Genomic DNA, 56,825 nt, shown 5'->3' with positions numbered 1-56,825 from the left:
GTTCCGCTTGCTGGTGGAGAACCACGGCGTGGCGCTGCAGGTGGGCAGCAGCACGCAGCCGATCCCGGTGCATTTCGCCCTGCCCGAGCACGACTACCTGGAAGGCCACCTCGGCCCCGCGCGCCGCCGCCTGCTGCGCGACCACTTCGACCTGCCCGATCTCGGCGCGATGGACGACGGCATCGCCAACGGCACCTTCGAGCCCGGCCCGGGCGAGCCTCATCCGCTGGCGCTGTTCACCGCGCCGCGGGTGGATTACTCGCTGCACCGGCTGCGCCACTACACCGGCACGCGGCCGGCGCACTTCCAGAACTTCGTGCTGTTCACCAACTACCAGTTCTACATCGACGAGTTCATCCGCCTCGGCCGCGAGCTCATGGCCGATACCGCCTCCGGCCACGGCTACGAGGCCTTCGTCGAGCCGGGCAACGTGGTCACACGCCGCGCCGACCTTCCGCCACAGGCCGAGGACGCCGAGGGCAACCCGCCGCCGCGCCTGCCGCAGATGCCGGCCTACCACCTGGTGCGCGGCGACCGCGGCGGCATCACCATGGTCAATATCGGCGTCGGCCCGGCCAACGCCAAGACCATCACCGACCACATCGCGGTGCTCCGCCCCCATGCGTGGATCATGCTCGGCCACTGCGCCGGGCTGCGCAACAGCCAGCACCTGGGCGACTACGTGCTCGCCCACGGCTACGTGCGCGAGGACCACGTGCTCGACGAAGAGCTGCCGCCCTGGGTGCCGATCCCGCCGCTCGCCGAGGTGCAGGTGGCGCTCGAGGCCGCGGTGGCCGAGGTCACGCAGTTGTCCGGCTACGAGCTCAAGCGCCTGATGCGTACCGGCACCGTCGCCAGCACCGACAACCGCAACTGGGAGCTGCTGCCCTCGCACGGCATGTCGACTAGCCCCGAGCGCCGCTTCAGCCAGAGCCGCGCGGTGGCGCTGGACATGGAGTCCGCCACCATCGCCGCCAACGGTTTCCGCTTCCGCGTGCCCTACGGCACCCTGCTGTGCGTCAGCGACAAGCCGCTGCACGGCGAGATCAAGCTGCCCGGCATGGCCGACAAGTTCTACCGCGAGCGCGTCGACCAGCACCTGCGCATCGGCATCCGCGCGCTCGAGCAGCTGCGCGAGCAGGGCGTCGACCGCCTGCACAGCCGCAAGCTGCGCAGCTTCGCCGAGGTGGCGTTCCAGTAGCGGCTGCGGCATCCTCGCGCGCCCACCCGAATCGATCCGCCATGTCCGCCACCGCGCCGCCCACCCCATCAGAAACCACCGCGCCGCCCGCCGCCACCGGGCAGGCCGCCGGCGCGCTGCGCGTGCTCTCCGTCATCCCGCCGATGACGCAGCTCAACACGCCGTACCCGTCCACCGCCTACCTCACCGGCTTCCTGCGCTCGCGCGGCGTGGACGCGGTGCAGGAGGACCTGGCGCTGAAGCTGGTGCTGCGCCTGCTCTCGCCCGCCGGCCTGGACGACATCCGCGCCTGCGCCGAGGCCCTGCCGAAGAAGCGGCGCACGCCGCTGGTGCAGGGCTTCATCGAGCACTTCGCGCGCTACCGCTACACCGTCGGCCCCACCATCGCCTTCCTGCAGGGCCGCGACCCGACCATCGCCCACCGCATCGCCAGCCGGACCTTCCTGCCCGAGGGTCCGCGCTACGATGCGGTCGACGCCTATGTCGACCCCGACGACCCCGAGGGCGGCGACCCGCTCGCCTGGGCCTTCGGCGCGCTCGGCCTGGCAGACCGCGCGCGCCACCTGGCGACGCTGTACCTCAACGAGCTCGCCGACATCCTGCGCGACGCGGTCGACCCCCGCTTCGAGTTCGTGCGCTATGCCGAGTCGCTGGCGATGAGCCAGCCGACCTTCGAGCCCCTCGCCGCCGCGCTGGCCGCCAAGCCGACGCTGGTGGACGACTACCTGCGCGAACTCACCCTGGAGGCCATCGCCCGCCACCGGCCGCAACTGGTTCTCGTCTCCACGCCCTTCCCCGGCTCGGTCTACGGCGCCTTCCGCATCGCGCAGGCGATCAAGGCCGCGCATCCGGAGATCGTCACCGTGCTCGGCGGCGGCTTCGTCAATACCGAGCTGCGCGAGCTGGCCGAGCCGCGGGTGTTCGATCATTTCGACTACGTCACGCTGGACGACGGCGAGCGCCCGCTGCTGGCGCTGCTCGAGCACCTGCGGGGCAGGCGCGGCAGGTCGCGCCTGGTGCGCACCTTCGTGCGCGACCCGGACACCGCGCAAGTCCGCTACATCAACCTCGCCGAACCCGACGTCCCCTTCGCCGAGGTCGGCACCCCGACGTGGGACGGCCTGCCGCTGGACGGCTACCTGTCGGTGCTCGACATGCTCAACCCGATGCACCGGCTGTGGTCGGACGGGCGCTGGAACAAGCTCACCGTGGCCCACGGCTGCTACTGGAAGAAGTGCACCTTCTGCGACATCAGCCTGGATTACATCGGGCGCTACGACGGCGCCGCCGCCACCCTGCTGGTCGACCGCATCGAGGCCATCATCGCCGAGACCGGGCAGACCGGCTTCCACTTCGTGGACGAGGCCGCGCCGCCCAAGGCCTTGCGCGCGCTCGCCGAGGAGCTGCTGCGCCGCGGCGTCGCGATCTCGTGGTGGGGCAACATCCGCTTCGAGAAGTCCTTCACCCCCGAGCTCTGCCAGCTGCTCGCCGACAGCGGCTGCATCGCGGTCTCCGGCGGGCTGGAGGTCGCCTCGGACCGCCTGCTGCAGCTGATGAAGAAGGGCGTGTCGGTGGAGCAGGTGGCGCGCGTCACCCACGCCTTCACCGCGGCCGGGGTGCTGGTGCACGCCTACCTGATGTACGGCTTCCCGACCCAGACCGTGCACGACACCGTGGATGCGCTCGAATACGTGCGCCAGCTGTTCGCCGCCGGCTGCATCCAGTCCGGCTTCTTCCACCGCTTCGCATGCACCGTGCATTCGCCGGTGGGCAAGCACCCGGAGGAGTTCGGCGTCACCCTGAAGCCGCTGCCCGAGGTGACCTTCGCGAAGAACGACGTCGGCTTCATCGACCCCACCGGTGTCGACCACGACCGCCTCGGCCGCGCGCTCAACAAGGCGCTGTACAACTACATGCACGGCATCGGGCTCGATACCGACGTGCGCAGCTGGTTCGAGGACAAGGTGCCGCGCCCGCGCGTGGCCAGGCACTTCATCGCGCGCGCGCTGGAGGGTTGAGCCTCGCCGTGGGCCAGTTATCGGCGCCCGCCACGGCGGGCCGGTGCCGATAACTGGCGCGGAACGGCGAATTTGTCACACCCGTTGCCCATCATGGCTTTTGACCCGGTCCACCTTATGCAAGCATCGGGCCGGTGCTCCCGGTGTCCGGCCGGGCAGGGCATGACATTCGGCAGCTCACGGGGCGACATCGATGGTTCGCGTTTTTCTGGTCAGCAATTTCCGCCTGATGCTCCACGGCATCGAGGCCTTGCTCGCCCAGCATCCGCAGCGCTTCATGCTGGTCGGGACCGCGCAGGGTTTCGACGCCCTGCCGCAAGTCGTCAGCCAGGCTCACGCCGATCTCGTCCTGCTCGACATCGACTTCGCGCCCGAGCAGGTGCTGGCCGCGGTCGAAGCCCTGCACGCCCACGCCCGCCAGGTACCGGTGCTGCTGCTCAGCCGCCTCGCCGACCGCATGCTGCAGGACCGCGCGGTGCTTGCCGGCGCGCGCGGCGTCATCGGCAGCGACGTCGCCCCCGAACTCTTCCTCACCGCGCTGGAAAAGGTGCGCGCCGGGCAGATCTGGCTCGACCGCGAAGCCACCGGGCGCATCTTCGTCGCCTTCTCGCGCCAGAGCGCCGGCGCGCACAGCGACCCGATCGCCGAACGCCTCGCCGAACTCACCGAGCGCGAGCAGGACATCCTCGTCTGCCTGCTGCGCCACAGCGCCGAGCCCGGCAAGGCGATCGCACGCCGGCTGCACATCAGCGAAAGCACGCTGCGCAACCACCTCACCTCGATCTACGACAAGTTCGGCGTCGCCGGCCGTAACGGGCTGCTCGCCTACGCCTTCGAGCACCGCCTGGGCGACCGCCTGGAGCACGCCTCCGGCGTGCAGCGCCAGCGCGACCGCCTCGGCGGCGGCATGCCGCTCCCGGGCTGATCCCCCGCGCGAGGCAGCCTCACGGCCTGCCCGCGCCGCGCCTCCATCGCAACCCCGCAGCGGCCGACCCACGTCGGCCGCTCGCCCGTCCACGCCCGCCTCGGGCGCCATTTCACGCATGCAGGACAAACCTCCTGCCTGCCGCAGGAGGAGTCCGCCGTTTCTCCCGCTGCCGGGCGGGACATCCGTGGGGGCGAGATCGGGAGCCTCCGCCGATGCCGGGGCAGGCGCGCATCAGCACACTTCCACCCCATGAACACGCGATCCGAGCCCTTCTGCAAACGCGCACACGAACGGGTCCGCGTGACCTGGCCGGTGAAGCTGGGCGCGCTGCGGGGGTGGACGCGCGATGTCAGCGACGAGGGCGTGTTCCTGGAACTGGAGGAGGACGTCGGCGCGGAGGCGGATGTGCGCTTCGACATCGACATGAGTACCCCGCTCGGACCGATGCACATGCATTGCAGCGGCCGGGTGGTGAGAAAAGAGCCACGGTGTGGGTGCACAGGCATTGCCGTACGCATGACCGACTCGCGCATTGAAGTCACTTCATGGCGAAACTGACAGGAGAAGAGGAAATGGCATTCACGTTCGTTGAGAAAGAAGACGGTGTCGAGCTTTTCGTCGGTACCGAGGATGCAGACAGCACGACCAGTCTGGCGTCCGTAGGCGGAAAGGATGGTCACAACGCGACTGCAGGCATGGATGTATTCGATGGTCTAGGTGGCAATGACACCATCGATGCTGGCAACGGCGATGACACGCTCATCGGCGGCGCAGGCGACGACACGCTGACCGGCGGCAACGGCGCCGACACGTTCAAGTACAGCTACACCCTCGAAGTCGGCGCTGCGGCCAGTGCCCCGCAGAGCTACGCCGCCTACCTCACCGACCTGGGCGTGAGCCTCGACAGCCAAAGCACGCTGTCCACCACCTACACTGCCTGGCTGAACTACCTGGTGTTCGGCGGTGACGACGGCTGGAAGGGCCTGGCGGAGCACTTCGGCTGGGAAGGCGAGATCACCATCGGACTCAACCAGAACGACCTCGACGGCAGCCAGCCGCACATCCTGGTCGACGGCGTGCAGCAGGACCTCGACGCGATCTTCGGCGACGTAGAGAGCTTCAGCTGGACCAAGGGCAAGGCCACCCAGACCCGCAGCTACTGGGATCTGGACGATAGCTACGACTGGGGCGGCGAGACGACCGTAAGCAGCACGGACGGCAAGGACACCATCACCGACTTCCAGGTCAACCAGACCGAGCCTGAGAAGAGCGACAAGCTCTTCTTCACGGTCGATGTGGAAGGCGACGTCACGACCCTCAGCGACGCGGAGAAGCAAGCGCTGACGGACGCCTTCAAGGCCCAGTTCGACGTCGATGTCGCGGAATTCGGCGGTGCTGCGGGCGACGACACCCGCCTGACCCTCGACGACGGCATGTCCATCACCCTGCTCGGCTATGCCGGCGGCGAGGATGTTTGGAACCACGTCGAGTTCAACTTCGTCTGATCCGCAGCGACCAGCTGCACCCCCCGAAAGCCGACGCCCGCGCGTCGGCTTTTTTCGTGCGCCTCGTGCGCTATTGCCGCATGCGCTGCGGGCCCCTCCGCTACAGTCTGCCGCCATGAACGCCGCATCCCCCGCCCCCGCCTCGAATCCCTTGCGCAGCGCGCTGCAGGCCCTGCGCGGCGTGTTCCTCGCCGTCGGCAGCTTCAGCTTCGTCATCAACCTGCTGATGCTGATGCCGACGCTGTACATGCTGCAGGTCTACGACCGCGTGCTGTCCAGCCGTAACGAGTTCACGCTGCTGATGCTGACCCTGATCATGGTCGGCGTGTATGCGCTGGAGGCGGCGCTGGAGTGGGTGCGCTCGCGGGTGCTGGTGCGCGCCAGCTCGGCGCTGGACCTGCGCCTGGGCGGGCAGGTGTTCGACGCCGCCTTCCGCCGCTACCTCGGCAGCCGCAGCGGCAACCCCGGGCAGGCGCTGGGAGATCTGAGCAACCTGCGCCAGTTCCTCACCGGCAAGGGCCTGCTCGCCTTCTTCGACGCGCCGTGGGCGCCGATCTACCTGGCCGTGATCTTCCTGCTCAGCCCCTGGCTGGGCCTGTTCGGGCTGGTGGCGGCGGCGCTGCTGGTGGCGCTGGCGTGGGCCAACGAGAAGCTCACCGCGGCGCCGCTGGGCGAGGCCAACCGGCTCGCCACCGCCGCCGGCAACTACGCCGGCAGCAATCTGCGCAACGCCGAGGTGATCGAGGCCATGGGCATGCTCGGCAACCTGCGCCGGCGCTGGCAGGTCCGCCAGGCCGGGGTGCTGCGCCTGCAGGCCGAGGCCAGCGAGCGTGCCGCCTGGGTCGGCGCGGCGAGCCGCTTCACCCGCCTGCTCGCGCAGTCCGGCATCCTCGGCCTGGGCGCGCTGCTGGTGCTGGACAACCAGCTCACCGCCGGCGGCATGATCGCCGGCTCCATCCTGCTCGGACGCGCGCTGGCGCCGGTGGACCTGGCGATCGGCACCTGGCGCAGCACGGTGTCGGCGCGCGGCGCCCATGCCCGCCTGGCCGAACTTCTGTCCGGCGCGCCGGCCGCGCGCGAGCGCACCGCGCTGCCGCGCCCGCAGGGCCTCGTGCTCGCCGACAATCTGGTGCTGGCCGCGCCCGGCAGCCGCAACCCGGTGGTCAAGGGCGTTTCCTTCGGCGCCAAGCCGGGCATGCTGGTGGCGGTGATCGGGCCGAGCGCCTCGGGCAAGTCCAGCCTGGCGCGCGGCCTGGTCGGCGTGTGGCCGCCGCTCGCCGGCAGCCTGCGCCTGGACAACGCCAAACTCGCGAAGTGGGACAAGGAGGAACTCGGCCCCTGGCTCGGCTACCTGCCGCAGGACGTCGAGCTGTTCGAGGGCACGGTGGCGGAGAACATCGCCCGCTTCGGCGAGCGCGACGACGCCCGCATCGTCGAGGCGGCGCGCCGCGCCGGCGTGCACGACATGATCCTGCACCTGCCCGAGGGCTACGACACGCCGATCGGCGAGCGCGGGCTGGCGCTGTCGGGCGGCCAGCGCCAGCGCATCGGCCTGGCGCGCGCGCTGTACGGCTCCCCGGCGCTGGTGGTGCTCGACGAGCCCAACGCCAACCTCGACGAGGCCGGCGACGCCGCGCTGCTGGCCGCGCTGCAGGACCTCCGCCGCGCGCGCAGCACGGTGTTCGTGATGACCCACCGCCTCAACCTGCTCGCCATCGCCGACGCGGTGATGATCCTCGCCGACGGCGCGATCAAGGCCTACGGCCCGCGCGACGCGATCTTCAAGTCCATGCCGGCGCTGGCACGCGCCGCCGGCGCCGGACCCCAGGCGCGGATCGAGGAGGAGGCCGCGGCATGAGCACCAACTTCCCGCAATCCATGCATGCCGCCGATCGCCAGCCGGCGACGAAGGCACACCCGCTGGCCGGCGTGCTCGAGCTGCATGCCGGCGAGACCGTGCAGTTTCCCGACACCGACTACCGCAGCGTGATCCGCCGCGGACTGTGGATCCTCGCCCTGGGCTTCGGCGGCTTCCTGCTGTGGGCGACGCTGGCGCCGCTGGACGAGGGCATCCCGGCCGCCGGGGTGGTGATGGTGGAATCCAACCGCAAGCGCATCGACCACCCGAGCGGCGGCGTGGTCGAGCGCATCCTGGTGCGCGAAGGCCAGGTGGTGCAGGCCGGCGAGGACCTGCTGATCCTCAACGAGACCCAGGCGCGCTCGGCGCTCAATGCCACGCTCAGCCAGTGGCACACCGCGCTCGCCATGCGCGCCCGCCTGGATGCCGAACGCGACGGCGCCGCGGCGATCCGCGTCCCGCCCGAACTCGCCGCGGCGGGGACGGACGACCCCGCGGTGGAGCAGCTGCTGCGCATGCAGGAAGACCTGTTCGCCTCGCGCCGCAGCGCGCTGGAAGGCGAGCAGCGCATCGTGCGCGAATCGGTGCGCGGCCTGGAGAGCCAGCTCGCCAGCCTCGGCAGCCTGCGCCGCGGACGCGAGAAGCAGGTGGCGCTGTTCGAGGAGCAGCTCGCCTCCTACCGCAAGCTCAACGACCAGGGCTTCGTGTCGCGCAACCATCTGGTCGACATCGAGCGCCAGCTCGCCGAGGTGCAGAGCCGGCAGAGCGAGGACCTGTCCAACATTGCCGCCACCAATGCGCGCCTGTCGGAGTTCCGCATGCGCGACGCCCAGCTCGAGATCGAGTTCCGCCGCAACGTCGAGACCCAGCTCGCCGAGGTGCAGCGCGAGGTGGCGGTGCTCGGCGAGCGCCTGGCGGCGCAGCGCGACACCGTCGACCGCCTGGCGCTGAAGGCGCCGGTCAGCGGGGTGGTGGTCGATCTGGCCATCCACACCATCGGCGGCGTGATCAAGCCCGGCGAGCGCATCCTGGACGTGGTGCCGCAGGCCGACGAGCTCGTCGTCGAGGCGCGCGTGCAGCCCCAGCACATCGACCGCCTGCATGCCGGCCTGGCGGCGGACGTGCATTTCGACGCCTACGCCAGCCGCGTCGAGCGCCCGGTGGTGCAGGGGCAGGTGGAGGTGGTGTCGGCGGACGTGATCGTGGATCAGCGCAGCGGCGAGGGCCACTACACGATGCGGGTGCGGGTGCCGCCGGAGCAGAAGGCACGCCTGGGCGACCTGCGCCTGCAGCCGGGCATGCAGACCACGGTGATGGTGAAGACCGGGGAGCGCTCGCTGATGGTGTATCTGCTGCGGCCGCTGCTGCGCCGCTTCACCACCGCGCTGAGCGAATGAGCGGGCCGCAAAAAAAGGCCCGCACGGTGGCGGGCCTGCGGCAGCGCTGACCGGCCCGCTTACTTCAGCGCGGCGAGCGCGGCGGCGTAGTCGGGCTCTTCCTTGATCTCGGGGACGAGCTGCGAGTAGGCGACCTTGTCGTCGGCATCGATCACCACCACCGCGCGCGCGGTGACGCCGGCGAGCGGGCCGGAAGTGATGCCGACGCCGTAGGCTTCGCCGAACTGCGGATTACGGAAGGTCGACAGCGTCTTCACGTTCTGCAGGCCTTCGGTCTCGCAGAAGCGCTTGGCGGCGAAGGGCAGGTCGGCGGACACGACCAGCACCACGGTGTCGGCGAGCTTGCCGGCTTCCTCGTTGAACTTGCGGGTCGAGGTGGCGCACACCGGGGTGTCCAGGCTGGGGACGATGTTCAGCACCTTGCGCTTGCCGGCGAAGGCGTCGAGACCGACGTCTGCCAGGTCTGCGCCGGTCAGCCTGAACGCGGGCGCGGCATCGCCGGCCTGCGGGAAACGGCCCGCCACGTCGATCGGGTTGCCGCCGAGGGTGACTTTGCTCATGGTGTTCTCCTGTGGGTGAGGGTGATGCCGGCTTGTTCGTCGGGCGCCGGCTGGTCCGGTCGCTAGCCTACACCAAGCCGATGAAGGCTGGCGCCACTGCGGGTGCCGATCAGGCCGATCGCGCACCGAGGACAAGGGTTCATCATCATGGAGACGACCGGGCCGGCCTGATCTATCTTGAAAACGAGGCTGCAACCCGGGAGAGCGTCGCCATGGAGCCGGTAGATCTGTTCTACAGCTATGCGCACGAGGACGAGCCGCTGCGCGACGAGCTGGACGGCCACCTGGCGCTGCTGCGACGCAAGGGGGTGATCCGTCCCTGGCACGATCGCGGCATCGTCCCCGGACAGAAGTGGGGCGAGGAGATCGACACCCGGCTCGGCACCGCGGACCTGATCCTGCTGCTGGTGAGCAAGGACTTCCTCGACTCCGACTACATCTGGAGCAAGGAGCTCACGACTGCGATGAGGCGCGCCGAACGCGGCGAAGCGAGCGTGGTGCCGGTCCTGCTGCGCGCGGTGGACATCGAGGACGCGCCCTTCGCACACCTGCAGGGCCTGCCCACCGACCTGCGTCCAGTCACCTCCTGGCCCAACCGCGACGAGGCCTGGACCGACGTCGCCAAGGGCATCCGGCGCACGGTCGAGTCCATCCAGAAGGGCTGGGCGAGCGCGCCGCCGCCGCCCGCTCCGTCGGCCCCGTCGGCGCCGCAGCCGAGCGACTTCGGGACGGCCACCGCGACGGCCGCGGCACCGCCCGACGAGGCCACCGCGGTGACCGGCGCCGCGCGCGGCATCCGCGACGTGCAACTTGATTCAATGCAGGAAGCGCGCACCGACGCCCTCGTCCAGCGCATGTGCGCCGGCTTCGCCAATGCGCTTTCGGTCGCGGCGCGCATGCGCGGGGTCGCCGACATCGACAGCGCCGAAGCCCAGGACATGGCCGCCGCGCTGATCGACATGCCGGAACAGAAGCGGGTGCTGTGGGTGGACAACAAGCCCGAGGGCAACCGCCACGAGATCGCCGCCCTGGCGAAACTGCAGATCGAGGTCGTCACCGCGCACAGCACGGAGGACGCGCTCGCGCGCCTGGATTCGGACACGGAGGGCTTCGATCTGGTGTTGTCGGACTGGGACCGTCCGGAAGCACTGGACGGCACGGCGAGCGCCGGACTGAAACTGCTGCGCGCGCTGGCAATGCGCCCGCGCCGACCGCCGGTGATCTTCTATCACGGCGAATTCGACGCCGTGCAACGCGAGCGCCGGCGGGACACGCTGCTGCGCGCCGGCGCCTTCGGCGAGGCGGTCACCCCGGGCGAACTGCTCGCCCTGGTCAGGACCGCGCTGCAATCCGCCTGAGCGGGGGCGTCCGCCGCCTACCGCGCGCGGCGGCAGAGGGAGAGGTTCAGCGCAGCGCGCGCAGGCGGGCGATGCGCTCCTGGGTCGACGGGTGGGTGGAGAACAGCCCGCGCAGGCCGCCGCCGGAGAGCGGATTCATGATCATCATCTGCGCGGTCTCGGGATGCTGCTCGGCGGTGTGCATCGGGATGCCGCGGGCGTAGGCATCGATCTTGGCGAGCGCGCTGGCAAGCGCCTCGGGGTCGCCGGAGATCTCCGCGCCGCCACGGTCGGCGCCGAATTCGCGGGTGCGGCTGATCGCCATCTGGATGACCATGCCGGCGAGCGGGGCGAGGATCATCAGCGCGATCGACACCACCGGGTTGGGACGGTCCTCGCCGTCGCGGCCGCCGAAGAACATGCCGAAGTTGGCCAGCATCGAGATCGCGCCGGCGATGGTGGCCGAGATGGTCGAGATCAGGATGTCGCGGTTCTTGACGTGCGCCAGCTCGTGCGCCATCACCCCGCGCAGCTCGCGCTCGGACAGCATGCGCATGATGCCGGTGGTGGCGGCGACCGCGGCGTTCTCGGGGTTGCGGCCGGTGGCGAAGGCGTTGGGCTGGGCCTCGTCGATGATGTAGACCCTGGGCATCGGCAACCCGGCGCGCTGGGCGAGCTCACGCACCATGTTGTACAGATAGGGCGAGGACGCGGCATCGACCTCGCGTGCCTTGTACATCTTCAGCACCATCTTGTCCGAGAACCAGTAGGCCCAGAAATTCATCGCGCCGCCCATGACGAGCGCGATCAGCATGCCCTGCTGGCCGCCGATGGCGGCGCCCATCGCGCCGAACAGGGCGACGATGCCGGCCATCAGGATGGTGGTCTTGATCCAGTTTCCGAACATTGCGGGATCCTTCCTGCAAGAGATTGATTCGTCGGCTCGGTTTGGGCCGCGTGCGGTGATGTTCAAGCCGCAGCCGGCACCGTGAAGCGTTCGCCGACAGAGACCGGGAATCCGCGCAGGAATTCCCCGGCGGGCAGGCGCTTGCTGCCGGGGCGTTGTAACACCGTGCATCGCAGCGCATCGCGGCCGCAGGCGATGGTGATGCCTTCGTCGTCGACCGCGAGCACGGTGCCGGGCTCGCCCGCGCCGGGCACGACCTTGCCCGACCAGCATTTCACTACCGTGTCGCGCAGGCTGGAGGCGGCGCCGGGGAAGGGATCGAAGGCGCGCATGGCACGCTCGATGTCGACCGCGGGACGGGTCCAGTCGATGCTGGCCTCGGCGCGACCGATCTTGGCGGCATAGGTCACGCCCGCGGCCGGCTGCGGGGTGGCGACGAGCTCGCCGCGCTGCAGCGCGGCCAGGGCCTCGACGATGCATTCCCCGCCGAGCGCCGCCAGGCGGTCGTGCAGGCTGGCGGTGGTGTCGGCGGGCAGGATCGGGGTAGCGCGCTTCAGCAGCATGGCGCCGGTGTCCAGGCCTTCGTCCATCTGCATGATGGTGATGCCGGTCTCGGCATCGCCGGCCTCGATCGCGCGGTGGATCGGCGCCGCGCCGCGCCAGCGCGGCAGCAGCGAGGCGTGGATGTTGAGACAGCCCAGGCGCGGCAGCTCCAGCACCGCCGTGGGCAGGATCAGGCCGTAGGCGGCCACCACCAGCAGGTCGGGCGCGCACGCGGCGAGGCGCGCGCGCTGCTCCTCGGTGCGCAGCTTCTCGGGCTGGTCGACCTCGATGCCGCGGTCGAGCGCGAGCTTCTTCACCGCGCTCGGGGTGAGCTTCATGCCGCGGCCGGCGGGGCGGTCGGGCTGGGTCAGCACCAGCGGCACCTCGTAGCCGGCGGCGAGGATGGCCTCGAGCGCGCAGGCGGCGAATTCCGGGGTGCCGGCGAAGGCGACGCGCAGGCCGCCGGTCTCGGGGGCGGTGGCGGCCATCACGCGGTGATGCGCGCTTTCTTGGCCAGCTTGCTCTTGATGCGGCCGAGCTTGAGCTGGGACAGGTACTCGACGAAGACCTTGCCGTCGAGGTGATCGATCTCGTGCTGGACGCATACCGCGAGCAAACCGTCGGCATCGAATTGGAAGGATTCGCCTTTTTCGTTCAGGGCGCGAACTTTCACACGCTCGGCACGGGTCACCTTCTCGTAAATTCCGGGTACGGAAAGGCAGCCTTCCTCGCACACCTGCTCGCCGTCGCGTTCGAGGATCTCGGGGTTGATCAACGCCCTCAGGCCGGACTTGTCCTCGCTGATGTCGATGACGACCACGCGCTTGTGCACATCGACCTGGGTGGCGGCCAGCCCGATGCCGGGCGCCTCGTACATGGTCTCGGCCATGTCCTTCACGAGCTGGCGGATTTCGTCATTCACCTCGGCGACCGGCGTGGCGACCGTGTGCAGGCGGGGATCGGGGTAGCGGAGAATGGGTAGGAGAGCCATGAATGCCTTGCTGCGTTAAGCCTTTAAGGGCAGAATTTCAAGCGGTTTCACATGCCTGCGCATGTATTACGACGGGATATCGGAGCGTGCTTCGGCAGCAGTTCTCGCCGGCTTCGACCCCGACCAGCCAGCGGCGTTCCGGGATGATCCCGGCCTGCTCCGCCACGACCGGAAGCAACCAATGATTCGAATTATATTCCCTCTGCTGGTCGGCTTCGCCACGCTGCTCGGCGCCAGCGCCCATGCGCAATCCGGCGTCCGCCTCGCCGACAACGCGCCCGACAGCTACACCGTGGTGCGCGGCGACACCCTGTGGGACATCTCCGGCCGCTTCCTGCAGGAACCCTGGCGCTGGCCGGAAGTCTGGCGCCTGAACCGCGACCAGATCCGCAATCCGCACCTGATCTATCCCGGCCAGGTCATCTTCCTCGACCGCAGCGGCCCCTGGCTGAGCATCGGTCGCCGCATCGGCGGCAGCGCCCAGGACGGGCGCCTGCAGCCGAAGATCTACACCGAGGAGCTCGCGGCCGCCGTGCCCAGCATCCCGCTGCAGATCATCGAACCCTTCCTGAACCGCCCGCTGGTGGTCGATCAGCCACGCCTGGACGGCTCGGCCACCATCGTCGCCACCGAGACCAGCCGCGTGCTCACCGGCTCGGGCGACACCGTGTTCGCCAAGAACGTCGATCCCGACACCGAGGTGTGGCACATCTACCGCCCCGCGCGGCCGCTGGAAGATCCGGTCACCGGCGAGACCATCGCCTGGGAGGCGGCCTACCTCGGCACCGCCCGCGTCACCGAGCGCGGCGAACCGACCACGCTCGAGATCGTGTCCGCGGTCGAGGAGATCGGCGTCGGCGACCTGATGATGCCGAGCGAGAATCCGAGCGTGTTCTCCTATGCGCCGCACGCGCCGGAGCAGGCGGTCGACGGCCGCATCGTCAGCATCTACCGCGGGGTCAGCGAGACCGGCCGCCTCAACGTGGTGGCGCTCAACGTCGGCGAGCGCGACGGCCTGGAGCGCGGCCACGTGCTGTCGCTGTTCCGCAACCGCGGCACCGCCGAATACCGCGGCGAAGCCGGCAAGGAGACCTTTCAGCTGCCCGAGAAGCGCTACGGCGTGGTGTTCGTGTTCCGCGTCTTCGAGCGCGTGTCCTACGCGCTGGTGATGGAATCCGACGGCCCGGTGACGATCGCGGACGCGGTCCGCAAGCCCTGATCTCCCAGGCTGCGGGGCGCAGGTCTTGTCTTCGACGACGCTGACGGGCGCGGCTGAGGACCTCGCCGACTGGTTGCGCCTGGCCGCGGTACCCGGCCTGGGCGCCGAGCGCCAGCGCAGTCTGCTCGCGGCCTTCGGCCTGCCGCGCCACATCTTCGCAGCGGGTCGCAGCGCGCTGAGCGCCGTGGTCGGCCGCGAACTGGCGGATGCGGTGCTGGCCCCGCCGCCGCAGGCGCAGATCGAAGGCGCGCTGGCGTGGGCGACCGAACCCGGCAGCCACGTCCTCACCCTCGCCGACGAGGCCTATCCGCGCAGCCTGCTCGACATCGCCGACCCTCCGGTACTGCTCTACGTGAAGGGCGATCCCGCGCTGCTGCAGCGTCCGGCGATCGCGCTCGTCGGCGCGCGTTCGGCGACCGCGCAGGGCGAAGCCAACGCCGAGGCCTTCGCGCGCAGCCTGGCGGAAGCCGGGCTGACAATCGTCAGCGGACTCGCCCTCGGCGTCGATGCAGGCGCCCACCGCGGCGCGCTGGCAGCGGGGGCCGACGGCGGCGGCACGGTGGCGGTGATCGGCACCGGCATCGACCGCATCTACCCGGCGCGCAATGCCGCGCTCGCGCGCGAGATCGCGGCGGGCGGGGCGATCGTCAGCGAATTCCCGCTCGGCACGCCGCCGCTGCAGCACAACTTCCCGCGCCGCAACCGCATCATCGCCGGGCTCGCCCAGGGCGTGCTGGTGGTCGAGGCCGCGCTCAACAGCGGTTCGCTGATCACCGCCCGCCTCGCCAGCGAGAGCGGGCGTGAGGTGTTCGCGATCCCCGGTTCCATCCACTCGCCGCTGGCGCGCGGCTGTCACCGGCTGATCCGCGACGGCGCCAAGCTGGTCGAGACCGCGGAGGACGTGATCGAGGAATTGCGCGGCCGGCTGGGCTGGCCGGCACCCACGCCGCAAGCCGTGGGGCGGCGACGGCAAGGCGGCAGGGCTACGGCCGGGCGCGGCGCGCGCACCGCCCCGCCCGTGCAGCAATCCGTGCCCGGGCTCGACGACGAGCCCGCCCGCGTGCTGCAGATCATCGGCCACGACCCGGTGGACATCGACACCCTCGCCGGGCGCTGCGGCTTGACGGTCGATGCCCTCTACGCCATCCTGCTGCCACTCGAGCTGGACGGACACCTCGCACGCCTGCCGGGCGGCCGCATCCAGCGCCTGTGAACCGGCCGCATCGCCCGGGGCAAGGGAACCCGCAGCGAGCCACGCAAACGCGCGCTCCGGTGCCCGAATGCGCACCGCCACTCCTGCAGCGAAGGGCACCGCTGGCTGCCCACGACTGCGCCCCGCCGCATCGACAAGAGGCCCCTTTGTTCGACATCCTCGTATACCTCTTCGAAAGCTACATCCACGCCGACGCCTGCCCGGAACCGGACCAGCTGACGCGCAAGCTGTCGGCCGCCGGCTTCGAGCAGGAGGAGATCTCCGAGGCCCTGGAGTGGCTCGCGGGTCTGCGCCGGGTGGCGCGCGACATCCACCCGGGGATCGCGCCCAGCGCCGGCTCGGTGCGCATCTACACCGAAGACGAGCAGGCCCAGCTCGACGCGCGCTGCCGCGGCTTCCTGAGCCTGCTGGAGAGCGCGGGCGTGCTCGGCGCCGCGCATCGCGAGCTGATCATCGAGCGCGCGATGGCGCTGGCCGACTTCACGATCACGCTCAACCGCCTGAAGGTCATCGTGCTGATGGTGCTGTGGCAGCAGGAAGAGCCGATCGACACGCTGATGGTCGACGAGCTCCTCACCGAGGAAGACGACTGGGGCTACGAACCCACCGTGCATTGAGCGGCCGCCCCCTCGTCTTGCACGTGCGCACCCGCCGTCCTTATCATCCGCCGCTTTCGAACCCCATGCGCCACAGTGGCGCCAACGCCGTTTCCAGCCGAGCATGAGCAAGCAACTGATCATCGCGGAAAAGCCTTCCGTCGCGCAGGACATCGCCCGTGCGCTGGGCGGCTTCACCAAGGAGAAGGACTACTTCGAGTCCGACGAATATGTATTGTCGTCGGCCGTCGGCCACCTTCTCGAGCTCGCCGTGCCCGAGGAATTCGAGGTCAAGCGCGGCAAATGGACCTTCGCCCACCTGCCGGTGATCCCGCCGCACTTCGCGGTCAGGCCGATCGAGAAGACCGAGGACCGCCTCAAGCTGCTGACCCGGCTGATCAAGAGGAAGGACGTCACCGGCCTCATCAACGCCTGTGACGCGGGCCGCGAGGGCGAGCTGATCTTCAACTTCATCGCCCAGCACGCGGGCAGCAAGAAGCCGATGCAGCGCCTGTGGCTGCAGTCGATGACCGCGCAGGCGATCCGCGACGGCTTCGCCCACCTGCGCGCCGCACAGGAGGTCGAGGGCCTGCGCAACGCCGCGATCTGCCGCGCCGAGTCCGACTGGCTGATCGGCATCAACGGCACGCGCGCGATGACCGCGTTCAACTCCAAGACCGGCGGGTTCCACCTCACCACGGTGGGCCGCGTGCAGACACCGACGCTGGCGATGGTCGTGGAACGCGAGGACAAGATCCGCAAGTTCAAGTCGCGCGACTACTGGGAGCTGGAGGCGCGCTTCGGCTGCGCCGCCGGCGAATACCCGGGGCGCTGGTTCGACGAGAAGTTCAAGCGCCCCGAGGGCGACGAGCACGCCACCGCCTTCCGCCTGTGGGACAAGGCCCAGGCCGAGGCCATCCGCGCCAAGTGCGAGGGCAAGCCGGGCGTGGTTACCGAGGAGGCCAAGCCCTCCACCCAGCTGTCGCCGCTGCTGTTCGACCTCACCAGCCTGCAGCGCGAAGCCAACGGCCGCTTCGGCTTCTCCGCCCGCGTCACGTTGCAGCTCGCCCAGGCGCTGTACGAGAAGCACAAGGTGCTGACCTACCCGCGTACCGACGCGCGCGCCCTGCCCGAGGACTACCTCGCCACCGTGAGCGAGGTCATGCGCACCCTGCCCGACCAGTACGCACCCTTCGCCAACGAGATCGCCAAGCAGGGCTGGGTCAAGCCCAACAAGCGCATCTTCAACAACGCCAAGATCTCCGACCACTTCGCCATCATCCCCACCGGGGCGCTGCCGAAGAACCTGTCCGAGGCCGAGCACAAGATCTACGACCTGGTCACCAAGCGCTTCCTCGCGGTGTTCTACCCCGCGGCCGAGTACCAGATCACCACCCGCATCACCCGCGTCGAGGGCGAGGCCTTCAAGACCGAGGGCAAGGTGCTGGTCAATCCGGGCTGGCTGGCGGTGTATGGCAAGGAAGCCGCCAACGACGAGAAGGATGGCAAGGAAGGCGGCGGCCCGCAGCTGGTCGCGGTGAAGCAGGGCGAGACGGTGTCCACCGAGGACATCGCGCTCAAGTCGCTGCAGACCAAGCCGCCGGCGCGCTTCAACGAAGCCACGCTGCTGTCCGCCATGGAAGGCGCGGGCAAGATGGTCGACGACGAGGAACTGCGCGCGGCGATGGCCGAGCGCGGCCTCGGCACCCCGGCCACGCGCGCGCAGATCATCGAAGGCCTGATCAGCGAGCAGTACATCCACCGCGAAGGCCGCGAGCTGATTCCGAGCGCCAAGGCCTTCTCGCTGATCACGCTGCTGAAGGGCCTGGGCGTCACCGCGCTGACCTCGCCCGAGCTCACCGGCGGCTGGGAATACAAGCTCGCGCAGATGGAGCACGGCAAGCTCAGCCGCGAAGCCTTCATGAACGAGATCGCCGAGATGACGCGCGAGGTCGTCGAGCGCGCCAAGCGCTACGAGTCCGACACCGTGCCCGGCGAATTCGTCACGCTGCAGACGCCGTGCCCGAAGTGCGGCGGCGTGGTGAAGGAGAACTACAAGAAGTTCGCCTGCCAGAGCTGCGAGTGGAGCACCTGGAAGATCGTTGCCGGCCGCCAGTTCGAGTACGACGAGATCGAGACCCTGCTGCGCGCGGGCAAGGTCGGCCCGCTGCTCGGCTTCCGCAACAAGATGGGGCGGCTGTTCAACGCCGAGATCGTGCTGAACGAGGACAAGCAGCCCACCTTCGATTTCGGCCAGCCCAGGGAAGGCGAGGAAGCCGAGGCGGTGGACTTCTCCGCCCAGCAGCCGGTCGGCGCCTGCCCGAAGTGCGGCAGCGGGGTGTTCGAGCACGGCCTCGCCTACGTATGCGAGAAATCGGTCGCCGCGCCCAAGGGCTGCGACTTCCGCTCCGGCAAGGTGATCCTGCAGCAGCCGATCGAGCGCGAGCAGATGGCCAAGCTGCTCGACGAAGGCAAGACCGACCTGCTCAAGGGCTTCGTGTCGGCGCGCACCCGGCGCAAGTTCTCCGCCTTCCTGGTGCGCGGCAAGGACGGCAAGGTCGGCTTCGAGTTCGAGGCCAAGGCGCCGAAAGCGCCCAAGGCGGGCGACAAGGCCGCCGCAGCGAAGGACGGCGAGGAGGCCGCGCCCCCCAAACGCGCTACCGCGCGGAAGAAGGCAAGCTGAAGGAACTCGGGAGCTTGAGGAACTGCGTGACATCCTCACTGACCGCAGGGCGCACTTCCCGGTCGGCGCGACAAATGAGAAACGGGCCCGCGGGCCCGTTTCTCATTTGATCACCGTCTGCAGGCAGCTCAGCCTTCGAGCAGGCTGCGCAGCATCCAGGCGGTCTTCTCGTGCACCTGCATGCGCTGAGTCAGCAGGTCGAGCGTGGGCTCGTCGCTGGCCTTGTCGGCGATCGGCGCGATGCTGCGCGCGGTCTTGATCACCGCTTCCTGGCCCTGCACCAGCAGGCGGATCATCTCCTGGGCGTTCGGCACGCCCTCCGGCTCGGCCATGCTGGTGAGCTTCTGGAATTCCTTGTAGGTGCCGGGCGCCGGGAAGCCCAGCGCGCGGATGCGCTCGGCGATCTGGTCCACGGCGAGCGCGAGCTCGTTGTACTGCGCCTCGAACATCAGGTGCAGGGTGTTGAACATCGGCCCGGTCACGTTCCAGTGGAAGTTGTGCGTGGTCAGGTACAGGGTGTAGCTGTCGGCCAGCAGGCGGGACAGGCCCTCTGCGATCTTCGCGCGATCCTTCTTGTTGATGCCGATATCGATTTCCATGCCGACTCTCCTTGTGGAAGATTTTCCTTGGGCGCCTTGCGACGTCCGCTGCATTCAAATGCTAAGCCAATTTCCGCGATTGATCCAATTGATCGGCGGAATCCCCTTCATCCAGCAGGGCTATCAAGGCCGTCCACGGCCAACCGGTCGCACCCCGGGCAGCTCGCTATCGAGGATCGCCGCGCGCAGCACGTCGATCGCGCCGCTGCGCGGATAGGTGACGCGCCAGGCCAGCGCCACGCGGCGCGAGGGCTCGGGCTCGGAGAACGGCCGCACCGCGACCAGCGGGTTCTGCGTGGTGACGTCGTCGGCCGCGGAACTCGGCAGCACGGTGACGCCGAGGCCGGTGGCGACCATGTGGCGGATGGTTTCCAGCGAGCTGCCCTCCAGCGTGCGCTGCAGGCCGCCGATGTTGCGGCAGCTCGGGCACACCTCCAGCACCTGATCGCGGAAGCAGTTGCCGGCGCCGAGCAGCAGCAACTGGTCGTCGGCGAGGTGCTCGGCAACGATCGCCTTCTCCGCGGTCCACGCATGATCGGCCGGCAGCAGCACGCGGAAGGGCTCGTCATACACCGGCTGGGCGACGATGCCGGGCTCCTCGAAGGGCAGGCTGATGATGATGACGTCGAGCTCGCCGCGCTTGAGCGCCTCGGCCAGGCGGGCGGTGAAGTTCTCCTGGATGATCAGCGGCATCCGCGGCGCGAGCTGGTGCACGCGCGGGATCAGCCGCGGCAGCAGGTAGGGCCCGATGGTGTAGATCACGCCGACGCGCAGCGGCCCGGCGAGCGGATCCTTGCCGGCGGCGGCGATCTCCTGGATCTGGCTCGCCTCCATCAGCACCTTCTCGGCCTGGGCGACGATGCGGCGCCCGGTCTCGGTGATCTTGACCTCGGAGGCGCTGCGCTCGAAGAGCTGGATGCCGAGCTCCTCCTCGACCTTCTTCACCGCCACCGACAGCGTGGGCTGGGAAACGTGGCATTTTTCCGCCGCACGGCCGAAATGGCGCTCATGGGCGAGCGCGACGAGATAGCGCAGGTCGGTCAGCGTCATGGTCTCTTCCCCCTGGAAATGAATTCGAACCCGAGAGGGCCTGCGCAAGATGTTACCGCGTCCCCCGCGGCAAGCGCACGAAACCGCGCGGGCGCGGCGCGCAGCGGAGCCCTTGATCCCGGGCGTCCGCGCCCCAACTATGCAAACGGATGTGATCAGGGGAACAGACGCCGCGAATCGGCGTCCACTGCCCGTTGTCGGCATCGAACATTTAACGGAATCGACCATGCGCAAATACCTCGTCGCCACCAGCCTCGCCCTTTCCATCGCCGCCGCCCTGCCCGGCGCGGCCCTGATCCCCTCCGCCCATGCGCAGGCCGTCCCCGGCACCTCGATGGTGACACCGAACCGCTACGGCCTGCCGGACTTCGGCGACCTCGTCGAGCAGGTCGGCCCGGCGGTGGTCAACATCAGCGTGGTGCAGCGCGCCGCCCAGGGCGCGACCACCGAGAATCCCCTCGCCAACGACCCCTTCTACGACTTCCTGCGCCGCTTCGGCGTGCCGGTGCCGGGCTTCCCCGGCCAGCCCGGGATGGGGCCGCGCGCGCGCCAGGGCATCGGCTCGGGCTTCATCGTCAGCCAGGACGGCTATGTGCTGACCAACGCCCACGTGGTGGCCGGCGAGGACGGCGACGCCGCGCTGTCCGAGGTCACGGTGACGCTGATCGACAAGCGCGAGTTCAAGGCCAAGGTGGTCGGCGTCGACCGCCGCACCGACGTCGCCCTGCTCAAGATCGACGCCAAGGGCCTGCCGGCGGTGAAGATCGGCAGTCCCGACCAGGCCCGCGTCGGCGAATGGGTGGTGGCCATGGGCTCGCCCTTCGGCTTCGACAACACCGTCACCGCCGGCATCATCTCGGCCAAGGCGCGCCGCCTGCCGGACGAGACCTACGTCCCCTTCATCCAGACCGACGTCGCCATCAACCCGGGCAACTCCGGCGGACCGCTGTTCAACCTCGCCGGCGAGGTCATCGGCATCAATTCGCAGATCTACTCGCGCTCGGGCGGCTTCATGGGCATCTCGTTCGCGATCCCGATCGACGTCGCGATGAACATCAAGGACCAGCTCGTCGAGCACGGCCGCGTGCAGCGCGGGCGCCTGGGCATCGCCATCCAGGGCGTGGACAAGGACCTGGCGCAGTCCTTCGGCCTGGCCGATGCGCGCGGCGCGCTGGTGGCCAGCGTCGAGCCCGGCAGCGCCGCCGACAAGGCCGGGCTGCAGGCGGGCGACGTGGTGCTGGAGGTCGATGGCCGCCGCATCAGCGATTCGGCCGAGCTGCCGCGCATCATCGGCGAGAAGCGTCCCGGCACCCAGGTGAAGATGGAGATCTGGCGCGACGGCCGCAGCCGCAACGTGAGCGCGACCCTGGACGAGCTCAAGACCGACACCCTGGCCGCGGGACCGGCGGCGCCCACCCAGGTCGAACGCATCGGCGACAAGCTCGGCCTCAGCGCCCGTGCGCTGACCGCGCAGGAAGCCGCCGAGCTCAAGCTGCGCGGCGGCATCATGATCGAGGGCGCGGACGGCCCCGCCGCCCGTGCCGGCCTGCAGCGCGGCGACGTCATCCTGGCCTTCAACAACCAGCCGGTGACCGGCATCGCCGAACTGCGCGCGCTGCTCGAGCGCGCCGGCAACCGCTTCGCGCTGCTGATCCAGCGCGGCGAGGCGCGCATCTTCGTGCCGGTGCGCATCGAGTAAGGCCGACCCTGAAGGGCCCATGCACGGGGGCGGAGCCATCGCGGCTGCCGCCCCTTTTCGCATCCGGCGCGTCCCCGGAGGAATATCAACACAATCCGATATATCCTCGACCCGCGAGCATGTAATCTCTTGCAGGAATCATGGAACCGGCGGCACAGGCAGCGGTCTGCCGAGTCCCGCATTCGTCCCACACATTCCCTCAACCCGACCCAGGAGGTCCACGATGAAAAAAGCGATTGCCCTCGGCATCCTCTCCCTGTCCCTCGCCACCGCCGCTTCGGCCCAGGTCAAGCCTGAGGACCAGATCAAGTTCCGCCAGGCCGGCTACAGCTTCATGAGCTGGAACATGGGCAAGATCAAGGCCAACCTCGAGGGCGAGTACAACGCCCAGCAGGTCCAGGCCGCCGCCAACGCCATCGCCGGCATCGCCGGTTCGGGCATGGGCGCGCTCTACGGCCCGGGCACCGAGAAGGACATCGGCAACCTCAAGACCCGCGTCAAGCCCGAGTTCTTCCAGGAGATGCCGAACGTCGGCAAGCTCGCCACCGACTTCAACAACGCCGCCGCCAACCTCGCCAAGGTCGCCGCCACCGGCGACAAGGCCGCGGTACAGAAGGCCTTCGGCGACACCGGCGCGACCTGCAAGGCCTGTCACGACAAGTACCGCATGGAGTGATGCGCCCGCGCCGGCCGCAGGGCCGGCGGATGCAGATGCGAAAAATGCCACCGCTTTCGAGGTGGCTTTTTCGTTTCTGAACGCCGCGGGCAGGGCCTCACCAGGCCGCGGGCGGCGGCGGCGGGGGCGGTTCGATGAAGCTGCCGGTGGCGAGGTAGAGCACGGCTGCGGTGATCGCCAGCGCGATCACGAAGGCGAGCGCGCCGCCGCCCTGCGCGGGCCGGGCGTCGGCCTCGTCGACTTCCTTCATGCCGGTGATCATCGGCCGCACCAGATTGTCCTTCTTGACCAGCGCATAGAACAGCACCGCCGACACGTGCAGCGCGACCAGCACGATGATCGCCCAGTAGTTCTGCCGGTGCAGCCCGGACAGCCAGTCGCTGGTCTCGCTGCTCACCAGCGCACGCAGCGGGCCGGAGAAGGCGATCTCGTCGTTGGAGAACAGCCCGGTGAGCGCCTGGTAGATCATCACCCCGAGCAGGGCCAGCACCGACAGCGCGCCGAGCGGGTTGTGTCCCAGCCCGCTCCAGTGCCCGCGCAGATGGGCCCACAGGTGGGCCGGACCGGGCACGAAGTCGGCAAAGCGGGCATAGGTGGAGCCGATCACCCCCCACACCAGGCGGAAGGCGAGCAGCCCGGTGATGGCGATCCCGGCCCGGCCGTGCCATTCGATCAGGCTGCCGCCGATCTGGGCGGTGACGTAGGCGGCCACCACCAGGATGGCGAGCAGCCAGTGGAACAGACGGGTCGGGAGATCCCAGACTCTTACCTTGCGCATCTTGTATTCCTTCCCTGAAATTCAGCCTGAATGACTGCGCCATCCAGCGCGGGTTCCGCTGCGGTGCATCATTCTGCCTTGCGCTGATCGAGGAACTCGCGCAGATGGCGTCCGGTGTGCGAGGCCGGCGTCGCCATCGCCACCTCGGGCGGGCCTTCGGCCACCACCTGGCCGCCGCCGTCGCCGCCTTCCGGGCCGAGGTCGATCAGCCAGTCGGCCTCGGCCATGACGTCGAGGTCGTGCTCGATCACCAGCACGGTGTGGCCGGCATCGGTCAGGCGGTGCAGCACGTGGATCAGCTTGTCGACGTCGGCCATGTGCAGGCCCACGGTGGGCTCGTCGAGCACGTACAGGCTGTGCTTGTCCGCCGGCAGCGGCACGCCGCCGGTGTCCTCGGCATCGCCCGGGCGGCGGCGCACCTTGGCGAGTTCGGTGACGAGCTTGATGCGCTGCGCCTCGCCGCCGGACAGGGTCGGGCTGGGCTGGCCCAGGGTCAGGTAGCCGAGGCCGACGTCCTGCAGCAGTTGCAGCGGATGGGCGATCGCCGGATGGGCGGAGAAGAAATCCACCGCCTCGTCCACCGGCATCGCCAGCACCTCGGCCACCGTCCTGTCCTTCCAGCGCACCGACAGCGTCTCGGGGTTGAAGCGCGCGCCGCCGCAGCCCTCGCAGGGCGTCTTCACGTCGGGCAGGAAGCTCATCTCGACGGTGGTCTGGCCGGCGCCGTCGCACACCGGGCAGCGCCCGGCGCCGGTGTTGAAGGAGAAGCGCGAGGCGTTCCAGCCGCGGGTGCGGGCGTCGAAGGTATCGGCGAAGAGCTTGCGGATCGCGTCCCAGAAGCCGACGTAGGTGGCCGGGCAAGAGCGCGGCGTCTTGCCGATCGGGGTCTGGTCGACTTCCAGCACGCGGCCGACCTGCTGCCAGCCGTGGATGCCCTTGCAGCCGACCAGGGCCTGGTCGACCTCCTCCGGCTGGGCCTGGCCGCGGCGGCGGGCGCGGGTGGCCTCGGGGTCGCCGAGGCGCGCGCGCAGGTTGGCGTGGATCACGTCGCGCGCCAGGCTGGACTTGCCGGAGCCGGACACGCCGGTGACCACCGTCAGGCGCGCGAGCGGGATGCGCACCGAGATGTCGCGCAGGTTGTGCAGGCTGGCGCCTTCGATGCGGATCGCCGCATGGTCGCCCGCCACCGCGCGGCGCGGGCGCAGCGGGTGCTGCAGCGGGTGGCGGAAGCATTCGCCGGTGGCGGATTCGGGCGCGGCGAGCAGATCGGCGATCGTGCCTTCGGCCACCACCCGGCCGCCGCGCACGCCGGCGCCTGGGCCGAGATCGATGACATGGTCGGCGCGGCGGATGGTGTCCTCGTCGTGCTCGACCACCAGCAGCGTGTTGCCACGGTCGCGCAGCGCCTCCAGCGTGTCGAGCAGCAGGCGGTTGTCGCGCGGGTGCAGGCCGATGGTCGGCTCGTCGAGGATGTAGCACACGCCGCGCAGGTTGGAGCCGAGCTGCGCGGCCAGCCGGATGCGCTGCGCCTCGCCGCCGGACAGCGTGGGCGCGGCGCGGTCGAGCGCCAGGTAGCCGAGGCCGACGTGCTGCAGGAAGGCCAGCCGGCCGCGGATCTCGCTGACGAGGTCGCGGGCGATGTCGGTCTCGCGCTCGTTCAGCGCCAGCTCGGCGAAGAAGCCGGCCGCCTTGTCCACCGGCTGCGCCGCGAGCTGGTGCAGGCCGAGCTCGCGGAAGCGCACCGCACGCGCCACCGGGTTCAGGCGCGCGCCCTCGCAAGCCGGGCAGGGCTCGTCGCTGACGATGACTTCCTCCGCATCGCCGAGGTCGAGCGCGTCCGGGTCCTCGATGCGCGCCGCCGTCTTCAGCCCGGTGCCGTAGCACTTGGGACACCAGCCGTGCTTGGCGTTGTACGAGAACAGGCGCGGATCCGGCTCGGGGAAGCCGGTGCCGCAGCTCGGGCAGGCGCGCAGGGTGGAGAAGGTGATCGGCGCGGCGCCGAGCTTGCCGATCTCCAGCACCTTGATCACGCCCTTGCCGATGTCCAGCGCCTGGCGCACGAACTCGCGCAGCGTGGGCTCGTGCTCCGGCTGCACCACCACCATGCCGGTGGGCAGCTCGATGTTGTGCTCCTTGTAGCGGTCCAGCCGCGGCCATTTATTGGTCGGCAGGTATTCGCCGTCGACGCGCAGCTGCGCGTGGCCCTTGCCGCGCGCCCACTTGGCGAGGTCGGTGTACAGGCCCTTGCGGTTGACCACCAGCGGCGCGAGGACTTCGACGGAAGCGCCGCGCAGCTCGCGCTGGATCTGGGCGACGATGGCCTCGAAGCTCTGCGGGCTCACCGGCACGTCGCAGTCGGGGCAGAACTGCGTGCCCAGCTTCACGTACATCAGGCGCAGGAAGGGGTGGATCTCGGTCAGCGTCGCCACCGTGCTCTTGCGCCCGCCGCGGCTGGTGCGCTGCTCGATCGCCACCGTGGGCGGGATGCCGAACAGGCCATCGACGTCGGGCCGGCTGGCGGGCTGCACGAACTGGCGGGCGTAGGCGTTGAGCGATTCCAGATAGCGGCGCTGGCCCTCGCCGAACACGATGTCGAAGGCCAGCGTGGACTTGCCCGAGCCGGACAGACCGGTGATCACGGTGAACTGGTCGCGCGGGATCTGCAGGCTGACGTTCTTGAGGTTGTGCTCGCGGGCGTGACGGATCTCGATCGCCGGGGCAGCGAGGGGGCGATATTGCGCCGGCGCTTCTGCCGCGACCAGCGGCCGGGCTCCACCCGTGGGAGCGGCGGAAGCCGCGATCTCTCCTGTCTTGGCAAGGGCGCGGGCAGCGTCGCCGTCATCGCGGGTGCCGCCGCTCCCGCCGGGGGCTTCTCCGCCGCGGGTGCGGGCGAGTGCCTCGGCGTAGTCGCGCAGCGCGGCGCCTGTGTGCGAGCTTTCATGCGCGCGCACCACCTCGGGCGGGCCTTCGACCACGATCGCGCCGCCGCCTTCGCCGCCCTCCGGGCCGAGGTCGATGATCCAGTCCGACGCGGCGATCACGTCCAGGTTGTGCTCGATGACGATCAGCGAATGTCCCGCCTGCAGCAGCTTGTCGAAGGCGCCAAGCAGCTTGGCCACGTCCTCGAAGTGCAGGCCGGTGGTGGGCTCGTCGAAGAGGAAGAGCAGGCCGGGCTCGACCTTTTCCCCAGCTTTACTCCCAAACTTATCCACAGCACTGGCTTTGCGTACAGTCTTCTTCTGCGCCGCCTCGGCCAGATGCCCGGCGAGCTTCAGACGCTGCGCCTCGCCGCCCGACAGCGTCGGCACCGGCTGGCCGAGGCGCAGGTAGTCGAGGCCGACGTCGGCCAGCGGCGCGAGCGCGGCGAGCACCTTGGGATGCTCGCGGAACACGTCCAGCGCCTCGTGCACGGTGAGCGCCAGCACGTCCGCAACCGAGCGTCCATCCCATTGAAGCTCAAGGATTTCCGGGCGGTAACGCTTGCCGTCGCAGTCGGGGCAGCGCAGCCACACGTCGGACAGGAACTGCATCTCGACATGCTCGAAGCCCGAGCCGGTGCAGGTCGGGCAGCGGCCCGTGCCGGCGTTGAAACTGAAGGTGCCGGGGGTGTAGCCGCGCGCCTGCGCCTCCGGCAGGGCGGCGAACAAGTTGCGGATCGGGTCCCAGGCGCCGACGTAGCTCACCGGGTTGGAGCGCGAGCTCTTGCCGATCGGCGACTGGTCGACCATGACCACGCCGCGCAAGTTATCCACATTCTCCAGCCGATCGAAGATCCCCGGCGATTCGGTCGCCTCGCCGAAATGCTTGGCCAGCGCCGGGAACAGCACGTCCTGGATCAGCGTCGATTTGCCCGAGCCGGACACGCCGGTGAGGCAGGTCAGTCGCCGCAGCGGAAAACCGACCGTGAGCTCGCGCAGGTTGTGCTGGCGCGCGCCGACCAGCTTCAGCCGCGGCGTGGCGGCATCGACCGGCCGCGGCGGGCGATCGACGTCGATGCGCTTCCTGCCGGCCAGCCAGGGGCCGGTCACCGAGTCCGGGTTGGCGGCGATCTCGGCCGGCGTGCCGCGCGCGACGATGTCGCCGCCACGCTCGCCGGGGCCGGGGCCGATCTCGAGCAGCTCGTCGGCGGCCACCATCACCTGCGGGTCGTGCTCCACCACCACCAGCGTGTTGCCGGCGTCGCGCAGGCGCGTCATCACCCCGAGGATGCGGCCGATGTCGCGCGGGTGCAGGCCGATCGAGGGCTCGTCGAGCACGAACAGGGTATTCACCAGCGAGGTGCCGAGCGCGGTGGTCAGGTTGATGCGCTGCACCTCGCCGCCCGACAGCGTGCGCGACTGGCGGTCCAGCGTCAGGTAGCCGAGGCCGACGTCGGCGAGGTAGGCAAGCCGGCTGCGGATCTCGCCCAGCACCAGCTCGGTGGCCTCGTCCGGCACGCCGGGAATGTGCAGCGCCGCCACCGCCTCGCGGATGCGATCGACCGGCATAGCCATCAGTTCGTGGATGGCGACCCCACGCCTATCCGAAGCCGGCACCCCGCCGGGCGTCTGCCCTGTGGGAGCGGCGGCAGCCGCGATCTCGCCTTGCACGCCGACGGTGCTCTCGGAACCGCGCGCTTCGCGGCTGCCGCCGCTCCCACAGGAGGTGTGCAGCGCCCCGGCCACCGGCAGGCGCCACAGCAGCGCATCCGGCTTCAACCGCGCCCCATGGCACGCCGGGCATTCCGTGTAGCTGCGATAACGCGACAGCAGCACGCGGATGTGCATCTTGTAGGCCTTGGTCTCCAGCCAGTCGAAGAAGTGGCGCACGCCGTACCAGTAGCGCGGCCACGAGCTGTCCCAGTTCTTCCACTTCGGGTCGCCCTCGAACAGCCACTGGCGATGCTCCGGCGGCAGATCGCGCACCGGGATGTCCATCGCCACGCCGTACTTCTTCGCCATCTTCTCGAGATCGGCCTGGCACTCGCGGTAGCTCTCGGTCTGCCAGGGCTTCACCGCGCCTTCGGCCAGGGTCTTGGACTCGTCCGGCACCACCAGGCCGAAATCCACCCCGATCACCCGCCCGAAGCCGCGGCAGGTCTCGCAGGCGCCGATCGGCGAGTTGAACGAGAACAGGCCGGGTGTCGCCTCCGAATAATGGATGTCGCAGTCCGCGCAGTGCAGGCCGGAGGAATAACGCCACACCGCCTCGCCTGGTGTTTTCTCCGACTTCACGCCCTCGCCCGACGCATACACCGCCAGCCGCCCATGGCCGCGCGCCAGCGCCGACTCCAGCGCCTCGGCCAGGCGCGCATCCTCGGCGTTCGAGGCGCGGAAGCGGTCCTGCACCACCTGCAGCACGTCGTTGCCCTCGGCGCCGGCCCCGGCGAGGCGCTCCTGGATGCGGGTGTAGCCCTGCGCGGCGAGCAGGCCGGTCACCTCCGCTTCGCTGAAGTTGGACGGCACCGTCACCGGAAAGCACACCGCCAGGCGCGGATCGCCCTCGGCCGCCGCGCGCGCGCGCAGCTCGGCGGCGATGCTGACCGCCGAATCGCGCCGCACCGGCTTGCCACAGCAACGGCAGTGCAGATGTGCGGCGCGCGCGTACAGCAGCTTGAAGTGGTCGGCGAGCTCGGTCATCGTGCCCACCGTCGAGCGCGAGGTGCGCACCGGATTGGTCTGGTCGATCGCGATCGCCGGCGGCACGCCCTCGATGCGATCCACCTGCGGCTTGTCCATGCGGTCGAGGAACTGGCGCGCGTAGGGCGAGAAGGTCTCGACGTAGCGCCGCTGGCCCTCGGCGTACAGAGTGTCGAACACCAGCGAGGACTTGCCCGAACCGGACACGCCGGTCACCACCGTCAGGCGGTTCAGCGGCAGGTCGAGCGACAGGTTGCGCAGGTTGTTCTGGCGCGCACCGCGGATGCGGATGGCGTCGGCGATCGAGGCGGGGGCGTCGATCGGGGTGTAGCGAGGTGCGGAGGCGGACATGGGGCGCGAGGCGGAGACGTGAGCCGACATTTTAGTCGGCGGGGTGCGTCTCGGACTCGTGGAGCGGGGGGAAAGGTTCCCGCGGGGGCTGCGACGAGCAAGGCGAGCAGCTGCTGCGTCGTGCTCGGTGAAGTCAGGCGGCAATGTGTCAGTCACCTGACGTTCGGCCGTCAGGCGACGGCGAACGACAGCTTCCCCATCCTCCGAACTGGAACTACCGACCCTCAAGAGACGTTCACAGTTTTCAGGCCAATGGCTGCTATCTGCGGGAAGCTGTCGTTTTCATCGGAAAATGCGCGCGTGCACCACTGAGCCTTTGAAGCGAAATTCATCTTCACGTGTTAATCTTGCGAAGGGGCCGTTAGGCAGAGTTTTTTGCCGTTGTTTCGCGGCATGTGACAACAAAGTCAGGGGCTTTGCCTCCTGGTTTCCGTTTGAGATGGCAGTCCATAGTTCGCCATAGGTAGTGCTAAAGAGTGCCTAACGTGCCCCACTTCCAGAGCAATGTCTTTCCTGACTAGTCTTAAGAGCACAGATTCGCTCCATGATGTTGCATACCTTCTTGGATATCAACCCAAGTCGCTCTCGTATGTCATCTACAAGATGCCTGTCAAGTACACGACGTTCACAGTGCCAAAAAGCTCTGGCGGTGTTCGTAATATTTCCGCACCGTGTCCAGAACTCAAACTGCTTCAACGCCGTTTGTCAGATGGCCTTCAAAGTTGTTGGGACGAAATCAATAAGAAAAAGAATGTAAAGAAACCGGTGTCTCACGGCTTTCGAAGGGATGCTTCGATTGTGACGAACGCCTCGATCCACCGTGGAAGGCGCTTCGTATTCAACGTCGACATAAAGGACTTCTTTGACTCCATAAACTTCGGGCGCGTGTATGGGTTCTTTGTTAAGAACAAAGACTTTGCGCTGACGGAGAGTGTTGCAAAAATCCTCGCGGCGATCGCTTGCCATGATGGGAAATTACCTCAGGGCAGTCCTTGCTCGCCAGTAATCTCGAATTTGATAGGCCAGATACTCGATATTCGACTAATTCAGCTTGCACGTAGACACGGGTGTAGCTACTCGCGCTATGCAGATGACCTGACCTTCTCGACTAACGAACGCGTATTTCCATCCGCGATAGCGTTGGAGGACACTGACCATTCCTGGGTGCCGGGTGCGGCGCTCACCAGAATAATCGCGAAGAGTGGTTTTCAACTCAATCCTAAGAAAACCCGAATGCAGTACTGCGACTCTCGTCAGGAAGTGACCGGCCTTGTTGTGAATCGCCGAATAAACACGCGTCCAGAATACCGGCGCTTGGCTCGGGCAATGACTCACCGATTGCTTACAACGGGGAAATTTCAAGTTACGGGGACGACGAAGAATGCATTGGGAGCGCTCGTGCAGACCAGAGTGGATGGCAGCATCCGCCATCTTCAAGGCATGTTCGGCTTCATCGACTGGATCGATTTAAGTCACAAGAAAGCCCGGGGAATTCTCAATGGAACTCCTTCTTCGATAGACGGAGTGTACAAACGGTTCCTTATGTACCGTGACTTCTTGGCTAGTGAGACACCGGTCATTCTGTGTGAGGGCAAGACCGATAGCGTGTACCTTCGTGGGGCAATTCGACGCCTAGCCACAAAGCATCCAAACTTGGTTTCAATGAGCCCTGCGGGCAAGGCCGATTACAAAGTTCGGTTCTTCAATTTCTCTTATACTTCGCAACGGATCTTGGATCTATCTGGCGGTGCTTCTGCGGTAAAGTCCTTTATCACCGCTTACATTAAGTTAGCCAAAAAGACTCCTGCACACACGAACCAGCAACCACTCATCGTTTTGCTTGACAATGACTCAGGCGGCAAGGTCTTTTATGGTCTGATTAAGGAGTATCACGGCAAAAGGATGCCTGTGGATGGTATGGATGACTTTTATCATCTTGCCGCTAACGTTTATGTCGTCTTTACGCCGATTGCAAAGCCTGGGGACAGTAGCTTCATCGAGGAGTTTTTTCACCCAGCACTACTCAAAGCTAAGATTGGCTCAAAGGTGTTCAATCCAGACGAAAAAACTTTTGATGAAAACAATGAGTACGGTAAAGCTGCTTTTGCAACACAGGTTGTGCGGCCAAATATCGCCAAGATCAATTTCGATATGTTTGATCCGATACTAACTCGAGTAGAGAAGGTTATCGAACACCACATCAAGAAGCACATTCCATGAGCGGTGCGACGAAGTAAGGTCTCTCGGCGAAAGAGTAGGGATGACATAGATTCTGATGGACGAAATCTTCACGGAGTTCAAGTTGTGTCCGTTTGCTTTCGCGGACATCCATAAACCTCAAGTTGGATGAGATGTAATGGATGCCGACTGCTAACCGCAAGAATAGGGCGTCAGCAATCAGACTTGAGCAGCCCGATTGACGTGGCCGAAGAACGTCTCCTGATGGCCGAATGTGTGAGGTCGGGGTGAGTGCCCCTTAGCGGCCGGTGGCGATCAGGCGGCGGCCGCCCTGAATGACTGCAAAGGCTGAAAGCGACCGAGACGACAGCCCCCTACCGGACGAATTCCGATTCGAACACCTTCCCGATGCCCGAGTGCCAACCGTGACGCGCCTGCGCACCCGGCCAGCGCCGGGCTATGGCGTTCTCACGGTTCGCCGCCAATGCCACCCACGCATCAGCGGCGGCATCGACAACGATCCGGATCACGCCCCGCCGCGCGCCTTGTAGTACTCGGCGATGGCAGGAATACCCGCGATCCGGTCGACGAAGGCCGCAAGCTTTGGTGCCACGGTCTCGACCAGGTCGGCTGGAATGTGGTCCAGCTTGCCGGAGCCAAGCCAGCGCAGGATGACGAAGGCCTTGAGGTCGGCGACGGTCAGGCGATGGTCCGCAAGGAATTCGCCACCGTGGGCGTCGAGCTGGTGCTGCAGCCAGCGCAGATAGCGCGGCAGTACTTCCGCCGCGAGGGCCTCGCGGGCGTGCTTGAGCGCATCGCCGGTCATGCCGAAGGTGGCCACGATCTTTGTGTTGATGTCTTCCAGTGCGCCCATCACTTCGTCGCAGAACAAGGCCTGAAGGTCGTCTTCCGGGTAAAGACCGGCCAGCTTTCCGGCATAGCGCGTGATTGCGTCGCTCTGGGTGACCTGCACGTCGTTGACGTGAAGCGTCGGCACCTGGTCCAGCGGTGTGGTCTTGCGGACCTCTGCAAAATCACCGAACGCAAAGCGCTTGTCCTCGAATGGAATTCCGCCGATGTGCAGGGCCAGCCGTGCGGGCTCTGCCCGTCCGCCGGAAAAGTCGAAATAGGTAAGCTTGAGTTTGTCCATGGGTTCGTGTCCTGCCGGCGTGCGGCGTTGTGGGTCGGGGAGCCTTGCGATCGGGCCAGCGCAAGGCGGGTACTGCAGGACACACGTATAGGCTACGCAGCGGGGGCGTGCAAGGGCATGCGGGCGGGCCCGTGCGGGCAGGCCGCAACGCTCATCTGTCCGTCAATAACCCGCCTCTTTCTGGTGACGGAAGGCCAGCACATACACCGCATTGTCTGCCGGCTCGTGGCGGTAAAGGGCGACGTATCCGGAATCCCCAAAGGCGATCACCAGCTCACGCAGCTCGGGTGCTTCCGGAAACGGGCGGCCAATGTCAGGCGCCGTCTCCAGCAACAGGAGCTGCCGCGCTATGGCCTGTCCAGCCCGCCGGGCGGCTTCAGGCGCTCTCACGCCCAGGAAGCGTCGGCAGCGCTCCAAGCCTTCTGCTGCACGCTCGGTGACGATTACTTGTGGCACTCGGGCACCGCACTTTCTTCATCGGTGCCCCAGATGTTCAACCAAGTGCGGACTTCTTCACCCGTCAGATGGCGGCCGGTTTCCTTGTACGCTGCCCACGATGCCAGAGCTTCCTGCGTGAAGCTTTCGCGGGCCTCCTCGCGCTCGACGTACTGCTGGATGGCCTCGAGCATGATCCAGTGCGCCGAGCGGCGGCGCTGTGCGGCCAGGTGCTGGACACGACTTTTCAGCGCGTCATCGATCTTGAGGGACGTTGCCATGATGGCCCCTTATCAATTGGTGATACCTCCTGACACTCTAGCTCGTGCCCTCCCCTGAGTCCATCCGGACTGCCGCGGTGACGTGCTCCATGGCCAGCGCGACATTCACGGATGGCTATGGGATCCGGACGCACTGAACTGACACAAACGGCTGGTACGCCACGAGCCGCTCTTGTCGCGGGCGCGATCCAGCGCCCAACATCAAGAAGCCCGCAACGCTTCGCGCACATGCCGCTTCGCCACCCCGCGCAGCATGGCGCCGAACACGAAGGTCGCCACCAGTGTAGCCAGCACGCAGGCCTGCCAGAAGCCGGCCACCGACGGCGCGTCGACGCGCCAGGGCGCATGGAAGCTCAGCCAGTAGCCGCCGGCCAGGCCGATGCCCCAGAAGCAGAAGGTATGCACCACCATCGGCAGCAAGGTGACCTTGTAGCCGCGTAGCGCGTGCGCGGCCAACGTCTGCAGGGCGTCGAAGGCCTGGTAGAGCAGCAGCCAGGCGATCAGCCCGAACGCCACCACCTGCACCGCCGGGTCGGCGCTCGAGAACGCCACCAGCGGCCCCTGCAACGCCCACAGCAGCACGCCGATCAGCAGCGCGAAGCCGAGCGCCAGCTTCATGCCCAGGCGCGCGGTGCGCTGCGCGCGCTGCCAGTCCTGGGCGCCGGCGGACTGGCCGACCAGCACCATGGTGGCGATCGACAGCGACAGCGGCAGCATGTAGATCATGCCGGTGAAGTTGGCGATGACGCGGTGGCCGGCCACGGTCTCGGTGCCGAGGCGGGCGGCGAGGATCGCGATCAGGGTGAAGGAGCTGATGTCGATGAAGGTGGACAGGCCCATCGGCAGGCCGAGGCGCAGCAGTTGCCCGAGCGGCTTGCGCTGCGGCCGCTGCCAGGCGTGGAACAGCCGGTAGGACCGGTAACCGGGGTTGAGGACCAGATAGGCGAGGCCGCAGGCGCAGGCGAGCCAGTTCACGATCGCGGTCGACAGTCCGCAGCCCATCCCGCCCAGCGGAGCAAGCCCGAAGGCGCCGTTGGTCAGCGCCCAGGCCAGCGGGATGTGGGCGGACATGACGATCGCGCTGATCGCCATCAGCACCCGCGGCCGGCCGACGGCGTTGTTGAAGGCGTAGAAGGTGCGATAGAGCAGCAGCGCCGGCAGGCCGAGCGCGGTGGCGGCGAGGTAGTCGCTGGCCTTGGCCGCGACCGCGGGCGGCACGCTGGCCAGCTCGAGCAGCCAGCCGGGGCTGAGCATCAGGGCCACACCCGGCACCGCGAGCAGCAGCGCGAGCCAGAAGCCCTGCTGCAGCGCCGGCGCGATCGCCGCCTGGCGGCGTGCGCCGACGTGGTGGGCGATGGTCGGCGCCACCGCCTGCAGCGTGCCGGTGAGCAGCATCACCACCGAGATGTAGTAGCTGCTGCCGATGGCGACCCCGGCGAGGTCCTCGGTGCCGTAGCGGCCGGCGATCACCGTGTCGGCGACCATCATCGTCATCGACAGCAGCTGGGCGATCAGGACCGGCCAGGCGTGGTGCAGCAGCTGGCCGACGATGGTGCGATTTTCGGATGTGATTTCCCGTACTCCTACATCAGCCACTGCGGCCGCAGCAGCATCACCAGCCCGAGCGCCAGCATCACCGCGCCCGACAGCAGCTTGAGCCTGCGCCCACCGCGTTCGTCCAGCCTGCCGCTGCCCAGCGCCAGCACCGCGGCCCCGACCATCAGCGCGTCGTCGGCAATGTAGGCGAGGATGTAGAGGCCGAGGTAGCCGTAGTGCGCGAGCGGCGACAACGCGTGCTGGGTCAGCACCGCCGTATAGATGGCAGGCAGCCCGGCGGTGCACAGCAGTTCGACGAAATTGACCACCACCGCGAGCACCGCCACCGCGGCCAGCGAGGCGGGCAGGGATTCGGCCTTCAGGATCGCCCGCGCCCGGGCATAGAGCCCGGGCTTGACCGAGTCCGGGATGGACAGCGACACCCCGCGACGGAAGGCGAAGAAATCCTTCACGTTGATGAAGCCGATCAGCATCGCCAGCGCCGCCAGACCGATGCGCAGCGCCTCGCTCATGCCGACGAAGAGGAACACGTTGAGCCACGCCGCCATGAAGGCGTAATACACCGCGCCGCTGGCGAGCACGAAGGTGCCCGCCACCATCGCCATGCGCCGCCGATCCTTGAGCCGCAGCAGCAGCGACAGCAGGAACAGCAGCACCCACATCGCGCACGGGTTGAAGCCGTCGAGCAGGCCGAGCGCGAGCGTGAACAGCGGCAGGCCGAGCTCGCTCGCCTTCAGGGTGCCGAACAGGCCGGATTCCACGCCGTCGGGCAGCGCCCGCGGCGCGGCCTCGTCGAGCAGGCGGACGAGCTCGGCGCCGACATGCTCGCCGTCGTCGAAGCCGACCAGCAGCCGCGACCCGAACACGAAGCTCGGCACCCCCGGCGGCCAGGCGCCGGCCGCGCGGCTGATCTCGATCAGCGCATCGCGCGCGGCGGGGTCGCGGTCCACCTCGCGATAGACGACCGCGAGACCAGGCCGCTGCGTGGACAGTTCGGCGAGGAAGCGCTTGGCGTCGGCGCAGTGCGGGCAGCCCTCGCGCACGAAGACTTCGAGTACGGGGCTTGTGGCGCCCGCATCGGCCCCGGCTTCTCGGCCCGGCACCGGTTCGGCCCGCGCCGCGGTGCCGAAGACGGCCGCCGACAACAGGCAGCACAGCAGCAGGACACGGCACAGGATCAGGAAACGCATGCTCGCCAACCCGGCCCAGCCGCTTCAGGGCTCACGACGTGTGCATAGGCGCCGCGGCGTGGATCCGTTGCGGCATCGCCTGCGCACGCCTTGCCTTCGATCCCGCTCGTGGCGATTTCTTCACCGCGGCTCAGCGCGCCGCGTCGCTTGCCGGCGCGCTTTCGGGACTGCGTTCCTCGACCGGAGCCGGCGCCTGCTCTGCGGTCGACTCGGCTTCGTCCGCCTTCGGACGCACGCTGTCGATCGCGCCCTTGCCGACTTCCTTCAGGCGCTGCGCGGCGTCGCGCGTCGCCTCGGCGATGCGCTGCGCGGCGTGCTCGGCCGCTTCCTTCGCGTCGCGCACGGTCTCGTCCTTGCCGGCCTCGGCCGCGGCTTCGACGCCTTCGCGCATCTTCTCTTCGGTCGTCTCGACCACCGCCTGCGCCGCGGCGGCGCCCGCTTCACCGAGCTTCTTCGCCGCCTCGCCCGCCTTCTGCGCGGCCTCGCGCGCAGCCTCGACCGCCTCCCGCCCTGCCGCCCTGGCGTCCTCGCGCGATTGTTCGGCCGCTTTCGGCGCCGGCTGCGCCGGGGGCTCGGGCGAACAGGCGGCGAGCAGGCTCAGGCCAAGGGCAGCAAGGAGGGGGCGGAATGCTTTCATGGGGTTCGGCACAGGCTTGGAGGAGAAGGATCAGGGCACGAGGTTACGGAATCGGACGCGAAAAACAATGAACGGATTCCACACTGCAACATCCGGAAAGCAAATGGGCCCTTGCGGGCCCATTCTTTCGATCTGCGAAACGCGCGCTTACTTGACGCGGTTCTTGTACTCGTCGGTGCGGGTGTCGATCTCGATCTTGTCGCCGATCTCGACGAAGGCCGGCACCGGCAGCTCGAAACCGGTGCTGATCTTGGCCGGCTTCATGACCTTGCCCGAGGTGTCGCCCTTGACGGCGGGCTCGGTGTAGACGACTTCGCGCACCACGCTGTTCGGCAGTTCGACCGAGATCGCCTTGCCGTTGTAGAACACCACCTCGCACTGCAGGCCGTCTTCCAGGTACTTGAGCGCGTCGGTCATGTTGTCCGCTTCGACCTCGTACTGCTCGTAGTCGGCGTCCATGAACACGTACATCGGGTCGGCGAAGTAGGAGTAGGTCACTTCCTTGTGGTCCAGGACCACGACCTCGAACTTGTCGTCGGCCTTGTACACCGCTTCCGACGGCGCGCCGGTGAGCAGGTTCTTGAACTTCATCTTCACGACCGCGGCGTTGCGGCCGGACTTGTTGTATTCGGCCTTCTGCACCACCAGCGGGTCGCTACCGACCATGATGACATTGCCCGAGCGGAGTTCCTGAGCGGTTTTCATGCTGTTTCCTGAATTGATCGACACGGCTCGTGGCCGCATGTCCTTGAAAAAATTAGCGCGCGATTCTACCCCGGGGCGCCCCTGATGTGGGAACAGAATTTTGTCAAGCGGCTCGCCAGGTCGGGTAGCCCGCCCTGGGTCTCGCACCAGCTGCGCGCATGGGTGGCGAGCGCCGGCAGGGCCGCGGCGAAGGCCGGCCAGGCCGCGGCCGGCGTCATTCCGCCGGGTGCGCAGCCGTTCCAGGCGCGCCAGAAATCCGCCAGTGCGGTGGCGGGCGCGGCGGGCAGTCGATCGATGTAGCGCGCCAGGAAGGCGTCGAGTTTCTCGTGATGCGCGGCGTCGGCCTGGGGATAGATCTGCCACACGAAGGGCCGCGCCGCCCACTGCGCGCGCACGAAGGAATCCTCGCCGCGCACGAAGTCGAGATCGCAGGCCCACAGCAGCTCGTCGTAGCCGGCCTGGTCGGTGAAGGGCAGCACCTGCACCGACAGCGCGCCGCGCCGGATGCGTGCGCCGACCTCGGGCAGGGCGCAATCGAGCGCGGCCGCGACATCGGGCAGCACGCGCGACACCGGCACCAGCACATGGATCGGGGGCGCCGACTGCGCCCAGGCGCGGAACAGCTCGCCCAGCGCCGGCTGCTCGTAGGCGAACAGGGACACGACCAGGCCTTCGTGCTCCGTCGCCGGCAGTCCGCGCGCCGCGCGCCATGCGGCGCGCCCCTGCGGCTCGGCGAGGAAGCGGTCGCGCCGCGCCAGCAGATCGGTCTCGCGCAGCAGGCCGCCGGTCTCCGCATCGAAACCGGGAAAGAAGAAATGCTTGACCAGGGGCAGGCGCGGATGCGGCGAGGCGAGGCCGTGGCAGCCCGCCACCCAGTCCTCGGCCGACAGGTACTCGAGGTTGATCCACACCGGCGCCACCGTCTGCGCCGCCATGGCCTCGAGCTGCGCCGGCGGCAGTTCGCAGGCGAAGGCCTCGATCACGATCTCGCCCGGTTCCGCGGGAACGAAGGCCGATGTCCAGTGGCGCAGCTCCACCCCATCCACCACGCCGCCCTGCGCCGGATCGATCCCGGCCGCCGCCGGGCACAGGCGTGCCAGCACCGCCCAGTCATCCACCCAGAGCCTGACCCCGGCATGCTCGCGCTGCGCCAGATCCCGTGCCAGGCGCCAGCACACGCCGATATCCCCAAAGTTATCCACAACCTGGCAGAAGATCTCCCACCGGGGGCGGGATCCGGGCACGGAATCCATCATCGACTGAACAATCCTGGGCAAAGCTGCGGGACAACATGTGAACAAGGGCGCTGAAGCGACCCCACCTCGAAACGATGGACAAAGCGCGCACAGGCCGCCAAGAGGCTTATCAACCTGTTCTTCCGTGGCCGGATGCAGCGTGAAACCTGCCCTTGGCGCACTTATCCACAGATTTTCGCGCACTGTTAACTTCTTTGTTATTTAAATCAATAGAAAAACAGAAGAACAAACCCGAACCCACGCGGGGGATCGGACAGGCCTTCCGCCTTGCGGTTAGAATCCCCTGCATACAACATGCCGGCATAAGCAGAACGGCAGAACCAGCGCGAACACTCATCCTGCAGTCCCGGCGCTGCAACCGAAGGGAGTCACACCGTGGCAAGACGACACGCCTTAGCCCTGCTCTTGAGCTTGAGCACAACGGTCGCCGGCGCGGCCGAACCCTCAGCCAATCCGGTCAGTCCCGAGGCTGCACAGGAGGAAGGCCTGCTGGACACGACGCGCACCCATGTCCGCGGCTTCTCGCTGTGGCTGGGGGAGACGGTGAACGACTGGTTCGGCGATCGACCCTTCGAGGACGGCGGCAAGGTCACGCATGGCCGGCTCGGCCTGCGCAACCTGTGGCGGCAGGACGAAGGCTGGGACACCAGCGTCCGCTTCCGTGCGCGCTTCGATCTGCCCAACCTGCGCGACAAGGCCTATTTCTTCCTCGGCCGCCAGAACGAACGCGAGTTGCTGACCGACCAGGCCGAGGCCTTCACCCGCGAGCAGCTGCTGCTGGAAGAGAACCGGCGCGAAGACCAGACCGGCTTCGCCGGCCTCGGTGTGGCGCTGCGCAAGAACATCGACTTCCGCATCGGCGTGCGCGGCGGCCTGAAGTTCTACACCCAGGCGCGCTACCGCAAGCAGTGGGAGCTGAGCGCGCAGGACCGCATCGAATTCCGCGAGACGATCTTCTGGAACACCAAGGACAAGTTCGGCTCGACCACCGCGTTCGATTACGCCCATGCGTTCACGCCGACGCTGGCGCTGCAGTGGCAGAACTCGACCACGATCTCGGAGAAGACCGACGACTTCGCCTGGGGCAGCAGCCTGGGCCTGTTCAAGCGCTACGGCGACGACCGCGTGCTGTCGGGCGAGATGGTGGTGACCGGCGAGACCGGTGCGGAGGAAAACGTCGACGAGTACGGCGTGCGCCTGAAATGGACGCAGCCGGTCTATCGCGACTGGCTGATCGGTGAATTCATCGTCGGCCACTACTGGCCGCAGCGCGAGGATCGCGAGCGCGAGCGTTCGTGGGCGATGGGCGTGAATCTGGAGATGCGCTTCTGATCCGGCAGCGCAGCTGACCTGCCCCGTGGGAGCGGCGGCAGCCGCGATCGCAGCGCCTGGATGGATCGGAGCACTTTCTACGGGAGCGGCGATTTCGCGGCTGCCGCCGCTCCCACAGTGAGATGAACAGGATCTCGAGGGCGACCGCGCCTCAGGCGAAGTCGGCCAGGTGCGCGAGATCCTCGGCTTCGAGCCAGCGCCACTGCCCGGGCGCGAGTTCGACCGGCAGGTCCAGGCCGCCCACGCGGCTGCGGTGCAGGGCTTCGACGCGATTGCCGGCAGCGCCGATCATGCGCTTGACCTGGTGGTACTTGCCTTCGCAGATCGTCAGCCGCAAGGTGGTCGGGCTGGTGAGCTCGCAGGCCGCGGCCGCGATCGGCGCCGGTTCGTCGTGCAGCTCGACGCCGGCCACCAGCTTGTCGGCGAAATCCTGCTCGACCGCGTGCTTCAGCGTGACCTCGTAGATCTTGGGCGTGCGCTTCTTGCCCGAACTCCACTGGTGGATGAACTGGCCGTCGTCCGACAGCAGCAGCAGGCCGGTAGTGTCCTGGTCGAGCCGGCCCACGCACTGTACGCCGCGGTTCAGCAGCTGCGGCGGCAGCAGGGTGAAGACCGAAGGATGGAAGGTCGGCTTCTGCGAGCACTCGTAGCCGGCGGGCTTGTGCAGCACGACGTAGGCCTGGGCGCGGAAACGCCAGGGCTCGCCATCGACGCTGAATCCGATCCCCGGCGAACCATCGCGGCTGCCGGGGTCGAATTCTGCATTGGGGTCGTCGCAGGGCTCGCCGGCGATGCTGACGTAGCCGGCACGGATGAGGGCGCGGCATTCCTTGCGGCTGCCGAAACCCTGGGCATGGAGGAGGCGTTCGAGTTGCATGGGGCGCATGTTATCCCGGCCCGCGGTACGAGCGGGTAAACTGCCGCCCTGCCCGTTCAGGAGAAAGCCTTGAAATTCGAACACCTGATCGAGGTCAATGATCTCGCCAATCCGCTGCTGACGCAGCTCACCCGCGAAGAACTGTGGTTCGGCCTGCTGTGCCGTGCCGAGGACGCCCGCGCCTTCCTGCCCGGCCTGGAGGCCTGCCGCATCGTCGAGCGCGGCGAGCACCGCCTGGTGCGCGACCTCGACTTCGGCAGCGCGGTCATCCGCGACTGCGTCACCTTCGACCCACTGCGCTGGATCCGCTTCGAATCCGAGGCCAACGACCAGCATGCCGGCGGCAGCCTGACGATCACCATCGAAGAACCCGATCCGGGCGCCTTCTTCCTGCGCTTCGCCTACCACACCTCGCTGCCCGAGGGCGGCGAGGACGCCCGCTACGCGGAATTCGTGCGCTCGGCCTATCACCAGTCCGACGTCGATACCGTGCGCGTGATCCGCATGATCGCCGAGTCGGGCGGACTCGCGCAGTAGGCCCCGAGCGCCTTCCCTCTTCAATCTCACCAACAGGAAACACCCCCGACATGTGGTTCAAGAATCTGCAGATCTACCGCCTGCCCGCCAACTGGGACATGACGGCCGAGCGCCTCGAGGAACAGCTCGCGAAGAAGCCCTTCCACCCCTGCGGCAGCCAGGACATGGAGAGCCGCGGCTGGCTGTCCCCGCTGGGCAATGAAGTGCTGGTGCATGCGGTGGGCGGCCAGTGGCTGGTCTGCCTGGGCTTCGAGCATCGCCTGCTGCCCTCAGCGGTGGTCAAGCAGGAGGCCGACGAGCGCGCCGAGGAGATGGCCGAGCAGCAGGGCTACAAGCTCGGCCGCAAGCAGCTCAAGGACCTGCGCGAGCAGGTGACGCAGGAGCTGCTGCCGCGCGCCTTCACCCGCCGCCGCCGCATGTTCGCGTGGATCGACCCGGTCAGTGGCTGGCTGGTGGTCGATGCCGCCAGCCAGAGCAAGGCCGAGGACATGCTCGAGCAGCTGCGCCACACCCTCGACAGCTTCCCCCTGACCCTGCTGCGCACCGAGCGCTCGCCGATGTCGGCGATGGCCGACTGGCTGGCCGGCGGCGAGGCCCCGGACGGCTTCACCATCGACCAGGACTGCGAGCTGCGCTCGGTGGCCGAGGACAAGGCCGCGGTGCGCTATGCCCGTCATCCGCTCGAAGGGGACGACGTCAAGGGTCACCTGGAGGCAGGCAAGCTGCCGACCCGCCTGGCGCTGACCTTCGACGACCGCATCAGCTTCGTGCTCACCGAGAAGCTCGAGATCAAGCGTCTCGACTTCCTCGACATCGTGCGCGACCAGGTGGGCGAAGCCGACAAGGACGACGCCGAGGCGCTGTTCAACGCCGAGTTCGCGCTCATGACCGGCGAGCTCGCCCATCTGCTGCCGGCGGTGGTGGCCGCGCTGGGGGGCGAACTGAGCGCGGAGGCGGTCGTCCCCGCGGGCATCACTGGCGAACTGCCGCGTCTGCAGTCCGACAAGCCGGCAACGGTCGCCGCCGACGATCCGCCGTTCTGAGTCAGCCCTTTTCCAGTGGGAGCGGCGGCAGCCGCGATCTGCTTCACCAGCTGATCACCTTCATCGAAGGCAAAGGATTCGCGGCTGCCGCCGCTCCCACAGTGCTCCGGAGCTTGGCGCTTTTGGTGTACACAGGTTTTTTAAAGATTTAAAAGATCATAAAGATAATGCACCGCCGGTTTCTGTGGATAAGCACTTTAAGGCCATTAAAAACAGTGCCTTGTGCACCTCAAAACCCGGTGCACGAACCCCTCCTTAGGCGCAGGATGCTTTGTTGATGAAAATTCTCGCTGCGCCGTCGGAAGGACTTATCCACAATCCGCTGCCTGCTCCAGTCACAGCTTTCCCACCGCTTCATCGGGGGCACGCGCTGGCCGCATCAGCAGCTGCAATCCACCTCGTCGTCGAGCTGCGCTAAAGTCTGGCCATGGACAACGCGATGATCCTCGAATGGTGGCACTGGGAGATCGCCGGCCTCGCGCTGGTGCTGCTGGAGCTCGCGGTCCCCGCCTTCTTCGTGATCTGGTTCGGCTTCGGTGCGATGCTGGTCGGCCTGGCCCTGCTGGTGGCGCCGGGGATGGCGCTGAGTGCGCAGATCGGGCTGTGGGTGCTGGCCTCGGTGGCGATGGTCGTGCTGTGGTTCCGGGTGTTCAAGCGCTCGCAGCACAAGACCCTGGTCGGCACCGCGGCCGGCGAGGTGATCGGCGAGATCGGCCTGCTGGTGAGCGCGGTGGCGCCCTTCGAGCGCGGCAAGGTGCGCTTCCAGCGCCCGGTGCTGGGGGCGGAGGAATGGGCCTGCGTGGCCGAAGCCGCGATCGCCGCCGGCGAGCGGGTGCGGGTGGTCAGTGTCGAGGGCAGTTACGTGAAGGTGGCGAAAGCCTGATCAACAAGGGAAAGACAACGTGTTCGCATCCGAAGGCCTGGCCATCGCAATCGCCGTACTGATCTTCGTCGTCGTCACCATCGCCAAGGGCGTGCGCCTGGTCGCGCAGGGCGAGGAATGGGTGGTCGAGCGCCTCGGCAAGTACCACGCCACGCTGCGCCCGGGCCTCAACATCCTGATCCCGTATCTGGACAAGGTCGCCTACAAGCTGGTGACCAAGGACATCATCCTCGACGTCCAGGAGCAGGAGGTCATCACCCGCGACAACGCGGTGATCCTGACCAACGCGATCGCCTTCGTGAAGGTCACCGACCCGGTCAAGGCGGTGTATGGGGTGACCGACTTCTCCGAGGCCATCCGCAACCTGATCATGACGACATTGCGCTCGATCGTCGGCGAAATGGAGCTCGACGAGGCATTGTCCTCGCGCGACAAGATCAAGGCCCGGCTGCGCGAGAGCATCGCCGACGAGGCGGTGGACTGGGGGCTGACGGTGAAGTCGGTCGAGATCCAGGACATCAAGCCGTCCGAATCCATGCAGCGCGCGATGGAGCTGCAGGCCGCCGCCGAGCGCGAGCGCAAGGCCGCGGTGACCAAGGCCGAGGGCGCCAAGCAGGCCGCGATCCTCGAGGCGGAGGCGCGGCTGGAATCCGCCAAGCGCGACGCCAACGCCCAGGTCATGCTCGCCGAGGCCTCGGCCGAATCCATCCGCCGCGTGAGCGCCGGCATCGGCGACCAGACCGGGCCGATGATGTACCTGCTCGGCGAGAAGTACATCGCCGCGCTCGAGAAGCTCGGCGAGTCCGGCAGCGCCAAGCTGGTGGTGATGCCCGCCGACCTGCAGGAAACCCTGCGCGGCCTGGTCGGCCGGCTCGGTGCGCGCGGCTGAAACCCGCTGATCCATACCCGAAAAAGGAAGACAACGATGCTGAAGCCCTCCACGACCGTCCGCGCCCTGCTCGCGGCCCTCGCCCTCGGTGCCGCGTCCGGCGGCGCGCTCGCGCAGAACTTCATGAAGGACAAGGCCGAGGTCGAGAAGCTGCTCACCGGCGCCACCTTCATCGGCGTGTATCTGCGCACCGAATCGGCCTACACGCTCAAGTTCGGCACCGACGGCACGCTCACCGACACCACCGGCGCCAAGGCGCGCTGGTGGGTGGACGACCAGGCGCGCTACTGCCGCGAATGGCTGGACGGCAAGCTCAAGGGCAACACCGGCTGCATGAACCTCGAGCTCGAGGACGGCCAGGTCGCGCTGTACTCCGAGGGCAAGAAGGTGGTGGAAGGCATCGTCACCGGCAACTGAGGTGCGCGATGACGCGCGCGCCGGGGTGAAGCCATGCGGCTGCTGATCATCTACTCCACCATCGACGGCCACACGCTGGAGATCTGCGAACGCATCGCGGAGATCGCGCGTGCGGCCGGGCACGCGGTCGAGCTGGCCGACGTCGAGTCGACCACCGCCGCGCAGCTCGAGGCCTGCGACCGCGTCGTCATCGGGGCCAGCATCCGCTACGGCCACCACCGCCCGGCGGTGAAGGCCTTCATCGACCGCCACCAGGCGGCGCTCGAGGCGCGGCCCAACGCCTTCTTCTCGGTCAATGCGGTCGGCCGCAAGCCGCACAAGCGCCAGGCGGACACCAACCCCTACCTGCGCAAGTTCCTCGGCCAGATCCGCTGGCGGCCGCAGCAGGTCGCGGTCTTCGGCGGCAAGATCGAATACCCGCGCTACGGCTTTCTCGACCGCAACATGATCCGCCTGATCATGTGGATCACCGGCGGCCCCACCGACCCGCGCTCGGTCACCGATTTCACCGACTGGACGCAGGTCGAGGCCTTCGCGCGGCGCTTGATCGCCTGAATCGTGATGGAAAAGGCGCGTGCCGTGGAGCAGGCCATGCGCTGGGCGCTGTGGCGGCTCGACGACAACGGTAACCGCTTCGTGGTCGCCGTGTTCGCGAACCGCGACGAGGCCGAGGCGACCGCGCGCGCCTTCGAGGCGCATGGGCACAAGCAGACTTACTGGGTGGAGAAGACGGAGGGCGAGAGGCCGCACCCATAGGTAAGTCGGGCGCCACTGATTGACCGCCTTCTCGCTTGCGGGCGTTCAATTCTTTCCCGCCGCAGCCCTGTACAGCGAAGCCCCCACCATTGCGAAACCCAGCATGAGAAATGCAAACGGCGTTCCGTGATAGAAAACGCCATCGACCAGCGACAGGATCAACAAGGCTGTGACGAGTGCCATGCCAAGCGGCAAGGCAGAGTCGGTTGACTGGGGCGACGCCGTTTTCCAGTAGAGCAGGCCGCCCTTGATGGCAATCCAGCCGAGCAGACCAAGTATCAGGAGGGTTCCGACTGCACCCCATTCGAGCATGAGTTGGAACAAGCCATTATGAGCCTGAATGATGGATCTCGTCGGCCATGCGAACTGGAAGGCTTCGCCGCCCCAGCCAAACCAGGGCCGTTCGGCAATAAACGGAAGTAGGTATGTCCAGATCGTCAGTCGGCTTGAGCTCAACTGGTCAATAGATGTGGCTGCGACTGATCGTCTGATCGCGGATAGCCAGCCGAGACCATTCTGGTCCACATCGAATACTGCCGATAGGGTGAAAGCCATTACCGATCCTACGGCTAGTAGTGCCCATCCTCGCGCCGTGTGTGCAAGCGGGAACCGCAACGCCAGCAAGGTGATGCCGCCGCAGGCAGCAAGGGCAGCGCCCCGACTACCACTCCATAGCAGCATCGAAAGCGCGAGAACAAAAATGACCCAAGCCAGGGAGCGTCGGACCTCACGATAGTTGAGCACTCCCCAGCTCGCTATTACGGTACCGACCATCAGGAATGTTCCTACATGGCGGATATGGTTGAACATCGGTGGATGTGCAAACCATTGGTGAGAATAGGGATCCGCCAGATAATTCCAGTATCCGAGTATGACAATAAAGTAAATTAATACCGACAACATCTGCGCAGTGACTACCCAGTGCACTACCGAGGGACGTCGGATGAACCAGTGGAATACCGCCAAGGCGAAGCCCATATGCGCGACAATGTTCACTGCGCGCGGCCAGTCCGCGATGCCGGCTGAATCCAAAGTGGCGAAAACATTCGAGCTCGCAATGCTCAAGAAGATCAAGAGCATGATCGGATTGAGTTTCTGCGTTTCGTTGAGCGATGGCCTCAAGCAGAGGATCGATCCCATTAGAAAGGCAATCTGTAATAGGGCGATATTCCAGTTGTTCTGCGGACTTGACGAAATATTCATCAGACCGATCACAAGAACAATAGCTACCACCGGCCACGCGTTACGCATCTTTTTCATCAGGTTCATTCCTTCTGAAAGGGTGAGAATTCATCGGTCCTGAAGCTCACCCAAGGCACACGACTGTCGACGAACATCCGTTTCTTCTCGTCCATCGGCATGATGATCGGCGAATGATCGCCGACGACGATCACCTCCACTCCGGCCATCGTTTTCGACTTCAACAGATGTGCGAGCCCGGTGAAGAACTGCGCCTGCAGCTTTAGATTCCTGCACGATTCGGTGCCGTCTGGGATCGCGAAGGCCTTGCAGTCGAACGCATCGACATGGATGTCACGTGGATCGTAAGGCGGGTGACTGTTGAGCGTCAGCCAGTAGAAGAAGCGCTTGCCTGGTTCGGCAAAGAAGGCCTCCACATTTGGCCGCAGATCCAGATCGCAACTTCCCGGAAAGGAATGGCAGCGGCGTGGCCGAATCTCGTCCTCGAAAAAGCTCATCCGCTGGAAGCCGGCACGGGGGTACCAGTGGCGACGGTCGTACATCACGCTGGTCGCCCCATGCAATGCGGCGGTCGAATAGCCCAGGGCTTGCAGGCGCTGGGGCAAGCATGCCTCGAATCCCGACTCGACTTTCGCCAGGTTGTAGTGTTCGGGACGCAACCGGCAGAGCTCGCGTAGTTCGCCACCCAGGGTGAAGCCCGTGTAGGACAGGCTCCCGCTGCGCATACCCTCGCCGGCGACCGAGCGCAGCGGCTGCAACAGGGCGTGCTGGATGGCCTCATCGACCGGTTCGCCCCAGGATTCGTTGATGATCAGCAACAGGCGTTCCTTGCCCATGCCCTGTTCCACTGCATCGAACCAGGCGGCGGTGGCGCCGGCGGTGGTCGGCAAAAGAGGCTCGCCTTCCGCATGGAAGAGGTCGAGGAAGGCGTCGGCACGGCCCTCCAGAAAACTCACCGTCTGGCTGCCCACGAGCGCGCCGCCTGCCGTGCGGTAGAAGCGCTCGTGCCCTGACGGGGCGCCGCTGTTGGCATGAATCGCATAGACGAGGATCGCGCCGTTGAAGATGAGCAGCGAAGCCATTCGCGACAGCCGCTGCCCCAGGCCAACGAGCAGGCCGAGCTTCGCGAGCACGAGCAGTGCGAGCGCAAGCAGCAGCGCGAAATGCAAGCCCGAGGCGGAGGTCGCGAAGCGCAGCAGATAGATGATGTCCTCAAGACGGACGAAGGGCAGCACCTGTCCAACCAGCGTCAGCACATCCATCAGCAGGAACACCAGGGCCGCCAGCGCTCCGATCCAGGCCCGGCCGAAGGTGAGCATGACCAACACGAACGCATAGTCTGCATTCACCCACGCCCGCCCGATGTCCAACCATGCCGCGGCGGCGAAGAACACCAGGTTAGGCAACACGAGAGCGAGGATCGCGATCGGGATGGGGTGCACAGTCATCATGAAGTGAAGCTGGATAGCGGGCGATCTGCTGCAGCTTCGTCAGTTGACGGGGTCAATGAAGCACCGTTGGGGGGCTTGGATCGAGTTGCGATGACTCGCGGTCTAGAAATCGGGGTACGAGACATAATGGGAAATTCGATTTTCCTTCGATTTCGCGCCCTTCAAATGGAAAGCCCGCCGGGTGGGAACGCGCGGCGGGCTTTTGAGGCGAAACTCAGGCTGGGCGGGAAATTTGCGTCTGTCTCTTACGTCCCACTCCTCAGGAAACCTTAACTCGTTGCGGCACGGCATTCCGCAGGGACATATTTCGCCTGATTGGCGAGATCATCGACCGTACAGCGCCAAACGACACCGGCGTCGCCAGGTGTTGGAGCCAAGGTGAGATTCACGGGAGCTTTAGCGCCAGCATCAACCGAAATCGTCAGAATGCCGCCATCTTCACACGCTAGTGTTGATCTACCGTTTTCTCCGACGCTTACGCCGAGGCAAAAATCTGTCACGTCCGATGCAATATTCTCCCCAACGGTTACTTTCGCTGCCGAAGCTTGAACCAAGCCCTCACTAACACGTGCCCGAATCGTGTAATCCTGATACGCTGGCAGCGCCACCGCGGCGAGAATGCCAATAATCGCCACGACGATCATCAGTTCGATCAGCGTGAAGCCCTGTTGCATCTTTTTCATGACCATCCCCTTCAGGAAGTTTGAGATCGTGTCCGGCGCAGGTCGGCGTTGCTGACTTGCGCCTTCCGCTTCTCCTTACGCAACCGCCATGCCAGGGGTTTTTGCGTGACCTGCTTCACGAGTGCGTCCCGGGGGGTGTGACAAACGGCGCGCGGGGCCGGGCCATGACGTCGGGTTGTCACGATCTTCCCTGTGCCACACAGGCGATTGGCACACCTGCCCCGCACGCTGCCCGCGACTCCAGCCCGGCGCTAAACTAGCGGCTTTCCCGCACAACGGACGCCGCGATGGCCTACATCACCCTGAATACCGCCGTGTCGATCACCGGGCTGAGCAAGCGCACGCTGTGGCGGCGGATTGCCGACGGGCAGCTGCGCGTACTCGACGCGGCCACGGGGGGGGGGGAACACACCCGCGTGTTGCTGGACGACGTCGTCGCCCTGTCGCCGCTGCGGCTGGAGGCGGATGACCGGGTGTTGATCGCGGAGGCCGATGCCGGCAGTGCCGAGGCGCAGTGCGATCTGGCGCTGCTGTTGCTGACGCGGAACCTGCCGGTGGAGGCGGTGCGCTGGCTCGCGCTGGCGGCGAAGCAGAACTACCCGGAGGCGATGCACCAGCTCGGCCGCTGCTACATCGGCGGGCGTGGCGTGGCGGTGAACGAGGCGCTGGGCGTGGAGTGGATTTCGCGCGCGGCGGCGCTGGGCCACAGCACCGCGCGGCCGCTGGCGCGCTACCTGATGGACCCGGCGCGCCCGACGCTGGACGCGTCTGCGCTCGAGGCGCGGCTCGACGCCATCGAGCGCGAGCAGGTGCTGGCGGTGCTGCGGGAGACGGCGGAGGTGGGGGGGAACCCCGCATCGAACAAGGACTGAAAATACGGCATCGAATCGCCGTCCTTCGCCGGACCAGCAGCGCACCGATTTGCGCCCACTCCAGCGCGAGGCAGCCCTCGTGCGGCGAATGACTCGCGCATGCGGAGATCGAGGCTCATGATCTCCGCATGAAAACCGGTGATTACAGGTACATCTGACAGGCGGGCGACTGGCCGGACTGGCCGTTCGACCTCACTGCGCCAGCCAGTTCTCCACGACCGGTGAGAGCATGATCGAGGACGCCGACAAGGACTCGAGGCGGGCGCGTACTGCAGGGTGAGCCTTCAGTGCAGCGATGAAGATGTTGGTATCGAGCAGATGGCTCATGCCGGCTCAATCCCAGCCCGCGAGCGCCCGCTCAGCCCAGCACTTCCCCATGCTCGCGCGTGGCGTGGAAGGTGACCTTGGGCCACTTCTCGGCGGTCACCTCCAGGTTGTAGCGGCTGGTCGCCAGATACACCGGGTTGCCGTCGATGTCCTTGCCCAGGCGCAGCGCCTGCTCGCGCTCGAAGTTGCGGCGGGTGACGTCGTCAGGGAAGGTGAGCCAGCGCGCGGTGTGGATGTCGGCGGGCTCGAAGATGGCATCGACCTTGTACTCGTCCTTCAGGCGCTGGGCGACGATTTCGAACTGCAGCACGCCGACCGCGCCGAGCAGCATCTGGCCGCCTTCGAGCTCGAAGACCTGGATGGCGCCTTCTTCGCCCAATTCCTGCAAACCCTTCTGCAACTGCTTCGACTTGAGCGGATCGCGCAGGCGCGCGGCGCGGAACATTTCGGGCGAGAAGTAGGGGATGCCCTTGAAGCCGAGGTTCTCGCCTTCGGTCAGGGTGTCGCCGATCTGCAGCTGGCCGTGGTTGTGGATGCCGACGATGTCGCCGGCGACGCCGTCGTCCATGATCACGCGCTCGTTGGCCATGAAGGTGAGCACGTTGGCCAGCTTCATGTCGCGCCCGGCGCGCACGTGGCGCACCTTCATGCCGGCGCTGTAGCGCCCCGAGCAGATGCGGAAGAAGGCGATGCGGTCGCGGTGCTTCGGGTCCATGTTGGCCTGGATCTTGAACACGAAGCCGGTGAAGGCGGGTTCGGCCGGCTGCACCATGCGCGCGCCGGCGTCGCGGGCCTGCGGCGGCGGCGCCCAGTCGATCAGCGCCTGCAGGATCTCCTGCACGCCGAAGTTGTTGATGCCCGAGCCGAAGAACACCGGGCTCTGCTTGCCGGCGAGGAAGTCGTCGAGGTCGAAGGGCGGCGAGGCGCCGTCGATCAGGTCGACGTCCTCGCGCAGCTGGCCGACCTCCATCGGGAAGCGCTTGTCGAGCTCCGGATTGTCCAGGCCCTTGATGATCTCGCCGTCGCTGCGCCGCTCCTGGCCCGGAGTGAAGGTCAGCACCTGTTGCTGCAGCAGGTGATACACGCCGCGGAAGGCCTTGCCCATGCCCAGCGGCCAGGTCACCGGCGCGCAGGTGATCTTGAGCACGTCCTCGATCTCGGCGAGCAGCTCGAAGGGCTCGCGCACCTCGCGGTCCATCTTGTTCACGAAGGTGATGATCGGCGTGTTGCGCAGGCGGCAGACCTCGAGCAGCTTGATCGTCTGCGCCTCGACGCCCTTGGCGGCGTCGATCACCATCACCGCGGCGTCGACCGCGGTGAGCACGCGGTAGGTGTCCTCGGAGAAGTCCTCGTGGCCCGGGGTGTCGAGCAGGTTCACGGTGTGCCCCTGGTACTCGAACTGCATCACCGAGCTCGACACCGAGATGCCGCGCTGCTTTTCCACCTCCATCCAGTCCGAGGTGGCGTGGCGCGCGGATTTGCGCGCCTTCACCGTGCCGGCGAGCTGGATCGCGCCGCCGAACAGCAGCAGCTTCTCGGTCAGCGTGGTCTTGCCCGCGTCGGGGTGGGCGATGATGGCGAAGGTGCGGCGCTTTTCGACGTCGCGCAGGAGTTCGGGCGGGAAGGGTGTGGAGGACAAGGGAGGACGACCAGTTGGGTGAACAGGGAGGGCGCGCCGGGAGTCGCACGGCGGCCGGACCGGCGGATTCTACCAAGTGCCGGGCAGGACAGGCTTTTTGGCGGACATCTGCGCCGCGGCGCTTCTAGAATGGCGGTCCCGCACCTGGAGCCCGCATCCCCGTGACCGACCGCCCCGCCCGCATCATGCAGTTGCTGCCCGACTGGGCCGAGCCTTGGCTGGAGTTCATCGAGCTCGGCCTGCAGATCGTCCTGATCGTGCTCGGCGCCTGGTTCCTGAACCTGCTGTTCCGCCGCCTGATCCGTCGCCTCGGCACGGGCTACAGCCTGCCCGCCGAGCTCGTCATCGGCGCCCGCCGCATCACGAAGCTGGTGATCTACCTGGGTGCGATGCTGATGATCCTCGACCGCTTCGGGGTGTCGGGCACCGTGCTGTGGACCGCCTTCACCGGCTTCGCCGCGGTCGCGGCGGTGGCCTTCTTCGCGGCCTGGAGCGTGCTGTCGAACATCTTCTGCACGCTGCTGATCTTCACCACCCGGCCGTTCCGCGTGCACGACCTCATCGAGGTACTGGAGAGCGGCGACAAGCCCGGGCTGAAGGGACAGGTGGTGGACATCAACCTGATCTACACCACGCTGCAGGAGGAGGCCGAAGGCCAGGTGCTGCAGGTGCCGAACAGCCTGTTCTTCCAGCGCATCGTGCGGCGCTGGCGCAAGGCCTGAGTCGTCCGGCGCAGCGGACGCTGCACGAAAAACGGGGCACGTCCACCGCGAGCGGTGTCGATGCCCCGAACGAGGAGAGACGGGAAAGCAGGGTGCTTCTTACTTCTTCTTGCCGATCTGGTCGCCGATGACGCCACCGATCGCGGCACCGCCCACGGTGCCGAGCAGGCCGCCGTCGGTGACCACGGCACCGGCCACGCCGCCGACGGCTGCGCCGGTCGCTGCACTCTTCTCACGCGAGGACATGTTGTCCCAGGTGGCACAGCCGGTGGCGGCGAAGGCGATGAGCAGGGCGGGGATCAGGGTACGGGTCTTCATGATGGCCTCCTTGTTATCGATGCGCGGGGCAGCTGGGGATCGGGATGCGCCGCGTTGTCGGGGTGTGTATGCAGTATGAACGCCGGATCGCCGGGAGGATCCCGCGGCGGCGTTTCGAATTGTTTCGTGGCGGCGGACTGGCGGCGTGCCACGAGTCCGCGTCGATTCCGGTCTTTCCCGCAGCGGCGCGGGATGGGGCGGGGTGGACGGGGCGCTTCGCCTCCATCACATCCGGATGCAGCTTTCACGCCCCCAGCATCGCCTGCGGCCGCACCCAGGCGTCGAATTCGGCGGCGGTGGTGAAGCCCAGCGCGAGCGCGGCGGCGCGCAGCGTCGTGCCTTCCGCCCACGCCTTCTTCGCGATCTGCGCGGCGCGGTCGTAGCCGATGTGCGGCGCGAGCGCGGTGACCAGCATCAGGCTGCGCTCCAGGTGTTCGGCCATGCGCGCGGTGTCCGGCTCCATGCCGGCCACGCAGTGGCGCTGGAAGTTGCGGCAGCCGTCGGCGAGCAGGCGGATGGACTGCAGGATGTTGTAGGCGATGACGGGCTTGAACACGTTCAGCTGCAGCTGGCCCTGGCTGGCGGCGAAGCCGATGGTCGCGTCGTTGCCCAGCACCTGGCAGGCGAGCATGGACAGCGCCTCGCACTGCGTCGGGTTGACCTTGCCCGGCATGATCGAGCTGCCTGGTTCGTTGGCAGGCAGCCTGAGCTCGGCGAGGCCGGCGCGCGGGCCCGAGCCGAGCAGGCGCAGGTCGTTGGCGAGCTTCATCAGCGCCACCGCCAGCGTCTTCAGCGCGCCCGACAGCGCGACCAGCGGCTCGTGGCCGGCGAGGGCGGCGAACTTGTTCGGTGCGCTGGTCAGCGGCAGGCCGGTGAGCGCCGCCAGTTCGGCGGCGACCTGCGCGGCGAAGCCCGGCGGCGCATTGAGTCCGGTACCGACCGCGGTGCCACCCTGGGCGAGTTCGCACACCGCGGGCAGGGTCGCGCGGATCGCGTGCGCAGCGGTGTTGAGCTGGGCGACGAAGGCCGACAGCTCCTGGCCGAAGCTGATCGGCGTGGCGTCCATCAGGTGGGTGCGCCCGGTCTTGACCACACCGGCATGGCGCTCGGCGTGGATGGCGAGGCCGTTCGACAGCTCGGTGAGCGCCGGCAGCAGCTCGTCGTGCACCGCGCGCGCCGCGGCGATGTGCATCGCGCTCGGGAAGCAGTCGTTCGAGCTCTGGCCGCGATTGACGTGGTCGTTGGGATGCACCGGCGCCTTGCCGCCGCGGCCCTGCCCGGCCAGCTCGTTGGCGCGTCCGGCGATGACCTCGTTGACGTTCATGTTGGTCTGCGTCCCGCTGCCGGTCTGCCACACCATGAGCGGGAACTGGTCCTGATGGTGTCCGGCAAGGACCTCGTCGGCCGCCTGCTCGATCAGCAGGGCGATGTCGGCGGGGAGTTCGCCGGAGCGCGCGTGCACGCGCGCCGCCGCCTTCTTGATCAGTGCGAGTGCATGCACGATGGCGGGCGGCATGCGTTCGCTGCCGATGGCGAAGTTGATCAGCGCGCGCTGCGTCTGCGCGCCCCAGTAGGCGTCGGCGGGGACTTCGATCGGGCCGAGGCTGTCGGTTTCGCTGCGGGTCATGGCGGGCCTCCGCGGGCGGGTGAGCGGGAAAGTCGTCGTGGCGATGGTGACTGTCGTGGCTATCGTCGGACGATTCTGCGCCTGCCCTTGTTCCGCCGCACGCCGCGGGGCAGCATGTGGCCGGTGTCCATCCCTTCCGCCGCCCGGTCCGCCGCCATGTTCCTGCTCGATGTCTCGCTCGCCCAGTCCATCGTCGATCGCGCGATGCAGATCCTGCACACCAACGTGAATGTGATGGACGAACGCGGCCTGATCATCGCCAGCGGCGAGGCCGCGCGCATCGGTACCCGCCACGAGGGCGCGCTGCTGGTGCTCGCGCAGGGGCGGGCGGTGGAGATCGACGAGGCGGTCGCCAGCCGCCTGCACGATACCCGGCCGGGCATCAACCTGCCGCTGCGCGCCGAGGGCCGGGTGGTGGGCGTGGTGGGGCTGAGCGGCGCGCCCGAGGCCATCCGCCAGCATGCCGAGCTGGTGCGCATGGCGGCCGAGACCATGCTCGAGCAGGCGCGCCTGCTGCAGGTGCTGGCACGCGACGAGCGCCTGCGCGAGGAGCTGGTGCTGCAGCTGATCGGCGCCGCGCCGGCCCGCCCGGCGTCGGACGAATGGGTCCGCGAGTGGGCACGGCGCCTGCAGGTCGATCTCGCCGTGCCGCGCGTGGCCGTGCTGATCGACATCGACGCCCCGGCACTGGCGGCGGATGCGGTGCTCGCCGAGCAGCAGCGCCTGCAGCGGCAGCTCGCCACGCTCGAGCCCGGCTTGCTGCCGGCGCCGGTGTCGCTGCGCGAGCTGGCGGTGCTGCTGCCGCTGCCCCCCGGCGAGGGCGAAGCGTCCCGCCTGCGTGCGCGGGTCGAGGGCCTGCGTGCCCGCTTGGGCGCACAGGCCGGGCTGCGTCTGGCCCTCGGTGGCGTGTTCGCCGGCGCCGAGGGGCTGGCGCGCTCGTGGCAGTCGGCGCGCGCCACGCTGCGCGCCGGCCGCCGCCGCCAGCCCGAAGCCGATGTGCACTGCTACGCCGACCTCACCCTCGCGGTGCTGCTCGCCGGCCTCGCCGAGGGCTGGCGTGCCGACGAGCTGCAGCGCCCGCTGCAGCGGCTCGCCGCCCACGATCGCGACGGCCAGCTGCGGCGTACCCTCGAGGCCTGGTTCGCCCACGACATGAAGACGGCGCCGAGCGCGGCGGCCCTGCACGTGCATCGCAACACGCTGGACTACCGCCTGCGGCGGATCGGCGAACTCACCGGGCTGGACCTCGCCCGCCTCGACGACTGCCTGCTGCTGTTCATCGGGCTGGCCTTGGCTACGAATGAAGCTTAGTAATTATTCACAAAATTATGGACATAAATTAGTCTATTTTTGTGATTAAAGACGATTTCAGGTCGGTCCAGACCCGCTAAGCTCTCCCCCACAAGGAATGCACGCACACCGGAGACACCCGCCATGAAGATCGTCATCGCCCCCGATTCGTACAAGGAAAGCCTGTCCGCGCTGGAAGTCGCGCAGGCGGTCGCAAGCGGTTTCCGCCAGGTCTTTCCGGACGCGGAATACGTGCTGGTGCCGGTGGCCGATGGCGGCGAGGGCACGGTCGATGCGATGGTGGCCGCCACCGGCGGGCGCCGGGAGGCGGTCGCGGTCAGCGGTCCGCTCGGCGCGCGCGTCGAGGCCTTCTACGGCCTCACCGGCGACGGCGAGACCGCGGTGATCGAGATGGCCGCCGCCAGCGGCCTGGCGCTGGTGCCGGCGGCGCAGCGCAACCCGCTGCGCACCAGCTCGCGCGGCACCGGCGAACTGATCCGCGCCGCGCTCGATGCCGGCGCGCGCCGCTTCATCCTCGGCATCGGCGGCAGCGCCACCAACGACGGCGGCGCCGGCATGGTGCAGGCGCTGGGCGCGCGTCTGCTCGACGCCGAAGGCCGCGAGCTCGACGGTAGCGGCGGCGATCTTGCGCGCCTGGACCGCATCGACGTCTCCGCGCTCGATGCCCGCCTGGCCGAATGCCGCATCGAGGTCGCCTGCGACGTGGACAACCCGCTCACCGGCCCGCGCGGGGCCTCGGCGGTCTTCGGTCCGCAGAAGGGCGCGACGCCCGAGATGGTGCAGGTGCTCGACGCCAACCTCGCCCGCCTGGCCCGCATCGTCGAG

General features: G+C 67.6%; 51 protein-coding genes (2 of these 51 cut by a window edge). 27 read left to right on the top strand and 24 right to left on the bottom strand.

What is annotated here, in order from left to right:
• The 7 genes from CKCBHOJB_RS00490 to CKCBHOJB_RS00460 form a co-directional block, all read left to right on the top strand.
• Positions 1–1,201 carry the 3' portion of an AMP nucleosidase gene (locus CKCBHOJB_RS00490; protein WP_281050126.1) on the top strand. Its footprint begins 299 nt before the window's first position, so 1,201 of the gene's 1,500 nt are visible here — the last part of the coding sequence; its start codon lies beyond the left edge, outside the window; its stop codon occupies positions 1,199–1,201.
• 143 nt (positions 1,202–1,344) lie between these two features.
• Positions 1,345–3,219 carry a radical SAM protein gene (locus CKCBHOJB_RS00485; protein WP_281051729.1) on the top strand — a complete coding sequence of 625 codons (1,875 nt, stop codon included), beginning with the start codon at positions 1,345–1,347 and terminating at the stop codon, positions 3,217–3,219.
• A 193-nt stretch (positions 3,220–3,412) separates the two neighbouring features.
• Positions 3,413–4,144 (top strand): response regulator transcription factor, encoded by a 732-nt coding sequence (locus CKCBHOJB_RS00480; RefSeq protein WP_281050125.1) that lies wholly within the window; start codon positions 3,413–3,415, stop codon positions 4,142–4,144.
• Between the two features lie 252 nt (positions 4,145–4,396).
• Positions 4,397–4,705, top strand: a complete 309-nt coding sequence (locus tag CKCBHOJB_RS00475) for a PilZ domain-containing protein (RefSeq protein WP_281050124.1) — start codon at positions 4,397–4,399, stop codon at positions 4,703–4,705.
• A gap of 137 nt (positions 4,706–4,842) precedes the next feature.
• Positions 4,843–5,652, top strand: a complete 810-nt coding sequence (locus CKCBHOJB_RS00470) for a hypothetical protein (RefSeq protein ID WP_281050123.1) — start codon at positions 4,843–4,845, stop codon at positions 5,650–5,652.
• Positions 5,653–5,767: 115 nt separating this feature from the next.
• The gene (locus tag CKCBHOJB_RS00465; protein WP_281050122.1) at positions 5,768–7,510 is read left to right on the top strand and encodes a type I secretion system permease/ATPase; all 1,743 of its coding nucleotides are present in this window, start codon (positions 5,768–5,770) and stop codon (positions 7,508–7,510) included.
• Complete coding sequence (locus CKCBHOJB_RS00460; protein ID WP_281050121.1) at positions 7,507–8,907, top strand: HlyD family type I secretion periplasmic adaptor subunit; 1,401 nt, start codon at positions 7,507–7,509, stop codon at positions 8,905–8,907. Before CKCBHOJB_RS00465 ends, CKCBHOJB_RS00460 begins: the two co-directional genes overlap by 4 nt.
• A gap of 59 nt (positions 8,908–8,966) precedes the next feature.
• Here CKCBHOJB_RS00460 and tpx read toward each other — a convergent pair whose 3' ends face one another.
• Positions 8,967–9,467 carry a thiol peroxidase gene (gene tpx, locus CKCBHOJB_RS00455; RefSeq protein WP_281050120.1) on the bottom strand — a complete coding sequence of 167 codons (501 nt, stop codon included), beginning with the start codon at positions 9,465–9,467 and terminating at the stop codon, positions 8,967–8,969.
• Between the two features lie 212 nt (positions 9,468–9,679).
• Between tpx and CKCBHOJB_RS00450 the strand changes: the two genes are divergently transcribed.
• Entirely contained in the window at positions 9,680–10,825 is a 1,146-nt protein-coding gene (locus CKCBHOJB_RS00450; RefSeq protein ID WP_281050119.1) for a TIR domain-containing protein, read from the top strand.
• 46 nt (positions 10,826–10,871) lie between these two features.
• Here the strand turns inward: CKCBHOJB_RS00450 and htpX are convergent, their stop codons facing one another.
• The 3 genes from htpX to def form a co-directional block, all read right to left on the bottom strand.
• Positions 10,872–11,711, bottom strand: a complete 840-nt coding sequence (gene htpX / locus CKCBHOJB_RS00445) for a zinc metalloprotease HtpX (RefSeq protein ID WP_281050118.1) — start codon at positions 11,709–11,711, stop codon at positions 10,872–10,874.
• 62 nt (positions 11,712–11,773) lie between these two features.
• Complete coding sequence (fmt, locus tag CKCBHOJB_RS00440; RefSeq protein ID WP_281050117.1) at positions 11,774–12,742, bottom strand: methionyl-tRNA formyltransferase; 969 nt, start codon at positions 12,740–12,742, stop codon at positions 11,774–11,776.
• Positions 12,742–13,245 (bottom strand): peptide deformylase, encoded by a 504-nt coding sequence (def, locus tag CKCBHOJB_RS00435; protein ID WP_281050116.1) that lies wholly within the window; start codon positions 13,243–13,245, stop codon positions 12,742–12,744. Before def ends, fmt begins: the two co-directional genes overlap by 1 nt.
• Before the next feature lie 181 nt (positions 13,246–13,426).
• On the opposite strand from def, the gene CKCBHOJB_RS00430 reads away from it, so the two are divergent.
• The 4 genes from CKCBHOJB_RS00430 to CKCBHOJB_RS00415 all read left to right on the top strand — a co-directional run bounded on the left by CKCBHOJB_RS00430 (position 13,427) and on the right by CKCBHOJB_RS00415 (position 18,956).
• Positions 13,427–14,464: a LysM domain-containing protein gene (locus CKCBHOJB_RS00430; RefSeq protein WP_281050115.1), complete on the top strand. Its 1,038-nt coding sequence runs from the start codon at positions 13,427–13,429 to the stop codon at positions 14,462–14,464.
• Positions 14,465–14,504: 40 nt separating this feature from the next.
• A complete protein-coding gene (gene dprA / locus CKCBHOJB_RS00425; RefSeq protein WP_281051728.1) occupies positions 14,505–15,677 on the top strand; it encodes a DNA-processing protein DprA in 1,173 nt (390 codons plus the stop codon).
• A 146-nt stretch (positions 15,678–15,823) separates the two neighbouring features.
• A complete protein-coding gene (locus CKCBHOJB_RS00420; protein WP_281050114.1) occupies positions 15,824–16,294 on the top strand; it encodes a DUF494 domain-containing protein in 471 nt (156 codons plus the stop codon).
• Between the two features lie 103 nt (positions 16,295–16,397).
• Entirely contained in the window at positions 16,398–18,956 is a 2,559-nt protein-coding gene (locus tag CKCBHOJB_RS00415; protein ID WP_281050113.1) for a DNA topoisomerase III, read from the top strand.
• A gap of 128 nt (positions 18,957–19,084) precedes the next feature.
• Here CKCBHOJB_RS00415 and CKCBHOJB_RS00410 read toward each other — a convergent pair whose 3' ends face one another.
• Both CKCBHOJB_RS00410 and CKCBHOJB_RS00405 read right to left on the bottom strand, forming a co-directional pair.
• Complete coding sequence (locus CKCBHOJB_RS00410; protein ID WP_281050112.1) at positions 19,085–19,555, bottom strand: Dps family protein; 471 nt, start codon at positions 19,553–19,555, stop codon at positions 19,085–19,087.
• A gap of 123 nt (positions 19,556–19,678) precedes the next feature.
• Positions 19,679–20,605: a hydrogen peroxide-inducible genes activator gene (locus tag CKCBHOJB_RS00405; protein WP_281050111.1), complete on the bottom strand. Its 927-nt coding sequence runs from the start codon at positions 20,603–20,605 to the stop codon at positions 19,679–19,681.
• A 226-nt stretch (positions 20,606–20,831) separates the two neighbouring features.
• Here CKCBHOJB_RS00405 and CKCBHOJB_RS00400 point away from each other — a divergent pair, with 226 nt between their 5' ends.
• Both CKCBHOJB_RS00400 and CKCBHOJB_RS00395 read left to right on the top strand, forming a co-directional pair.
• A complete protein-coding gene (locus CKCBHOJB_RS00400; protein WP_281050110.1) occupies positions 20,832–22,304 on the top strand; it encodes a DegQ family serine endoprotease in 1,473 nt (490 codons plus the stop codon).
• A 223-nt stretch (positions 22,305–22,527) separates the two neighbouring features.
• The gene (locus tag CKCBHOJB_RS00395; protein WP_281050109.1) at positions 22,528–22,980 is read left to right on the top strand and encodes a cytochrome c; all 453 of its coding nucleotides are present in this window, start codon (positions 22,528–22,530) and stop codon (positions 22,978–22,980) included.
• Between the two features lie 97 nt (positions 22,981–23,077).
• Here CKCBHOJB_RS00395 and CKCBHOJB_RS00390 read toward each other — a convergent pair whose 3' ends face one another.
• Both CKCBHOJB_RS00390 and CKCBHOJB_RS00385 read right to left on the bottom strand, forming a co-directional pair.
• Positions 23,078–23,758: a cytochrome b/b6 domain-containing protein gene (locus tag CKCBHOJB_RS00390; protein WP_281050108.1), complete on the bottom strand. Its 681-nt coding sequence runs from the start codon at positions 23,756–23,758 to the stop codon at positions 23,078–23,080.
• Between the two features lie 68 nt (positions 23,759–23,826).
• Complete coding sequence (locus tag CKCBHOJB_RS00385) at positions 23,827–29,727, bottom strand: excinuclease ABC subunit A (protein ID WP_281050107.1); 5,901 nt, start codon at positions 29,725–29,727, stop codon at positions 23,827–23,829.
• A gap of 504 nt (positions 29,728–30,231) precedes the next feature.
• Here CKCBHOJB_RS00385 and CKCBHOJB_RS00380 point away from each other — a divergent pair.
• Positions 30,232–31,947, top strand: a complete 1,716-nt coding sequence (locus CKCBHOJB_RS00380; protein ID WP_281050106.1) for a retron Ec67 family RNA-directed DNA polymerase/endonuclease — start codon at positions 30,232–30,234, stop codon at positions 31,945–31,947.
• A 484-nt stretch (positions 31,948–32,431) separates the two neighbouring features.
• Here CKCBHOJB_RS00380 and CKCBHOJB_RS00375 read toward each other — a convergent pair whose 3' ends face one another.
• From CKCBHOJB_RS00375 to earP, 8 genes are all read right to left on the bottom strand, one after another.
• Entirely contained in the window at positions 32,432–33,055 is a 624-nt protein-coding gene (locus CKCBHOJB_RS00375; RefSeq protein ID WP_281050105.1) for a glutathione S-transferase family protein, read from the bottom strand.
• A gap of 162 nt (positions 33,056–33,217) precedes the next feature.
• The gene (locus CKCBHOJB_RS00370; protein ID WP_281051727.1) at positions 33,218–33,472 is read right to left on the bottom strand and encodes a type II toxin-antitoxin system RelE/ParE family toxin; all 255 of its coding nucleotides are present in this window, start codon (positions 33,470–33,472) and stop codon (positions 33,218–33,220) included.
• Positions 33,473–33,498: 26 nt separating this feature from the next.
• Positions 33,499–33,771, bottom strand: a complete 273-nt coding sequence (locus CKCBHOJB_RS00365; protein WP_281050104.1) for a CopG family ribbon-helix-helix protein — start codon at positions 33,769–33,771, stop codon at positions 33,499–33,501.
• A gap of 201 nt (positions 33,772–33,972) precedes the next feature.
• Positions 33,973–35,367 carry an MATE family efflux transporter gene (locus tag CKCBHOJB_RS00360; protein ID WP_281050103.1) on the bottom strand — a complete coding sequence of 465 codons (1,395 nt, stop codon included), beginning with the start codon at positions 35,365–35,367 and terminating at the stop codon, positions 33,973–33,975.
• Entirely contained in the window at positions 35,355–36,518 is a 1,164-nt protein-coding gene (locus tag CKCBHOJB_RS00355) for a glutaredoxin family protein (RefSeq protein WP_281050102.1), read from the bottom strand. Before CKCBHOJB_RS00355 ends, CKCBHOJB_RS00360 begins: the two co-directional genes overlap by 13 nt.
• Before the next feature lie 130 nt (positions 36,519–36,648).
• A complete protein-coding gene (locus CKCBHOJB_RS00350) occupies positions 36,649–37,155 on the bottom strand; it encodes a hypothetical protein (RefSeq protein WP_281050101.1) in 507 nt (168 codons plus the stop codon).
• Positions 37,156–37,302: 147 nt separating this feature from the next.
• On the bottom strand, positions 37,303–37,860 hold the full coding sequence (efp, locus tag CKCBHOJB_RS00345; protein ID WP_281050100.1) for an elongation factor P: 558 nt from the start codon (positions 37,858–37,860) through the stop codon (positions 37,303–37,305).
• A gap of 65 nt (positions 37,861–37,925) precedes the next feature.
• Positions 37,926–39,038 (bottom strand): elongation factor P maturation arginine rhamnosyltransferase EarP, encoded by a 1,113-nt coding sequence (earP, locus tag CKCBHOJB_RS00340; protein ID WP_348634853.1) that lies wholly within the window; start codon positions 39,036–39,038, stop codon positions 37,926–37,928.
• Positions 39,039–39,527: 489 nt separating this feature from the next.
• Here earP and CKCBHOJB_RS00335 point away from each other — a divergent pair, with 489 nt between their 5' ends.
• A complete protein-coding gene (locus CKCBHOJB_RS00335) occupies positions 39,528–40,448 on the top strand; it encodes a hypothetical protein (protein ID WP_281050098.1) in 921 nt (306 codons plus the stop codon).
• A gap of 151 nt (positions 40,449–40,599) precedes the next feature.
• Here CKCBHOJB_RS00335 and CKCBHOJB_RS00330 read toward each other — a convergent pair whose 3' ends face one another.
• Positions 40,600–41,334 carry a 16S rRNA pseudouridine(516) synthase gene (locus CKCBHOJB_RS00330; protein WP_281050097.1) on the bottom strand — a complete coding sequence of 245 codons (735 nt, stop codon included), beginning with the start codon at positions 41,332–41,334 and terminating at the stop codon, positions 40,600–40,602.
• A gap of 60 nt (positions 41,335–41,394) precedes the next feature.
• On the opposite strand from CKCBHOJB_RS00330, the gene CKCBHOJB_RS00325 reads away from it, so the two are divergent.
• The 7 genes from CKCBHOJB_RS00325 to CKCBHOJB_RS00295 all read left to right on the top strand — a co-directional run bounded on the left by CKCBHOJB_RS00325 (position 41,395) and on the right by CKCBHOJB_RS00295 (position 45,850).
• A complete protein-coding gene (locus CKCBHOJB_RS00325) occupies positions 41,395–41,862 on the top strand; it encodes an SRPBCC family protein (RefSeq protein ID WP_281050096.1) in 468 nt (155 codons plus the stop codon).
• A gap of 50 nt (positions 41,863–41,912) precedes the next feature.
• Positions 41,913–42,905, top strand: coding sequence for a recombination-associated protein RdgC (locus tag CKCBHOJB_RS00320; RefSeq protein ID WP_281050095.1), 993 nt, complete (start codon positions 41,913–41,915; stop codon positions 42,903–42,905).
• A 427-nt stretch (positions 42,906–43,332) separates the two neighbouring features.
• A complete protein-coding gene (locus CKCBHOJB_RS00315; RefSeq protein WP_281050094.1) occupies positions 43,333–43,788 on the top strand; it encodes an NfeD family protein in 456 nt (151 codons plus the stop codon).
• A 19-nt stretch (positions 43,789–43,807) separates the two neighbouring features.
• Positions 43,808–44,677, top strand: coding sequence for an SPFH domain-containing protein (locus tag CKCBHOJB_RS00310; protein WP_281050093.1), 870 nt, complete (start codon positions 43,808–43,810; stop codon positions 44,675–44,677).
• A gap of 36 nt (positions 44,678–44,713) precedes the next feature.
• Positions 44,714–45,094: a hypothetical protein gene (locus CKCBHOJB_RS00305; RefSeq protein ID WP_281050092.1), complete on the top strand. Its 381-nt coding sequence runs from the start codon at positions 44,714–44,716 to the stop codon at positions 45,092–45,094.
• A 33-nt stretch (positions 45,095–45,127) separates the two neighbouring features.
• Positions 45,128–45,649 carry a menaquinone-dependent protoporphyrinogen IX dehydrogenase gene (hemG, locus tag CKCBHOJB_RS00300; protein ID WP_281050091.1) on the top strand — a complete coding sequence of 174 codons (522 nt, stop codon included), beginning with the start codon at positions 45,128–45,130 and terminating at the stop codon, positions 45,647–45,649.
• 6 nt (positions 45,650–45,655) lie between these two features.
• On the top strand, positions 45,656–45,850 hold the full coding sequence (locus CKCBHOJB_RS00295) for a hypothetical protein (protein WP_281050090.1): 195 nt from the start codon (positions 45,656–45,658) through the stop codon (positions 45,848–45,850).
• Between the two features lie 45 nt (positions 45,851–45,895).
• Here the strand turns inward: CKCBHOJB_RS00295 and CKCBHOJB_RS00290 are convergent, their stop codons facing one another.
• The 3 genes from CKCBHOJB_RS00290 to CKCBHOJB_RS00280 form a co-directional block, all read right to left on the bottom strand.
• Positions 45,896–47,110: an O-antigen ligase family protein gene (locus tag CKCBHOJB_RS00290; RefSeq protein WP_281050089.1), complete on the bottom strand. Its 1,215-nt coding sequence runs from the start codon at positions 47,108–47,110 to the stop codon at positions 45,896–45,898.
• Positions 47,111–47,115: 5 nt separating this feature from the next.
• Positions 47,116–48,501 carry a sulfatase-like hydrolase/transferase gene (locus CKCBHOJB_RS00285; RefSeq protein ID WP_281050088.1) on the bottom strand — a complete coding sequence of 462 codons (1,386 nt, stop codon included), beginning with the start codon at positions 48,499–48,501 and terminating at the stop codon, positions 47,116–47,118.
• 269 nt (positions 48,502–48,770) lie between these two features.
• On the bottom strand, positions 48,771–49,184 hold the full coding sequence (locus tag CKCBHOJB_RS00280) for a pilin (RefSeq protein WP_281050087.1): 414 nt from the start codon (positions 49,182–49,184) through the stop codon (positions 48,771–48,773).
• Positions 49,185–49,471: 287 nt separating this feature from the next.
• Here CKCBHOJB_RS00280 and CKCBHOJB_RS00275 point away from each other — a divergent pair, with 287 nt between their 5' ends.
• Entirely contained in the window at positions 49,472–50,056 is a 585-nt protein-coding gene (locus CKCBHOJB_RS00275; protein ID WP_281050086.1) for a hypothetical protein, read from the top strand.
• 192 nt (positions 50,057–50,248) lie between these two features.
• Here the strand turns inward: CKCBHOJB_RS00275 and CKCBHOJB_RS00270 are convergent, their stop codons facing one another.
• Both CKCBHOJB_RS00270 and CKCBHOJB_RS00265 read right to left on the bottom strand, forming a co-directional pair.
• Positions 50,249–50,383, bottom strand: coding sequence for a hypothetical protein (locus CKCBHOJB_RS00270; protein ID WP_281050085.1), 135 nt, complete (start codon positions 50,381–50,383; stop codon positions 50,249–50,251).
• Between the two features lie 31 nt (positions 50,384–50,414).
• Positions 50,415–52,022 (bottom strand): peptide chain release factor 3, encoded by a 1,608-nt coding sequence (locus tag CKCBHOJB_RS00265; RefSeq protein ID WP_281050084.1) that lies wholly within the window; start codon positions 52,020–52,022, stop codon positions 50,415–50,417.
• Between the two features lie 161 nt (positions 52,023–52,183).
• On the opposite strand from CKCBHOJB_RS00265, the gene CKCBHOJB_RS00260 reads away from it, so the two are divergent.
• On the top strand, positions 52,184–52,744 hold the full coding sequence (locus CKCBHOJB_RS00260) for a mechanosensitive ion channel family protein (protein WP_281050083.1): 561 nt from the start codon (positions 52,184–52,186) through the stop codon (positions 52,742–52,744).
• Positions 52,745–52,843: 99 nt separating this feature from the next.
• Here the strand turns inward: CKCBHOJB_RS00260 and CKCBHOJB_RS00255 are convergent, their stop codons facing one another.
• Positions 52,844–53,062 (bottom strand): glycine zipper 2TM domain-containing protein, encoded by a 219-nt coding sequence (locus CKCBHOJB_RS00255; protein ID WP_281050082.1) that lies wholly within the window; start codon positions 53,060–53,062, stop codon positions 52,844–52,846.
• A gap of 244 nt (positions 53,063–53,306) precedes the next feature.
• Complete coding sequence (locus tag CKCBHOJB_RS00250; protein ID WP_281050081.1) at positions 53,307–54,689, bottom strand: class II fumarate hydratase; 1,383 nt, start codon at positions 54,687–54,689, stop codon at positions 53,307–53,309.
• A gap of 123 nt (positions 54,690–54,812) precedes the next feature.
• Between CKCBHOJB_RS00250 and CKCBHOJB_RS00245 the strand changes: the two genes are divergently transcribed.
• Positions 54,813–56,000 carry a sugar diacid recognition domain-containing protein gene (locus tag CKCBHOJB_RS00245; protein WP_281050080.1) on the top strand — a complete coding sequence of 396 codons (1,188 nt, stop codon included), beginning with the start codon at positions 54,813–54,815 and terminating at the stop codon, positions 55,998–56,000.
• Positions 56,001–56,123: 123 nt separating this feature from the next.
• On the top strand, positions 56,124–56,825 hold the 5' portion of the coding sequence (locus tag CKCBHOJB_RS00240; protein ID WP_281050079.1) for a glycerate kinase. 441 nt of this gene lie beyond the right edge of the window; only the first 702 of its 1,143 coding nucleotides appear in the window; its start codon is at positions 56,124–56,126; its stop codon lies beyond the right edge, outside the window.

It is taken from the genome of Thauera sp. GDN1 (genome assembly GCF_029223545.1).
Classification (GTDB): domain Bacteria; phylum Pseudomonadota; class Gammaproteobacteria; order Burkholderiales; family Rhodocyclaceae; genus Thauera.
The sequence above is the reverse complement of the archived record's forward strand: the minus strand, read 5'-3'. Positions and strand labels throughout refer to the sequence as shown.

Bases quoted from the DNA above. Each gene is read 5' to 3' on its own strand.
- CKCBHOJB_RS00485 (WP_281051729.1), top strand. From the start codon at position 1,345: ATGACGCAGCTCAACACGCCGTACCCGTCCACCGCCTACCTCACCGGC.
- CKCBHOJB_RS00480 (WP_281050125.1), top strand. From the start codon at position 3,413: ATGGTTCGCGTTTTTCTGGTCAGCAATTTCCGCCTGATGCTCCACGGC.
- CKCBHOJB_RS00475 (WP_281050124.1), top strand. From the start codon at position 4,397: ATGAACACGCGATCCGAGCCCTTCTGCAAACGCGCACACGAACGGGTC.
- CKCBHOJB_RS00470 (WP_281050123.1), top strand. From the start codon at position 4,843: ATGGATGTATTCGATGGTCTAGGTGGCAATGACACCATCGATGCTGGC.
- CKCBHOJB_RS00465 (WP_281050122.1), top strand. From the start codon at position 5,768: ATGAACGCCGCATCCCCCGCCCCCGCCTCGAATCCCTTGCGCAGCGCG.
- CKCBHOJB_RS00460 (WP_281050121.1), top strand. From the start codon at position 7,507: ATGAGCACCAACTTCCCGCAATCCATGCATGCCGCCGATCGCCAGCCG.
- tpx (WP_281050120.1), bottom strand. From the start codon at position 9,467: ATGAGCAAAGTCACCCTCGGCGGCAACCCGATCGACGTGGCGGGCCGT.
- CKCBHOJB_RS00450 (WP_281050119.1), top strand. From the start codon at position 9,680: ATGGAGCCGGTAGATCTGTTCTACAGCTATGCGCACGAGGACGAGCCG.
- htpX (WP_281050118.1), bottom strand. From the start codon at position 11,711: ATGTTCGGAAACTGGATCAAGACCACCATCCTGATGGCCGGCATCGTC.
- fmt (WP_281050117.1), bottom strand. From the start codon at position 12,742: ATGGCCGCCACCGCCCCCGAGACCGGCGGCCTGCGCGTCGCCTTCGCC.
- def (WP_281050116.1), bottom strand. From the start codon at position 13,245: ATGGCTCTCCTACCCATTCTCCGCTACCCCGATCCCCGCCTGCACACG.
- CKCBHOJB_RS00430 (WP_281050115.1), top strand. From the start codon at position 13,427: ATGATTCGAATTATATTCCCTCTGCTGGTCGGCTTCGCCACGCTGCTC.
- CKCBHOJB_RS00415 (WP_281050113.1), top strand. From the start codon at position 16,398: ATGAGCAAGCAACTGATCATCGCGGAAAAGCCTTCCGTCGCGCAGGAC.
- CKCBHOJB_RS00410 (WP_281050112.1), bottom strand. From the start codon at position 19,555: ATGGAAATCGATATCGGCATCAACAAGAAGGATCGCGCGAAGATCGCA.
- CKCBHOJB_RS00405 (WP_281050111.1), bottom strand. From the start codon at position 20,605: ATGACGCTGACCGACCTGCGCTATCTCGTCGCGCTCGCCCATGAGCGC.
- CKCBHOJB_RS00400 (WP_281050110.1), top strand. From the start codon at position 20,832: ATGCGCAAATACCTCGTCGCCACCAGCCTCGCCCTTTCCATCGCCGCC.
- CKCBHOJB_RS00395 (WP_281050109.1), top strand. From the start codon at position 22,528: ATGAAAAAAGCGATTGCCCTCGGCATCCTCTCCCTGTCCCTCGCCACC.
- CKCBHOJB_RS00390 (WP_281050108.1), bottom strand. From the start codon at position 23,758: ATGCGCAAGGTAAGAGTCTGGGATCTCCCGACCCGTCTGTTCCACTGG.
- CKCBHOJB_RS00385 (WP_281050107.1), bottom strand. From the start codon at position 29,727: ATGTCCGCCTCCGCACCTCGCTACACCCCGATCGACGCCCCCGCCTCG.
- CKCBHOJB_RS00380 (WP_281050106.1), top strand. From the start codon at position 30,232: ATGTCTTTCCTGACTAGTCTTAAGAGCACAGATTCGCTCCATGATGTT.
- CKCBHOJB_RS00375 (WP_281050105.1), bottom strand. From the start codon at position 33,055: ATGGACAAACTCAAGCTTACCTATTTCGACTTTTCCGGCGGACGGGCA.
- CKCBHOJB_RS00365 (WP_281050104.1), bottom strand. From the start codon at position 33,771: ATGGCAACGTCCCTCAAGATCGATGACGCGCTGAAAAGTCGTGTCCAG.
- CKCBHOJB_RS00355 (WP_281050102.1), bottom strand. From the start codon at position 36,518: ATGCGTTTCCTGATCCTGTGCCGTGTCCTGCTGCTGTGCTGCCTGTTG.
- CKCBHOJB_RS00350 (WP_281050101.1), bottom strand. From the start codon at position 37,155: ATGAAAGCATTCCGCCCCCTCCTTGCTGCCCTTGGCCTGAGCCTGCTC.
- efp (WP_281050100.1), bottom strand. From the start codon at position 37,860: ATGAAAACCGCTCAGGAACTCCGCTCGGGCAATGTCATCATGGTCGGT.
- CKCBHOJB_RS00330 (WP_281050097.1), bottom strand. From the start codon at position 41,334: ATGCGCCCCATGCAACTCGAACGCCTCCTCCATGCCCAGGGTTTCGGC.
- CKCBHOJB_RS00320 (WP_281050095.1), top strand. From the start codon at position 41,913: ATGTGGTTCAAGAATCTGCAGATCTACCGCCTGCCCGCCAACTGGGAC.
- CKCBHOJB_RS00315 (WP_281050094.1), top strand. From the start codon at position 43,333: ATGGACAACGCGATGATCCTCGAATGGTGGCACTGGGAGATCGCCGGC.
- CKCBHOJB_RS00305 (WP_281050092.1), top strand. From the start codon at position 44,714: ATGCTGAAGCCCTCCACGACCGTCCGCGCCCTGCTCGCGGCCCTCGCC.
- hemG (WP_281050091.1), top strand. From the start codon at position 45,128: ATGCGGCTGCTGATCATCTACTCCACCATCGACGGCCACACGCTGGAG.
- CKCBHOJB_RS00295 (WP_281050090.1), top strand. From the start codon at position 45,656: ATGGAAAAGGCGCGTGCCGTGGAGCAGGCCATGCGCTGGGCGCTGTGG.
- CKCBHOJB_RS00290 (WP_281050089.1), bottom strand. From the start codon at position 47,110: ATGAAAAAGATGCGTAACGCGTGGCCGGTGGTAGCTATTGTTCTTGTG.
- CKCBHOJB_RS00285 (WP_281050088.1), bottom strand. From the start codon at position 48,501: ATGATGACTGTGCACCCCATCCCGATCGCGATCCTCGCTCTCGTGTTG.
- CKCBHOJB_RS00280 (WP_281050087.1), bottom strand. From the start codon at position 49,184: ATGAAAAAGATGCAACAGGGCTTCACGCTGATCGAACTGATGATCGTC.
- CKCBHOJB_RS00275 (WP_281050086.1), top strand. From the start codon at position 49,472: ATGGCCTACATCACCCTGAATACCGCCGTGTCGATCACCGGGCTGAGC.
- CKCBHOJB_RS00270 (WP_281050085.1), bottom strand. From the start codon at position 50,383: ATGAGCCATCTGCTCGATACCAACATCTTCATCGCTGCACTGAAGGCT.
- CKCBHOJB_RS00255 (WP_281050082.1), bottom strand. From the start codon at position 53,062: ATGAAGACCCGTACCCTGATCCCCGCCCTGCTCATCGCCTTCGCCGCC.
- CKCBHOJB_RS00250 (WP_281050081.1), bottom strand. From the start codon at position 54,689: ATGACCCGCAGCGAAACCGACAGCCTCGGCCCGATCGAAGTCCCCGCC.